Source organism: Kitasatospora sp. NPDC001603 (genome assembly GCF_040298365.1).
Taxonomy (GTDB): Bacteria; Actinomycetota; Actinomycetes; order Streptomycetales; family Streptomycetaceae; genus Kitasatospora.
The window spans coordinates 1-40,395 of record NZ_JBEPAA010000074.1; the positions used below are offsets into that span (position 1 = coordinate 1).

Consider the following 40,395-nt stretch of genomic DNA (forward strand, 5'->3'; position numbering starts at 1 on the left):
GCCTCGGGGCGGGTGGCGTATGTGCTGGGGCTGGAGGGTCCGGCGGTGACGGTGGACACGGCGTGTTCGTCGTCGCTGGTGGCGCTGCACCTGGCCTGCCAGTCGCTGCGGTCGGGGGAGAGTTCGCTCGCGTTGGCGGGCGGTGTGACGGTGATGTCGACGCCCGGCACGTTCATCGACTTCTCGCGGCAACGCGGCCTGGCCCCGGACGGGCGCTGCAAGGCCTACGCGGAGTCCGCCGACGGCACCGGCTGGGGCGAGGGCGTCGGCGTCCTGGTGGTGGAGCGGCTGTCGGACGCACGCCGCAACGGTCACAAGGTGCTCGCGGTCGTGCGGGGTTCGGCGGTCAACCAGGACGGTGCGTCCAACGGTCTGACGGCGCCGAACGGGCCGTCGCAGCAGCGGGTGATCCGGGCGGCCCTGGCCAGCGCCGGTCTGTCGGCGAGTGAGGTGGACGTGGTCGAGGGCCACGGCACCGGCACCCGGCTGGGTGACCCGATCGAGGCGCAGGCGTTGCTGGCGACCTACGGCCAGGACCGGCCGCAGGACCGGCCGCTGCTCCTGGGGTCCGTGAAGTCCAACATCGGTCACGCGCAGGCGGCCGCCGGTGTGGCGGGTGTCATCAAGATGGTTGCCGCGATGCAGCGCGGGACCGTTCCGGCGACGCTGCACGTGGACGAGCCGTCCTCGCATGTGGACTGGGCGGCAGGCGCGGTCCGGCTGGTCACCGAGGCGCAGCCGTGGCCGGAGACGGGTGAGCGGCCGCGTCGGGCGGGCGTGTCCTCGTTCGGGTTCTCCGGGACCAACGCACACGTGATCATCGAGCAGGCTCCCGAGCAGGACATTCCGCGCCCCCGGGCGGACCACCGGACGCTCCCGGTGCTGCCGTGGGTGGTGTCGGGGCGGTCGGGGGAGGGTCTTGCCGGTCAGGCGGAGCGGTTGGCGGCGTTCGTTGAGCGCTCTGATGCTGATGACCTGGACCTGGGTTGGTCGTTGGCGGTGTCGCGGGCGGCGCTGGAGCAGCGGGCGGTGGTGCTGGGCTCGGACCGCGAGGAGCTGCTGGCCGGTCTTGCGGCGCTGGCTGAGGGCCGTGAGGTCCCCGGTGTGGTGACCGGGTCCGTGGGGGGTGCGGGCAGGGTCGGGTTCGTGTTCACCGGTCAGGGTGCGCAGCGCGTTGGCATGGGGCAGGGCCTCTACCAGGCGTTCCCGGTGTTCGCCGAGGCCTTCGACGCGGTGTGCGCGGGTCTGGCCGAGCACCTGGACGGTTCGCTGGCTGGTGTGATCCGGGGTGAGGGCCCGATCGACGAGACGGGGTGGGCGCAGCCCGCGCTGTTCGCGGTCGAGGTAGCCCTTCACCGTCTGCTGGAGTCGTGGGGTGTGGGCCCGCAGGTGGTGGCCGGTCATTCGATCGGTGAGCTGGCGGCGGCGCATGTGGCGGGGGTGTGGTCGCTGGAGGACGCCTGCGCGGTGGTGGCCGCGCGTGGCCGGCTGATGCAGCAACTGCCGTCCGGTGGTGCGATGGTGGCCGTCGAGGCGACGGAGGAGCAGGTTCTCGAAGCGATCGCGGGTCGTACCGGTGTCGGTATCGCGGCGGTGAACGGCCCCAAGGCCGTGGTGATCTCCGGCGTCGAGGACGAAGTGCTTCAGGCCGCCCAACAGTTGGCTCAGGCGGGCGCGCGCACGAAGCGTCTCCAGGTTTCCCACGCCTTCCATTCCCCATTGATGGAGCCGATGCTGGAGGAGTTCGCCCGCGTCGTCGCCGCCGTCAGCTACCGCACTCCCAAGCTGACGATGGTCTCCGCCCTCACCGGCCTCCCGGTGACGGACGAGGTCACGGACCCGGCCTACTGGGTGAAGCACGTCCGCGAGGCGGTCCGCTTCCACGACGCCGCACAGGCCCTTCGCGCCGCCGGTGTGCGGACGTTCGTGGAGATCGGCCCCGACGGTGTGCTGTCCGGCATGGGCCCGCAGACCCGCACTGACGACCAGGGCGAGCCCGAGGTCTGGCTGCCGCTGCTGCGTCGCGGCCGTGACGAGCCCCGCGCCTTGATGACCGCGCTCGCGAAGCTCTTCGTGCGGGGTGTGCCGGTCGCCTGGGAAGAGGTCTACGCGGACACCGGTGCCCAGCAGGTCGACCTGCCCACCTACGCCTTCCAGCGGCAGCGTTACTGGCTGACCGCGACGGCGGGCAGCCGCGCCGAGGACCTCGGCCTGGAGAACCCCGGACACCCGCTGCTCGGCGCCGCCGTCACCCTGCCCGCCACCGGCGGCGTCGTCCTGACCGGGCAGCTGTCACTGGCCGCGCAACCGTGGCTGGCCCAGTCGCTCCTCAGGGACCGGGTCATGGTCCCCACGGCGGCGCTGGTCGAGATAGCCGTGCGCGCGGGCGACGAGGTCGGCTGCGGACGGGTCGAGGAACTGACCGTCGAGATGCCGGTCGTGCTGCCGGAGCGCGGCGGCGTGCGCGTCCAGGTGACCGTGGGGGAGAGCGGTCCCGCCGGGCGGCGGGAGGTCGCGCTGTTCGCGCGGGCGGACGACGGGGAGTGGGTGCGGCACGCGTCCGGCACCCTGGCCCCGGACGAGCCCGGCGAGCCGGCCGGCCACTCCGGAGCGGACACGGCGGCGTGGAGCGTGCAGTGGCCGCCGGTGGGTGCCGAGGCGGCCGACGTGGACGCGATGTACGCGCGGCTGGCGGCGGCCGGGCTCGGCTACCGGCCGGCGGTCCGGGCCGCGTGGCGGCGCGGCGACGAGGTGTTCGCCGAGGTGGCGTCGGCCGAGGGGACCGAGGTGTCCGGGTTCGGGGTGCACCCCGCCCTGCTGGACGCCGCGCTGCACCTCGTCGGCCTGGAACAGGACGCCGAGGAGGGCCCGCTGCTGCCCCTCGGGTGGGCCGACGTGACGGTCCACGCCTCGGGCGCCCCGGCGGCGCGCGTACGGGTGGCGCCGTCGGCCTCGGGTGAGGGCGTCTCGGTGGCCCTGGCCGACCAGTCCGGACAGCCGATCGTCTCGGTCGGCTCGGTGGTGCTCGGAGCGCCGGCCGCCGGCTTGCTGGACCGGGCCGCGGGGGCGGTCGGTGACGGACTCTTCCGGGTGGACTGGGTGCCGGTCGCCGCGCCGGAGACGGCCGGCGAGCCGGGTCGGGCGTGGGCGGTGCTGGGCGACGACGGTGGCCTGGCCGTGCCCGGCGCCGCGGCGTACGCGGACGTGGCGGATCTGGTCGCGGCCGTGGAGGCGGGGGCTGCGGTCCCGGACGTCGTGCTGGTCTGCGGCGTTCCCGGAACAGCACCCTTCGGAACGACCACCGGCGAAGGCGCGGGCGTCGTCCCGGCCGCGGCGCGAGCCGCCGTGCTGCGTGTGCTGGCGGTGCTCAGGGACTGGCTGGCGGCGGGCTCGCTCGACGGGACGCGGCTGGTCGTGGTGACCGAGCGCGGTGTGGAGGCCGGCTGCGGCGCGGGCGTGCGACTGGACAGCGCGGGCGTGGTCGGACTGGTGCGGGCGGCGGCCGGTGAGCATCCGGAGCGGATCGTGTCGGCGGACGTGGCGGAGCTGGCGGGCTCCGGGCCGCTCGTCGTGGCCGGAACGGCGCTGGGGGAGCCCGGGTTCGCGGTGCGGGACAGCACCGTGCGAGTGCCGCGGCTGACGCGTGCGGCCGATCAGGACCGGCAGGAACCGGGCGAGCAGGCCTCCGACCGGAACGACCGGAACAACCGGAACGACCGGAACAACCGGAACGACCGGGACGACCGGGACGACCGGCACCGGCTCCCCACCACCGACCGCCCGCGCACCGTCCTCGTGACCGGCGCCTCCGGTGCCCTGGGCGGTCTGGTCGCCCGGCACCTGGCGGCGAGCGGACAGGCCGGACGGCTCCTGCTGGCCTCCCGTCGCGGCCCGGCCGCCGCCCAGCTGTCCGCGCTGGCGGCCGAGTTGGCCGGTGCCGGGACGAGCGTACGGGTGGTGGCGTGCGACGCCGCCGACCGTGCGCAACTGGCGGGCGTACTGAACGGCGAGCCGCTCACCGGGGTCGTCCACACGGCGGGTGTTCTCGACGACGGTGTCGTCGGCTCGCTCACCGACGACCGCGTCGAGCGGGTCATGCGGCCGAAGACCGACGCCGCCTGGCACCTGCACGAGCTGACCCGCCACCTTGACCTGGACACCTTCACCCTCTTCTCCTCGGTGGCCGGTGTCTGGGGCACCCCGGGGCAGGCCAACTACGCGGCCGGCAACACCTTCCTGGACGCGCTGGCCGCCCACCGGCGGCACGAGGGCCTGCCCGGTGTGTCGCTGGCGTGGGGCCCCTGGGAGCAGGGCATGGCCGGTGAGCTCACCGAGGCCGACCGCCGTCGGATGGCCCGGCAGGGCCTGAAGCCGCTGTCCGCCTCCGAAGGGCTCGCGCTGCTCGACGCGGCCGCGCACGCCGTCGACCCCCTGCTGGTCGCGGCCCGGCTGGACCTGCCCGCGATGCGTCGCCCCGGGAGCGTCGTGCCGGCGCTGGTGACCGGGCTCGTCCGCCCCGGTCGGCGCTCGGTGGGGCGCGGGGCCGGTCCGGAGGGCGGGAGGAGCCTCCTGAACCAGCTGGTCGCGCTCCCGCCGGAGCAGTTGGAGGGCGCGGTCCTGAACCTGGTGCTGACCCAGGCGGCCCTGGTGCTCAACCGGCCGGGCTCCGAATCCATCGAGGCCGGCCGGTACTTCCGTCAGCTCGGCTTCGACTCGCTGACGGCGCTGGAGTTCCGCAACCGGATCAGCGGCGCCCTCGGGCTGCGGCTGCCCGCGGCGGTGGTCTTCGACTACCCCACCCCCGCGGAGCTGGCCCGCTACCTCCGGGACCGGGTCGCCGAGCAGGAGATCGACTACGAGCCGGTGCTGGGCGAGCTCGACCGGCTCAAGTCCCTGCTGACCGCGATCGCCCGGCGGGGCGGCGGCCAGAACGCGAAGATCACGAGCCGTCTCGAACTGCTCCTGGAGGAGTTCCGCGGTGCGGACGCGAACGGCGCGCCCTCCGACGAGGACATCATCGGGGCGACGGACGACGAGATCTTCGACCTGATCGACAAAGAGCTGGGGATCTGAGCGGTCGGGCAGCAGCGGGAACGCCGGCGGACCCAACGGACTGGTAACGGGTAGAGGAGTGACGTGATGATTTCCGCGGAAGGGCGTACGCCTGCGGATCCGGCTGACGACGCGGGAGTCTCCCCCAGGGAAGAGGCGCTGTGGCTGCTGGAGTCGCTGGTGCCGGGCACGCCCGTGAACAACGTGTCCGCGGCGTTCGCCGTCGCGGGCCGGCTGGACCCGTTGCGGCTGGACGCGGCGCTGGCCGTCGTGCTGCGGGGCCACGCGGCCCTGCGCACCGTCTACCGCGCCGACGGCACCCGGCTGACCAAGCGGGTGGTCGCCGCGGCCGACTTCCGGCTGGAGCTCGTCCAGGTCGTCCTGGCGGGCGAACCCGGCGAGGCCGACCTGGCATCGGTGGCCGCCGCGCCGTTCCGGCTGGACGGGGGGCCGATGCTGCGGGCGGTGCTCCTCCGCTCGCCGGAGTCGGACGTCCTCTGCGTCACGGCGCACCAGCTGGTCTTCGACGAGGTGTCCGTCCCGGTGTTCCTGGCGGACCTGGCCTCGGCCTACGAGAACGCCGACGCCGACACCGACAGGAACGCACCGCCCGCGCCCGTGCCCGGCTGGGCCGAGCCGGACCCGACCCCGGAGAGCCTCGCCCACTGGCGCGCGGAGCTGGCGGGCGCGAGCACCGACACCATGGAGCTGGCCTGCACCGAGCCCGAGCCGGACCGCCCGACGCTGGCGGCGGCGCAGCTCGACCGCACCCTGCCGCCCGGTACGGTGGCCGGGGTCCGCCGCCTCGCCGAGGACCTCGGCGTCCCGGAGTCCGCCGTCCTGCTGGCCGCCTACTACGTGCTGCTGGAGGCGTCCGGCGCCGGGCCCGACCTGCTGGTCGGGTGCCCGGTCGATCTCCGGCCGCCGCACGCCGCCCGCACGATCGGGTACCACGTGACCCATGTGCCGCTGCGGCTGCGACTGGACCGGGCGGAGAGCGTCCGCGCGCTGGTGCGCCGCAGCGGCGAGCGGCTGCGCACGGGCGCGGCGCACGCCGACGTGGCCGTGGACGCCCGGGCGGACCTCATGCCCGCGGCGCGGACCGGCCGCTGGTCGCTGCCCTTCCGGCACGTGTTCCACCACCGGACGGCGAGCGGCGCCGCCGCGCCGGCCCTGGACGGGCTGCCGGTCAGGCCGGTCGCCGTCGGGAGCGGCTTCGGCAAGTTCGACCTCCAGCTCTGCGCCACCTCGACGGCGGACGCCGTCTCGCTGCGGGCCGTGTACCGGACGGAGCTCTTCGAACGGGCCCATGCCGAGCTGCTGTTGGGCCGATTCGAGGCGGTGCTGGCCTCCTTCGCCGAGGACCCGGACCGCGCGGTCGGCGACGTGCGGTGCTGGAGCGACCGGGACCACGCGATCATCGGCGCGGCGAACGACACCGCCCGGCCCGTGCGGCCCGGCTCCGTCCTGGAAGCCGTCCACGCCCAGGTCCTGCGCTCGCCCGACGCGGTCGCCGTCGTCGAGGGCGACCGTTCGGTGCGGTACCGGCAGCTGTGGAGCGCGGCGCACGCGATGGGCGCCCTCCTCCGGGGCGCCGGGGTCCGGGCCGGCGACGTGGTGGCGACGGCCCTTCCGCGCGGGCCCGAACTGGTCGCGTCCGTCCTGGGGGCGTGGCTCGCGGGTGCGGCGTACCTGCCGGTCGACACGGCCCACCCCGAGGAGCGGATCCGCCACCAGCTCTCCGACTCCGGCGCGAAGGTGCTGGTCGCGGGCCCGGCCGGGGCCACGGGCGGGACCGGTGGCCCGGAGCAGGCGGCCGGGACCGGCCCGGTGGTGCTGACCGCGCCGGCCGTCGAGGACGCGCCGGACCGGGTGCCGGCCGAGGCCCGGCCCGCGGCGGTGGATCCGGCGGCCTGCGCGTACCTGATGTACACCTCGGGCTCGACCGGCCTGCCCAAGGGCACGCTGGTCGACCACGCGGCGCTGGCCAACGTGGTCGCGCACTTCGCCGAGCAGTTCGGCGCGGCGGCCGGTGACACGACGCTGTGGACGACCACCTTCGCGTTCGACATCTCCGGCCTCGAACTGTTCGTGTCGCTCAGCTCCGGCGGCCGGCTGGTGGCCGCCCCCGACCGCGCCAGGAGCGACGGCCGGGTCCTGCGGGAGCTGATCGAGCGGTACGGGGCACGGTTCGTCCAGGCGACGCCGACCACCTGGCGGCTGGTGATCGACCGGGTGGCGGACTGCCTGCGCGGCCGCGGCGTCGTCGTGGGCGGCGAGCCCGTGCCGCTGTCCCTCGCCCGGCGGCTGGTGGCGGCCGGTTGCGTGCTGCACCACGCTTACGGGCCGACCGAGACGACCATCTGGTCGACGTCACGCGTCGTCACCGAGGCGCCGGCCGGCCGCCTCGACGTCGGCGCGCCCATCCGCAACACCCGGGTCCACGTGCTCGACCGCCACGGCCGCGAGCTGCCGGTCGGCGTCCGCGGTGAGCTCTGCATCTCGGGCGCCGGGGTGGCGATCGGGTACCACGGCCGGCCGGACCTCAACGCCCAGCGCTTCGGCGAGCACCCCGGGTTCGGCCGGTTCTACCGGACGGGCGACGTCGCCTGCTGGCGCGCGGACGGCCTGCTCGACCTGTTCGGACGCAGCGACCGGCAGGTCAAGCTCCGGGGCAACCGCATCGAACTCGGCGAGATCGAGGCGACCCTGCTGGCGCACCCCGAGGTCGGCGGCGCCGCGGTGGTCATGGTCGGCGACCCGAGCGCGGACGCCGTGCTGATCGGCTGCCTGGAGCCGGCCGCCGGGCCGATCGACACCGGGAGCGTCTGGGCGCACGCCCGCGCCCGGCTGTCCCGGTCGATGCTGCCGGGGGACCTCGTGACGGTCGACTCGCTGCCGGTCAACGGCAGCGGGAAGGTCGACTACCCCGCGCTGCAGCGAATCGTCGAGGCCCGGCGCGCGGCCGCCACCCGGTCCGGCCCGGACCGCCCGGAGCGGCGCGACGTCGACGACCTGACGGCCGAGCTGACGGGGCTGTGGCGGAGCATCCTGCGGGACGAGGCGCTCGACGCCGACACCGACTTCTTCGCCAACGGCGGGAACTCCATGCTCGCCGCGCTGGCGATGCAGGAGTTCCAGAACATCAGCGGGGTGTCGGTCAGCCTGGCCGAGGTGTTCGAGCGCCGTACGCCGCGGGAACTGGCCGCCGCCGTCCGGGACTCGGCACGGGCGCAGGCGCCGGCCGGCTGACCGTCCCGCGCACACGGCAGCGGCCCTGCGGGAGGACGTCCCGCAGGGCCGCTGCCATGTGCTGTCCGGCTGCCCGGTGCTCAGTCCTCGCCCTGCCCGTCGGCGCCGAGGTAGGTGAGGACGGCGCGGACCCGGCGGTTGGTGTCGTCGTCGTTGGCGAGCCCGAGCTTGGCGAAGATCGCCGTCGTGTACTTGCTGATGGAGCCCTCGCTGAGGAACAGCTGGTTGGCGATCGCCGTGTTGGAGAGCCCCTCGGCCATCAGCGCGAGGACGGAGCGCTCCCGTTCGGTGAGGGTGGCGAGCGGGTCGGCCCGCATCGGCCGGCCCAGCAGCTTGGCGACCACCGTGGGGTCGAGCGCGGTGCCGCCGTCGGCCACCCGCTGGACCGCGTCCATGAACTGGTTGGCGTCCAGGACACGGTCCTTGAGCTGGTAGCCGATGCCGCCGTGGCCGTCGGCGAGCAGCTCGCGCGCGTACAGCTGCTCCACGTGCTGGGAGAGGATCAGTACCGGCAGCCCGGGGACGACCCGGCGGGCGGAGAGCGCGGCCTGGAGTCCTTCGTCGGAGAACGTCGGCGGCAGCCGGACGTCCACGATCGCCGCGTCCGGTTTGTGGGTGACCAGCGCGTCGAGCGCGGCCGGCCCCGAGTCGACGGCCGCGACGACGGTGTGGCCGTACGCCTCGACGAGGCGCACCAGCCCGTCGCGGAGCAGGAAGAGGTCTTCGGCTACGACAATTCGCACGGCACCGCCACGGTGATACGAGTGGGTCCACCGGCCGGGCTGTCGATCTCCAGACGTCCGCCGAACGCCGCCATGCGGCGCTCGATGCCACTCAGCCCGGACCCTGTGGATGCGGCCGCTCCGCCGATTCCGTCGTCGCTCACGGTAGCAGTCAGCAACCGTGCCGCGTAGTTCAGTTCGACCTTGACCCGCTCGGCGCGGGAGTGCTTCGCGACGTTCGCCAGCAGTTCCGCGACGGAGAAGTAGACGGCCGACTCGACGGGGCGTTCGGGCCGGGCCGGCACCTCGCTGAAGACGTTGACCTTCACCGAGGAGTCCAGGGCCAGGGCCCGCAGGGCGTCGACCAGTCCGCGTTCGGCGAGGACGGGCGGGTTGATGCCGCGGACGAGCGAGCGCAGCTCGGCGAGCGCGGTGGCGGAGGTGGCCCGGGCCTCGGCGAGGATCGCCTTCGCGGCGTCGGGGTTGGTGTCCACCAGCTGCTCGGCGGCGCCCATCGACATCCCCATGGCCACCAGCCGGGCCTGGGCGCCGTCGTGCAGGCCCCGTTCGATGCGCTCCAGCTCGGCGGCCTGGGTCTGGGTCAGGTCGGCGCGGATGGCCTCCAGCTCCTCGACCCGCCGCCCGAGCCGGGTGCTCGGGACCGGCCCGAGGAACCGCCGGGCCATCGGGCCCAGGATCCGCCAGGCGAAGGGGGCGCCGGCCAGGCCGGCCACGATCACGGCGACGCCGTAACCGGTGAGGGCGGGCGTCAGCGCCATGTACCCGCCGTAGCCGAGCGCGAGCAGCGGCAGGGCGGCGACCGGGAGCACGGTGACCGAGGCGACCAGGGACCAGACGCCGTCCCAGTGCAGCTGCGGGTCGTGGAACCGGGCGTGCACCTTGGCCCGCCGGCGGGCCTCCCGCTCGGACTTGTGGTACTCGTGGCCGTCCCACCAGAAGCCCGTGGCCATCCTGGTGACCGGCGGGACGGGGCGGTAGGCCACCCGGATCTCCAGGTCGAGCCACTTCTTCGCGCAGTGGCGCGCGCCCCTGGCGAGGGCCCGGCTGGTCAGCGGGTGGACCACCCAGAGCGACACGGCGACCCACAGGACCACCACCAGGGTCTCCCCGAGGGTGGCCAGCGCGCGGACGGCCAGCGGGGCGGACAGCCCGTCGGACCAGGAGTAGGCGAGGGCGGAGCCGGCCACCGCGACGGGCACGGCGACCAGGGCCATCACACAGGTGAGGCCGGTCAGCACCACGGACCGGTACAGCCCGAGCCCGATCCCGGCGCCCCACCGCAGGGGATTGCCTCCGAGCGGTATCCGCATCTGCCAGTTCCTTTCGCAAGGGTGATCATTGTGTCAGCCGGGCGCCGGTTCCTCAGGCGGTACCTGCGAACGTACGCCGGGCGGGTCCCCTACCGGGGCTGCCGGTACGCCACGCGCGCGGGTGTCCCGCGCGCGCCGGGGGCCCGGACGCCGGATGGCCGGATGCCCAGGGGGGTCCGGCCATCGGAGGGGCGGAGCAGGTCCTCAGCACGTCACTTCTTGTCGGGGGCGGGGAAGACGGCGCTCAGCGCGGAGCCGCGGGTGAGGACGGCGACGCCGATCAGGGCCAGCGCGGACAGGCCCTGGAGGACGGCGTACCAGACCGGGCAGAGGCCGGGGATCAGGTCGACGACGATGATCGCGATCGGCATGATCGTGGAGAGGGTGCGCACCCGGTCGAAGGCCTTGTAGGAGCCCTGGGCGGCGCGGGCCGTCATCCGGTGCAGCAGGAAGGTGATCAGGAAGAGGATCGCGCCGCGGATCCACATGAACGGCGAGGCCTCGTGGCCGGTGAACGCCATGACGGCGACCGTGCCCAGGACGATGGCGCCGACGGCGCCGAAGAGCGTGATGCACTTCTTCACGGTGTCGAATGCGTCCTGCGTGCGGGACTCGCCGAGCTGCGCCGCCGAGGCCGTGATGTCGCTGGTGTTCGCCATGGTTCCTGCTCCTTCGTGTCGTTGTGCTAACGACATTACGGATCGCCGGCCCGCCCCGACATGGGTCTGTCCGTACGGGTGGGTGGGTCTGGACCCACTCCCCGCGGAGCCCTCCCGAGCAGGCCGTTCGACTGTTCAACTGCCGCACGGCCAAGGGCGATTGGGATTGTTACGATCATGCGCAAGGCCAGGGCCGGGTGCGCTCCCCCGAAGCACCCGGCCCTTCCCTCTTCCGGCCGGGCCGACCCGGCCCCGGGGGAGAGCGGAACCACCGCGCGCGCCTCGTCGAGGGACGTCGAGGAACCGAGACCGGAGAAGAACAGGAATCCCGAACCCCAGAGAAGTGAGGGTGATCATGAACGACAACGGTGCACCCAACGTGTTCCTCACCGGCGCCCCCGTGCTCACCGGTGCGGAGCGGCTGCGCCACGTGGCGGATACCGGTGCGACCAAGGTGAAGGTCCCGCTCGGCAACCGCTACGAGCACTTCGAGGCCAGTTCCGAGACCACTCTCGTCGACGACCGCGAGCTGCGGGTCTTCGTCTGGACCCACAGCACGTACGTGGCCGAGTAGCGCGACCGGGACGCCGAACGACCCGCACGTCGACGGCGTACGGCAGAGCGGAACCGTGCACCGTAGCCGTGCACCGACCGGGACCGTCCGGTCGGTGCACGGCTCCGGCGTGTCCGGGGTCCGCGGGCGGCGGCGTCGATCGGCCGGCGAACCGTCGGCGAGCCGGCGGAGCGCGGCGGGTGCGAAGGGCGCGGCGGGACGGACGGCGAAGGCCCCGCAACCGCCCGGACGTGCCGGGCCGTTGCGGGGCCTGAGAGCCGTGGAGGTCTCGGGTGGTGCGGCCGGACCGTCAGCCGGCGGTCCGGGCGCCCGCACCCCGGAAGTGCTCGACGAGGACCTGCATGACGTCCTTGCTCCGCTCGCTGATGAAGAAGTGCCCGCCCTCGAACACCCGCAGGTCGAGCTCCGCCGTCGTGTGCTCGGCCCAGGCCTTCGCCTCGTCCAGGGTCGTCTTGGGGTCGTTGTCGCCGGTCAGCACGGTGATCGGGCTGTTCACCGTGATCCCGGGCGCGCAGCGGTAGCCCTCGACCGCCGTGTAGTCGGCCCGGAGGGCGGGCAGCGCGGCCCGCATCATCTCCTCGTCCCCGAGCAGGGCCGACGCGGTGCCGCTCAGCCGGCGGACCTCGGCCAGGATGGCGTCGTCACTGCGGAAGGTGTTCTCCTGCCGGACCGTCGACGGCGCGCGGCGCCCGGAGGCGAACAGCCGCACCGGAGCGTGCCCGTCGGCCTCCAGTCGACGGGTCAGCTCGAACCCGATGACGGCCCCCATGCTGTGGCCGAGGAAGGTGAGCGGGAGTTCCGGCTGGCGCCGGAGCACCTCGTAGAGGCGGTCGACGAGGACCGCCAGGTCGTCGATGGCCGGCTCCATCCGCCGGTCCTGCCGTCCCGGGTACTGGATGGCGAGGACGTCGACCGCGGGGCTCAGTGCCGCCGAGACCGGAAGGTAGAAGGAGGCCGAGCCGCCCGCGTGCGGGAGGCATACGAGTCGGGCGGTCGCGTTTTCGGCAGGGTGAAAACGTCGGCACCACAGTTCATCTCCGGGCGAAGGCCGAGACATGCCACTCCAGAAGGTCGTCATACCGGATTGTCAATTGAACCCGAACATAGCGAATTGCCGGAACGGCGGCAAGGAGATCGGCGGGCCCCGCCCCGCGTTATCCGCTCAACTGGCGAGCGGGCGACAGTTGAACGGTGGCCGGGCGGCTGGCCGACTGGTATTCCTTTGAACCGAGGGAGCGTGGCTGCCTGTTGCGTTGCCCCGATGATCCCGGTTACTGTTCCAAAATACGCGGCGACATTGAGAGGTGACGTACGTGGGACACAAGTTCTCTCTGGTGCTCAGTCGGGAGATCTCCGACGAGGAATCGACGATCCTGCAGGACGCGGGTTTCGCCGGCGCGACTTTCTCGACCGATGCGCTTCCGACCAACGCGGAGGTCCCGGTCACGAGGATCGAGTTCGACGACGAGGTCGCGCCCTCCCTGGCCGAGGCCATCGAGTCGGCCCTGGAGACGGTGAAGACGGTTCCGGACCTCACGGTCCCGGGCCTCAGCGTCCCGGCGGTGCCGCAGGCACCGGTCGAGGAGGCGGCCGCCGAGGCGGCCTAGCCTGTCGGCACGAGACAGAAAAACCGCCCAGGTGGCGGTGGGTGTGAACGCGGCGGAGCTCCGGCCGAGGGTGAACTTTCGAGTCACCCCGACCGGAGCTTCGCCGCGTTTTCCGTGCGGTCGGCGGCCGGCCGCCGCGGCCGTCCCGTCGAGCACCTCCGGCCACGCCGTGGAGCACCCCCTGCCGTCCCGTCGAGCACCTCCGGTCCTCCCCGGGCAGGGGCCGGCCGCGGCCTGAGCAGGCCGGTAGGAGGGGGGAATCGGGGGGCCCTTACATCCGGTGAGGGGACCCCTATATCCCCAGGCGGAAGCTTCCGGGGCGGTGTCCGGGGCTGCTAGCGTGCGGTTCTGGTTAATCCGATCGAACGCTATTGACTTTTGGGGGTCGGTGCGACGTTCCTCCGGCTGTCGACCTGCCGGAACAGACAGCTTCCGCTTCCGCTGCAAATGACTCGACCGAGTTGTCATGGGGGTGCAGTATGGGACTTCTAGCCCACAGTGTCATGCCGCTCAGAATTGATGAGCACTGGATTGGCGAGTCGGAAATCGTCTCGGTTCCGATCATGCAGATCCTGCCCGGGGACTCACCGCGTCTGGAGGGTGAGGACAAGATTCACGTCCTGCGGCTGGCGGCGATCGAGAGTCCGCTGCCGCCGATTCTGGTCGACCGGCGGACGATGCGGGTGATCGACGGAATCCACCGGCTGATGGCGGCCTCCCTCAAGGGGCGCCACACGATCGACGTCAGGTTCTTCGACGGCAGCAGCGAGGAGGCGTTCCTCAAGGCGGTCGAGTCGAACATCGAGCACGGCCTTCCGCTGTCGCAGGCCGATCGCAACGCGGCCGCGCTGCGGATCCTCAAGTCGCACCCCACCATGTCGGACCGCGCCGTCGCCAAGTCGACCGGACTGGGCGCCAGGGCGGTCGCCGAACTGCGCCGCTCCTCCGACTGCGTGCCCGCCTCGAACTTCCGGGTGGGGCGCGACGGCAAGGTCCGACCGCTGAACGGCGCGACGGGGCGGCTGCGGGTGGCGGAGCTGATCAGGGAGAACCCCGAGGCCTCGCTGCGCCAGGTGGCGCGGTCGGCCGGCGTCTCGCCCGCGACGGCGCTCGACGTGCGCCGGCGGCTGGAGCGCGGGGAGGGTCCCGTGCCCTGTCAGCGGACCCCCGCCGGCACCCCGGCGGGCTCCGCCCGGGACCAGCAGCCGGACCGCACCCCGGTCGTCGTCGGTCCGCCCTCGACCGTCACGCTGGAGAAGCTCATGCGGGACCCGTCGCTGCGGCAGAACGAGCTGGGCCGGCGGCTGCTGCGGATGTTCAAGGAGAACGTGCTGGGCGCCAAGGAGATGTCGGACATCTGCGCGTCCGTGCCCTCGCACTGCATCGAGCTGATCGTCCAGCTCTCCCGTCAGAACTCCCAGATCTGGGAGGACTTCGCCCAGGAGCTGAACCGGCGGGCCCAGGTCGTCGCCGCCGAGTAGGGCGGCAGGGGGGCCGGACGGTGTCCGGGGGCGCCGCGGTCCGCGCGCCCCCGTGCGGGCTCAGGCGGAGCGCCTGCTGATCAGACCGAGGAACGCCTCCAGGGCGTCCTGGTCGACGCGGAGGTTCTCGGCCAGGACCTGGTGCCGCGCCAGCAGCGAGGTGACCTTCCCCAGGGCCTCGTCCGTGCCGGTCACCACGACGTGGTCGCCCTGGCGGTTGACGCCGCTGACCTCGGGCAGCCGCGCCAGCAGGCGGTGGTCGAACGGGGCGGAGGGGCGGAACTGGATCCGCTGCCCGCTGCGGACGCGCTCCAGCAGCCTGGCCGGCGTGTCGGTGACGGTGAGCCGGCCCCGGTCGATCAGCGCGACCCGGTCGCACAGCCGCTCGGCCTCCTCCCAGGAACCGGTGACCAGCAGGATGGTGACGCCACTGGCGCGAACGGCCTCGATCAGCTCCCAGGTGTCTCGCCGCGACCGCGGGTCCAGCCCGGTGGTCAGCTCGTCGAAGACCGCCACCTTCGGGTTCCCGACCCGCTCCAGCGCGCTCGCCAGCACCTGGTCCGGCCGCTGGTCCGGCCGACCGGACGCCGGACCGGCCACCTCGGTCCCGTTCCCGGCGGTCTCGGTCCCGTTCCCGGTGGTGAAGCCGAGCGCGTCCATGAGCCGCTGCCAGTCGCCGGGGTCGCGGTAGAACGAGCTGAAGAGCGACAGCGCCTCCGCGATCCGCGGGTGGTCGGGTGCCCGGTCGTCCTGGAGGCGGGCGTCGATCTGCCGCGTCACCCCGGTCCGTTCCGGCCGGGGATCGCGGCCGAGCACCTCGATCCGGCCGCCGTCCCGGTCCCGGAGCCCTTCGAGGCATTCCAGGATCGTGGTCTTGCCCGCACCAGCCGGCCCGAGAATCCCGAAGATCTCACCTTCCTCGACGGAGAAGGAGACGTCATCGACCGCGACCCGGTCACCGTACGTCTTGTGCAGGTTCCGCACCTCGATCACCACGGACATCGGTTGTCCTTTCGAATGCTGGCTGCGCGTGCCGGTGTCGGCCCGGACTGGAAAACCTACGGTTCGCCCGGCCGCCCGGCCACCCCGCTATGCCCCGTACGCAGTGGGCCTACCCCCACCGGCTTTCCTGACTGTTCGATTTCAAGACGCCCCAGGGATATCCCGCCGAATCGATTCCGTGCACAAGACGATCGGTGGAATGGGCAGGAGGAGGGAAAACGATCGGAAATCGCCGAGTCCGGGGGAGGGGCGAGTGTGCTCCCGGCGGATCGGTCGAACGGACCGGCGAGCGGAACGACCTCGGTGCACGAACCACGGGAAGGCGGGGGACCGGACACCGGGCGCCGGCCGTGCGGTGGCGAACCCCTGACTTCGCGACGGGCACCCCTGTTCCGGGGCCCGCGAACAGGGGTCGCGGACGCGGCCACCCCTAAGGGGTGGCCGAGTGGCTCCTGGCCGCCGCCCGCGCGCCCTACTGTCGGAGCCGAAGGTCCCGGAGCGACCACCGCAGTGGACGGCGTCGAGCGGACGCTACCGAACCGACCGCCGGAGGAGCCGTGAGCAGCATGCCGTCCCCAGCGGCCGAGCGGCCGACGGGCCTGCCCGCCGTCGCCCGGGCGCGGGGGCACGCGACGGCCCTCGGCCGGCTGGCGGTGCTGGCCGTCCTCGTCCCGCCCGCGCTCGGACTGCTCGTCACGACCCTGATCGGCTTCGTGCTCTGGTTCTGCCTCGGGGTCTTCCCGCTGTTCCCCGCGGTCACCGGACTCACCAGGGCGGCGGCCGGCCTCGCCCGGCGGCTGGCCGGGGCGTGGTCCGGGGTGCCCGTGCCGTCGCCCTACCTGCCGCGCCCGGAGCCGGAGCGCCCGCCGCCCCTCCGGAGGACGACCGCGGGGGAGCACCAGCGGAGCGGCCGGCCCACCGGGGACACCCGCACCGTCCGCTGGCTCTGGACCGACCCGGCGACCTGGCGGGACTACCTCTGGGTGCTGCTGAACCCGCTGATCGGCGGTGCGACCGCCGCCGTCCCGCTGCTCCTGGTCGGCTGCGGCCTGGCCGGCCTCGCGCAGCCGGCCCTGCACACCGCCCTCCTCCCGCTGGACGGCGCCGACACCGCGCTCCTCGGCTTCGCCCTGGCGGCGGCCGGCCTCGGTCTGGCGGAGCGGGTGCTACGCCTGCACGGCCGCTGGACCCGCGCCCTGCTGGGGCCCACCGAGCGGGCCGCGCCGACCGGCCGGGGCGGGCCGCCGGTCGGGGGCCGCCCGGACCTCGGCGAGGCCCGGGCTCCCGAACTGCGCCGGATCGAACGCGACCTGCACGACGGCGCCCAGGCCCGGCTGGTCGCGGTCGGCCTGCGCCTCGGCGCGGTCGGGGCGCTGATCGACCGCGATCCGCAGGCGGCGAAGGAGCTGGTGTCGGAGACCCAGGCGAACGTCGTCCGGGCCCTCCAGGAGCTGCGCGACCTGGTCCGGGGCATCCACCCCCCGGTCCTCGCCGAGCGGGGACTCGTCGCTGCGGTGCGCGCCCTCGCCCTGGACGTCCCGCTGAAGGTCGAGGTGCGGGCCGACGTCCCCGGCCGGGCCGAGGTGCCGGTCGAGTCGGCCGTCTACTTCGCCGTCAGCGAGGCGCTCGCCAACGCCGTGAAGCACGGCGGTGCCCGGCGCGCCAGCGTGGAGTTCTCGCACGCCGCCGGGCGGTTGCGGGCCGAGGTGGCCGACGACGGCCACGGCGGCGCGGACCCCCGGCTGGGCAGCGGGCTGCGGGGCATCCAGTGCCGGCTCGCCGCGTTCGACGGCACGCTCACGCTGAGCAGCCCGCCCGGCGGCCCGACCCGGCTGACCATGGAGCTGCCGTGCGCGCTGTCCGCGCCCGGGGCCGCCACCTCGGGCGGGGCGGGCCGCCCCTGCCGCTGACCGCCCACGGGTGCGCGGCCGCCCCGGGCGCCGATCGCGAGAATCCCGCACCTAAGCGGGGCTTTAGCGGTCCGCGCGACCATCGGGGCGTACGACGGGCCCGGTGTGCGGGATCCGCAGGACCGGAGACGACCCGAGGGGGGTGTCATGGCACGTTCCGTCAGCTTCACCGGGCGCGCGCGGGCCCGGGCCGCCGTGCGCTGCGCTCCGGGGCGTCGACGGACCCACCGCGCCGCCACCCCTCACCGCGCCGCGACCCCTCACCGCGCCCTCCCGCAGGCGCGCGGCCCCGCAACGACCCACCCAGTTCTGGAGCGACGAGCATGACCGACCCTGGAAACTCCACGATCGGACCGCCGGTCGGCCGGCCCAGGCGGGTGGCCGCCCTCGGCGGATCCTGGGACGGGGTGCGCGCCGACCTGGCCGCGTACGGCACCGCCGTGGTCCACGCCGATCTCGCCGACCTGGTGCCCGTCCCGCCGGGAGGCGGGGAACCGCGCGGGCCGCTCGACCGGGACCGGTCGCGCTACCTGGACCTCGCCCACCCCGAGGTGCGCCACCGCCACGCCGCCTCCAGGGCGCTGCTCGAACACGCCGCCGCCGCCCTTCCGGACGGTGGCCCGGACGCCCCGGAGCTGGCGTACGGCCCCACCGGCCGGCCGTACCTGCGCGGCTGCGACCGGGTGGACATCAGCCTCAGCCAGGCCGACGGCCTGCTGCTGCTGGGCATCACCACCCGGGGCCTGATCGGGGTGGACGCCGAGCCCGCCGAGCGCCCGATGCACCAGGGCGGCCTGAGCCGCCAGGTGTGCACCGCGTACGAGCTGATCACGCTGGCGGCGCAGGCCGAGGAGGAGCGCAACCCGGCCCTGGTGCGGCTGTGGACCCTCAAGGAGGCGTACCGGAAGGCGACCGGGCAGGGCATGCGGTTCGACTTCACGGAGTTCGGCTTCGGTCCGGACGGCCGGCCCGTCCCGGTGCGGCGACCCGACGGCAGCACCGGGACCGGCGAGGAGTGGGGGTTCCACACCTTCGAACTGGACAGCGGGTACCGGGTCGGCGTCGCGGTCTACGACGCCGGGCCCGGCCCCCTCGAAGACATGAATATGACAACCGGGCCCGACCACGACCGCGCGTGATGCGAGCCCGTGCCCGGTCAGGCGGGCGGCTTCGGCGGCGGTTCGGCGCCCGCCGGCTCCTTCCCGAGCAGACCCGCCATCGCCACGTTGTACCCGGCCTGGAAGCGGCTGGTGGCCTCCAGCTCCTCGGTGATCTCCGATATGTGACGACGACAGGTGCGCACCGACATGCCCAGCCGGCGTGCCACCATCTCGTCCTTGTAGCCCCGGGCCATCAGCCGGATGATCGACTGCTTGAGGTCGTCCGTGGTCGGGGTGTCGTAGACGAACGGGGTCGCGCTGTCCCACAGGTGCTCGAACACCGCGCAGAGGAAGGCCACCAGGGTCGGCTCACGGACGATCGCGGCGCCCGTCGACTCCTCCTCGTCCGCGGTGCGCACCGGCAGGAACACCGTCTCGCGGTCGTAGATCAGCATCCGGTCGATCACTTGGTCCGCGGTGCGGATCTCGGCACCCATCGCGGTGACGTCACGGACGTACGCCTTGGTCGGGAGGTCGCTGCGGGCGGTGTGCTGGTAGATGGTGTGCATCCGCACCCCGCGCTCCAGCATGCCCTCGGCGGACTTGCGCGCGGCCGGCAGCAGCGTGGAGGGGCGGGCGCCGCCCGGCTGGACGGTGAGCACCTCCTTGCGACAGGTCTGCCCCAGGTGGTCGAGCATGTTCTGGATCGCGTCGACGTCGGTGACCACGTCGAACGCCTCGAACCGGTTGCGCAGCCGGCGGCCCTCGAAGTACAGGGGGCTGAGCGACAGCAGCTTGCTGCGGACGTCGGTGACCGCCTGCCGCAGGTCGCGGATCTGATGCTCCGCCGGCCCGACCAGGTCGGCCGCGGCCACGTCCGGGCTGACCGGCACCAGGACGTTCGGGTCGCCCGGTCTCGGCTGCAGCAGGTGCATCAGCCGCAGCACCTGCTCGATGCGGCTGACCTCGGCCTCGTCCAGTTTCAGCACGGCGGCGATGGCATTCCGGTCGAAGCGGCCCGACTCGACGGCGTGTCCATAGGCGCTCGCACTCAGATCGTCTAGTTCGGCGAAGCCGGTCTGAAGCTGTGGGTGTCCGAACACTCTGAAGCCCCCGTCGGAATGCGAAGTTCCTGCCATGCAACTTTACGCCATGGTGATCCGCTCGGACCGGGCGTTGTCCGCGCGGCAGAGTAGAGCCCAGGCAAGCGGTGAAAGGCTGTGCGGCCGTCGCCCTGCCGGAGTTTCCGACCTGTTCCGACTGCTTGGGGGACAAGATGAAGGTCTCGACCATCAGGATTCGGGTGGCGGCGAAGAGCGCCCTGCTCGCGGTGGGTGTCGCAACCCTGCTCGGGCTCGGCCACAGCTCGGCCTCCGGCGTCGGTGTCACCGGCCCCGGAGACGACCGCTGGGGGATCACCCACCTCATACCGTCCCCCGTCGCGAGCGACGACTGGGGCCTGAAGAAGGAACTGCTCATCAAGGCCGCCGACGCGCGCCTGGGCTTCAAGGTCACCGCGTCCGAGGACGACGACCGCTGGGGCTGATCCCCCGCGAACACCCGTCGGACCGGCCGGGGGTGCGGGGCAGTGCCCGGATGTCCCCGGCCCGGCCGGCGGCCGACCGGCGCGGCCCCGCCCGCCGGCTGACGGACCACCGGGGCGGGCGCGGTGAGTCGTTCCCCGCCCGCCGTTCCGGGCCGCGCGCTCCACCCGTCGTCGGTGGGTCCGCCGCCGCCCGCCGGAGCGCGCCCCCGCCCGCCGGTCACGACCCGCTCCGAGCGCCCCGATGTGCGTACTCCCTCGCCCCGGCGCTCGCGCCGCCGCCGGTGCCCTCCCCGGCCCGCGGCCCGCGGCGCTCTCCGGTCCCGGCCCGCACGTCACGCACCGGGTGGCCCGGCGGCCCGCCGTCGAACTCCGCGCTGCCGCGGCCCGCCCGGTCGTCGCCGCCGACGTGGGCCGACCCGCCGCCGCCCGTCCCGGACCTGACGGCCACTCGCCCCGGACGCGGCGCCCGGCAGCCTCCCGCCCGCCGGTGCGCCGGCGCCCGGGTGCCACCCCTTCCCCGAAACCCGCCGGAACCACCGCGTCCGGTCGCGGCAGGCCGGTCCGCGCGCAGACCGCGCGCAGGCCGGTCGGCTCGTAGGCCGATCGGCGGGCAGGCCGGTCCACACCCAAGTCGGTCCGCGCGCAGGCCGGTCGGACCCCGCCGTACCCGACCCGAGCCCTCGTCACCCCACCCCGGACAGCCCCCGTCGAGGCGGGGGGAAGTTGTTGCCGTGCAGCTTTCGGACGGCCCCCGGCAGCCCGTCCGGGCGGCCCCGCCTGCCTAGACTCGAACCGCCGGCGGATCACTTTCCGGCTGGCAAGTCTCAACCGCGCCCACGACTCTCCGGCGATCGCCGTGAGGCGGGCGCGCCGACCGTGACGCGGACGAAGCCGGGGGCCGAAAGTGCTGATGGACCGTGAACGAGAACTGGCCGTACTGGACTCCGCCCTCGCGGACAGCCTGCAGGGAACCCCCAGGATCGTCCTGATCGAGGGCGCGGTCGGCTGCGGGAAGAGCGAACTCGTCGAGACGGTCGCCGAACGCGCGGCCGCCTCCGGTGCGGTGGTGCTGCGCGCCATCGGCACCGCCGTCGAGCACGACCTCCCGCTCGGTGTGCTGGGCCAGCTGCTCGCCGCCGCCCCCGCCGGATCCCTGCCGGACCCGGCGGGGGCGCCGGACCCGTCCCGGATCGACGTGATGCAGTCCCTGTGCGCCGCCGTGCACCGGCTGGCCGAGACCACGCCGGCCGTGATCTGCATCGACGACCTGCACCACATCGACGACCTGTCCTGCCAGTACCTGCTCCACCTGGTCCGCCGCACCCGCGCCGCCCGCGTCCTGCTGGTCTGCACCGAGTCGGTCCACGAGCGCGGCGACGACCCCGTCTACGGCACCGAGTTGCTGCGCCAGCGCAGCTTCGTCCGGATCCGGGCCGAGCGGCTGCGCCCCGAGGCCGTCGACCGGCTGGTCCGCACGGAACTCGCCGCCTCCCCGGCCGACGGCAGAACCCCGCCGCCCGCCGACGCCGCCGGCGGCAACCCGCTGCTGCTGCGCGCCCTGATCGAGGAGCACCGGGCCGGCGGCCGCGCCCCCGAACTCGGCGGCGCCTTCACCCAGGCCGTCCTCGCCTGCCTGACCCGCTGCGGACCGGTCGCGCGCCGCCTCGCCGAGGTGGTCGCGGTCCTCGGCGAGCTCGGCTCGCGCGAACTGGCCGTCCGCCTGCTCGGCGGCACCGACGGCGCCGTCGTCCGGGGCAGCGCCACGCTCGGCGCCGCCGGCATCCTGGACGGCTACCGCTTCCGCCACCCCGTCGCCCGGCAGGCGGTGCTCGACCGGATGGACCCGGACGACCGGGCCGCCCTGCACCGCCGCGCCGCCGAACTCGCCTACCAGGACGGCGCCCCGAGCACCGCCGTGGCCGCCCAGCTCCTCGCCGTCGGCCCCACCGAGCTGCCGTGGGCGGTGGCGGTGCTCTCCACCGCCGCCGAGCAACTGCTCGCCGACGGCGCGACCGACCGGGCCGCCGCCTGCCTCGAACTCGCCCACCGCGGCCGGGCCGACGACGAACAGCGCGCCCAGTTCCGCACCATGCTCGCCGCCATCACCTGGCGGACCAACCCCAGTGCCGCCGAGCGCAGCCTCGCCGGACCGCTGGAGACCCTCAGGGCCGGCCGGCTCGGCCCGGCCCGGCTCGGACCGCTCGCCCGGCTGCTCACCGAACAGGGCCGGATCGACGAGGCCGGCCAGGCCCTGGAACGGCTGGCCGCCGCCCGCGCGGCCGAGCGCGCCGGACAGCCCGCCCGGCTCGGCCGCGGCGCCGACCCGCTGGACGGCCTCTCGGCGTTCCCCCGGTGGGCCGGCCCGGCCCCGTCGGCCGCGGGCGCCCGGCCCGGCGAACCGCTGCCCGCCCGCACCCAGGGGCCCGCCACCCTGTGGGCGGTCCCCGAGTACACCGCGGACGGGGCGGCCGGGGCCGCGGCCGAGACCTTCCTGCGCGGCGCCACGCTAGGCGACGGCACCGCCGCCCCGATCGTGCAGGCCGTCCGGGCGCTGCTCGCCACCGACGGCCCGGCCCGCGCCCTGCCCTGGTGCCAGGTGTTCCTGGAGGAGGCCGTCCGGCGCGGCGCACCCGGCTGGCAGACCACCTTCACCGCCCTGCACGCCGAGGCCCTGCTCCGGCAGGGCGACCTGGCGGGCGCCCAGCAGCGGGCCGAGGCCGCCCTGGCCTTGCTGCCCGAACGCGGCGGCAGCGTCTACGCCGGGGGCGTGGCGGCCACCCTGATCCGGGCCGCCACCGCCGCCGGCCGCCACGACACCGCCGCCCGCGAACTCGGCCGCCCGCTGCCCGAAGGCCTGACCGGCAGCATCCACGGCCTCGCCCACCTGCGGGCCCGCGGCGAGTACCACCTCGCCACCCACCGCTTCCACGCCGCACTCGGCGACTTCCTCGACATCGGCCGCAGCCTGAAGCGCTGGGGCCTGGACCGGCCGCTGCTGATGCCCTGGCGCAGCGGCGCGGCCGAGGCACTGATCCGGCTCGGCGAAGTCCCGCAGGCCGCCCGGCTCATCGCCGAGCAGCTCGCCCACCGGGACGCCGCCCACCCGTGGATCTGCGGACTCACCCTGCGCGTACGGGCGGGCCTGTGCGAGCCCCGCGAGCGGCACGCGCTGCTCGCCCGCGCGGTGGACGAGCTGCACGAGGCCGAGGACCGCTACGAACTCGCCCGCACGCTCGCCGACTTCGCCCGGGTGCTGAAGGAACTCGGCGACACCAACCGGGCCGGCACGGTCGGCCGCCGCGCCTGGCAACTCGCCAAGGAGTGCGGCGCCCAGGCCCTGTGCGAGCAGATCACCCCCGGCCCCGGCGGACCCGGCGGGCCGTCCGAGGACACCCGGTGCGGGGGCCTCGACTTCGCCGAACTCCACGCCAGGCTCAGCGACTCGGAGAAGCGGGTGGCGATGCTCGCGGTGCACGGCCACACCAACCGCGAGATCGCGATGAAGCTCTACATCACCGTCAGCACGGTCGAGCAGCACCTCACCCGGGTCTACCGCAAGCTCAACATCACCTGCCGGCGGGAACTGCCCGCGGAACTCCACCTGCTCGGCTCGGGCGGCCGGGTGTGACGGCCCGGCGGACCGGGTGACGGGAGTCCGGCACCGCGGTGAACAGCGAGGACCGGCGGCGGGAGCCCCCCGGGCCCGCGGCGTCGGCCGGACCGGCCGACCGCCGGACCGGCCCGGTGCGACGCCGCGCCTACCCACGGAGACACCATGACGACGCACACCGGTCCGCCGGACGCGGCCCTGCCCGAGGTGCTGCGCACCGGCATGCTGGCCCGGGTCGAGGAGCGGCTGCGGGGTCAGCTCCATGCCGAGCACGCTCGCTGCCGGGCCGTCGACCCGCCGGCCGCGGGCATGGTGGAGGCGCTGGCCGACCTGGTCGCCGCCGGTGGCGAGCGGATCCGGCCGACCGTGCTGCTCACCGGCTACCTCGCGGCGGGCGGCGATCCGGCGGGCGGCCCCGCCGTCGACGCGGCGGCGGCCCTCGAACTCCTCGACACCTGCTACCTGATCCGCCGGGACGCCCGGGAGAACGCCCCGCTCCGGCAGGGTGCGCCGACCCTGCACGTCCGGCACGCGGCCGAGCACGAGCGCAACGGCTGGTGCGGTGACGCCCAGGGGTTCGGCGTCGGCATGGCCTCCCTGATCGGGGACCTCGCGACGGCCCTCGCCGACCGGCTCGCCGCGGGCCTGCCGGATGCCGCCCGGCAGGTCTGGCACGACCTGCGGATCGGCCGGCTGGGGGGCAGTTACGTCGATTCCGAGCTGTCCAGCCGCTACCTCGCCGACCCGTGGCCGGCCGACTGCCTCGCGGGCTGCGCCCGAGGCTGCGGCACCGGCTGGTACGCGCTCCAGCACCCGCTGCTGATGGGCGCCGTGCTGGCGGGCCGCGGCGACCTGGCGGTGGTGTACCAGGACTACGCCCGCCTGCTGCACGCCGCCTGGCGGGTGCGCGGCTTCGTCAGCGGCAGCGGGGACCGCGACTGGTACGGCGACCTGCTGCGGGAGCTGCTGCTGGGCGGCGAGGACCCGGACCGCGCCGAGCGCACCATCGGCCACCTCCTCGACCGCACCCGGCGGGTCGTCGCCGCAGCCCCGCTGACCACCGCCTGGCGCACCGAACTCGCCACCCTGGCCACGCGCCTGGCCGCACCCTGACCGGCCCGGCCGACGTGTGATCTCGCCCGCCCGCCGCCGGGGCACTCGGCCCGGTCCCGGCGGTCGGCTCTCCGATGCCCCTCGTTCCCGGGGTCGTTCTCACTCGACCGCCTGGCCGTCCTCGCCCGCTCTCGGACCGGCCGGCCCACCCCGCCGGGCCGCCCGTCCTTCGGCTACCCGTTCGGCTACCCCGCCGACTCGGCCCGGCGGCCGGGGGCGGGCAGGCGCCAGACGCCGGGGCGGACCTCCAGGTGATCGTCCGGGCCGGGCCGGGCGGTGCGCAGGGCGCGTTGGGCGAAGGACTCCAGCCGGCGGTCGTGGAGGGTGCGGGCGAGGTCCAGGCAGTCGGTGAAGCGGGCGTGTGCCCGGGCGTGGTCACCGGCCGCGAGCGCGTGGAGTCCGAGGGCGCGCAGCACGTCGAACCGGGCCCGCGGGTCGGCCGGTCCGGAGCCGTCGGCGAGCGCGGTGGCGTGGGCGGAGGCGAGCAGGGCGTCGGCGTCGGCGCCGTCCCCGGCGTCCATCCGCAGTTCGGCCAGGCCGACCAGGGCCCGGCTCAGCTCGGCCCGGTGACCGGACTCCTCGGCGACCCGGCGGGCCAGCCCGTAGTACTCCCCGGCCTCCTCCGGGCGCCGTTGCTGCCAGGCGAGATCGCCGAGCGAGCGGAGCGTCCGGGCCTCGGCCCCGCGGTCGCCGCAGCGCCGGGCCGCGTCCAGGGCGAGCGCGTGCGTCTCGGCCCAGGCGTCCCAGGCGGCGTGCGTCTCCAGGTGGCCGTCCAGCGCAGCCACCAGCCGGAGGACGGCGGCCGGCCGCCCCGCCCGGTGGGCCTGCCGGACGGCGCGGACGAGCGCCTCCCGCTCACGGGTGAACCAGCCGGCGGGATCGTGCGGCTCCTCCCCGGTGGGCCGGGCGTGCGTCAGCACGGCGGTGACCCGCTCGGCCGCGCGCGCGTGCTCCGCACAGAGCCGCTCGATCGCGTCCCCGGTGTCCTGGGGGTCCTCCTCCTCGGTGAGCCGTTCGACGGCCAGGACCCGCAGCAGCTCGGGGAGGTGGTGGCCGGTCCGGTCGGCGGCCAGCAGCCGGTCGTCGAGCAGCCCGTCCAGCAGGCGAGCGGTCTCGGCGGGGGAGCGGCCCAGCACCGCAGCGGCCGTCGCGCGGTCGAACCGGCCGGCCGGTAGCAGCCCGAGCAGCCGGAAGGCCTGCCGCAACTCCGGCCGGGCGTCCCGGTAGGCCCGCAACAGCGGCTCCCGGACGTCGAGTTCGCCGATCCGCAGCTCGCCGAGCCGGTACCGTTCGTCCCGCAGCCGGTCCACCAGGCAGGCGACCTTCCAGTGCGGGCGCGCCGTCAGCTGGGCGGCGGCGACCCGGACGGCCAGCGGCAGCCGCCCGCACAGCTCCAGCAGTTCGCGGACGGCGGCGGGCTCGGCCGCCTCCCGCTCCGGGCCGGCGGCCGCCGCGAACAGCAGCCGCGCCTCCTCGGGGTCGAGGGTGTCCAGCAGCACCGGCCGGATGCCGCCGAGCCCGGCGGGCAGCCGGCGGGCGGTGACGATCGCGCTGCTCCCGCCGGTGGTCGGCAGCAGCGGGCGCAGCTGCGCCTCGGAGTCGGCGTTGTCGAGGACCAGCAGGAGTTGACGACCGGCCAGCTGGGCCTGCCAGGCGGCGCGGAGCTCGCCCGCCCCGGCGCCCTTCGCCGGCCGTACCCCGCGCCGTCGCAGCAGGGTGGACATCGCCTCGGTGGCGCGCAACGGCCGCCCTCGTTCGGGGTGGAGGTCCAGGAAGAGCCGGCCGTCGGGGAAGGACGGGTCACTGCGGCGGGCGGCCTCCAGGGCGAACGCGGTCTTGCCGACCCCCGGCTGACCGGCGACCGCGACGAACGATCCGGCCGGGGCGTTCCGCAGCAGCTCCTCGACCTGGGCGAGGGCCGTGCCGCGGCCCGCGAAGACCGGGTCGGCGGGCGGCATCGCCCTCTCGTGCCCGGCCCGGACGGCCACGGCGACGGTCCGCCCGCCGCCCGCCGTGCGCAGCAGCCCGGGATCGCCCGCCAGGATCCGCCGGTGCAGGCGTTGCAGCGGCGGCGCGGGTTCGATCGCCAGCTCCGCGACCAGCGTCCGGCGCAGCTCGGCGAAGGCCTCCAGCGCCTCGGCCTGCCGCCCGGCCCGGTACAGGGCCAGGATCAGGTGGCCGTGCAGTTCCTCCCGCAACGGGTGTTCGGCGGCCAGCGACCGTAGTTCGGCGATCAGTTCGTGGTGCCGTCCGAGTTCGAGGTCGGCCCGGATCCGCTGGTCCAGGGCGGCGACGCCGGCCTCGGCGAGCCGGGCGGCGGCCCCTTCGAGCAGCGGCCCGTGCGGGGTGTCGGAGAGCAGCGGGCCGCGCCGGAGCGCGAGGGCCCGGCGCTGGAGGTCGGCGGCGGCGCGGTGGCGGCCGGCGGCGAGCGCCTCCCGGCCGCGCCGGTGCAGCCGCTCGAACTCGGACAGGTCGAGCCGGTCCGGCGGGACGCTGAGCCGGTAGCCCGGGGACTGGGTGCGCAGCAGCTCCCGGCCCCGGTCGGGGTCGGCGGCGTGCAGCAGCTTGCGCAGCTGCGAGACGTAGACGTGCACGGTGGCGGTGGCCGTGCGGGGCGGCTCGTCCCGCCACAGCTCGGCGACCAGGCTGTCGACCGAGACCACCCGGTCGCCGTGGACCAGCAGGGTGCCGAGGACCACCCGCAGCTTGGCCGCCCGCGGTGTGTGCGGGCCCGTGCCGCCCTCGATCTCCATCGGACCCAGGATCCGGAACCTCACCGGGCCCACCCCTCGTACTCGCTGTGCTCTCGTGCGCCGGGTCCCCGGCGGTGACGACGGTGACGGCGGTGATGGCGGCCCGCCGGCCGGCGGCGGGTCAGAAGTCCTGCACCACGGTGGTGCGTGCCTCGGCGACGGTCCGCCGGTGCTGGGTCAGCGTCAGGGTGACCGGGACGGCCGGCCGCCCCGCCGTGTCCCGCCCGACCGGCCCGGCGACGGCCGTGCAGTGCACCGGCGGGTCCGCCTCGGCGAGGCCGCGGACGCGCACGTCGCAGGAGGCCGGCAGGGTCCGCCCGGGGACCAGCCCGCCGGCGCGCCCGGCGACCAGCACCGAGGCCTGCCGCACCGCCTCCAGCAGCAGCGGCGCGGAGAGCTGACGGGGGAGGACCCAGCTGCCGAGCCGGCCGCGGGAGTCCCAGGCGGGCTCGCTCAGCACCACGTCCGCCGCCGAGGCGAGGCCGACCGAACCGGGGTCGGCGGGGGCGTCCGCCGCCCCGGGGGCGGCGCGCACCGCCCACCGCCCGGCCCGCTCGCGGGGCGGCCCGGGCGGGTCGAACGCCAGGCTCGCGGTGCCCGTCGCGCACGGCACGTCGTCGAGCGACACCTCCAGGCGGAGGTCGAGGCCGCGCGGTACCCCGTCGACCGTCGCGGTCGGGGCGGCCCGCAGCTCGGCGGTCAGCCGGGCCGGACCGCGCCCGGCCCGCCAGGCGGCCACCTCGGTCACGTCGAGGCCGAACCGGCGGAACCACCCGGGCCGGTCCGGGGGCCCGCCGAAGTACTGCCGTCCGACGAACTCGGCGGTCTCCCGGACCGCCTCGACGACCAGCAGCGGATCGTGGAAGTGGCCCGGCCCGTCGTCGGCCCCCGGGACCTCCCCGATCAGCCGGAACCGCTCCTCGCCGCGGCTCGGCGCCTCCAGCAGACAGTGGTCCCAGGACGGCGGACAGTGGACCAGGTGCCGGGCGGCCCCCGGCCCGGGCGCCCCGCGGTCCCGCACGGTGCTCCCGACGGCCATGGCCGCGCCTCCCCGGGTCGTCCGACGGCCGCCCCCTCGACAGCCCTCCCCCCAGCATGGCCCCACCGGGCGGTACGCGGGCACCCTGCCCCGTGGCAGCAAGTTGCGCGACCGCTACTCCCACCCGGCCCGGGCCCGTGCCAGGGCCGGTGGACCGGGAACCGCGCGGGCGCGCGGGTCGGGCGCGGGGGCGTGGGTAGGCGCCGTACGGGGCGGAGGGAGGACGGGATGGGCGGCTCGGACGCGCTGTCGGACTACCACCGCAAGCGCGACTTCGACAGGACCGCCGAACCCGAGGGCGGCGGCCGCGCCGCCCCGGGCGCGCGGCCCGGGTTCGTGGTGCAGATCCACGACGCCCGCACCCTGCACTTCGACTTCCGCCTGGAGGTCGACGGCGTGCTCAAGTCCTGGGCGGTCCCCAAGGGGCCGTCCGGTGACCCGCACGACAAGCGGCTGGCGATGCCGACCGAGGACCACCCGATGGAGTACCGCGACTTCGAGGGGGTCATCGCCGAGGCCGAGTACGGCGGCGGCACGGTGATCATCTGGGACGAGGGCGGATACGAGAACCGCAGTACGGACCGGCGCGGCCACGAACTCCCGTTCGCGGAGGCGCTCGACGCCGGTCACGCGTCGTTCCGGCTGGCCGGCCGCAAGCTGCGCGGGGACTGGGCACTCACCCGGTTCCGCGAGGACGGCGCCGGCGAGCGCGCGGCCTGGCTGCTGGTGCGGCACGGTCGCGGTGGTGGCCGGCCCGCCCCCGACCCCCGGCGGGCCCGCTCGGTGCGCAGCGGACGGACGCTGCGGCAGCTCGCCGAAGAGGCGGGCGGGGCCTGACCGCGACCGGCCTCCGGGAGCGCCTCGACGCAGGGTCTCCCCGGCGTCGGCCGCCGCCGGGGAGCGCTCGCCGATCCCGGGCCCGCGGGCGGGCCCGCATGACGAGACCCGTCAGAAGACGGGTTCCGGTGCCGGGCCCGGGCCCGGGAGGGGGCCGGGGCGGGGGTGCGGATCCGGTCCCGGGGCGGGTGTCGGCTGCGGGTCCGGTCCGGGCCGGGGCGGTGCGGGCGGTACCGGGTCCGGCCCGCCCGGGCCGGGGACCGGACCGGGCAGGGGGCCGGGCTGCGGGCCGGGCCCGGGGCCCGGGGCCGGGGTGGGACTGGGCGGTACGGGGTCGTTCGGGGGTGTCCCCATAGGGCTGCTCCTGGGCTCGATTCGATCGTTCGGGATCGTCTTCCTCGGCACCGCCTACCCGGGCTGCGCCCGGGGACACGGGGCCGAACGGGGTTCGGCGGGCCCGGACGTCAGCCGGCTCCCGGCAGCCGTACCTCCAGGTGGCCCGAGAGCACCCTGGTCTCCAGGACCGGCTGGGGCGCGGTGGCCGGGCCGCGCACCACCTCGCCGTCGCGCAGCCGGAACTCGCTGCCGTGCCAGGGGCAGTGCAGGCAGCCGTCCACCACCGTCCCGGCGGACAGCGGCCCGGACAGGTGGGCGCAGCGCTCGGCGAGCACGTGGTAGCGCTCGCCCTGGTGGACCACGACCACGGTCAGTTCGCCCGCCGTCCGGCGGACGGGCTCGCCGTCGGGGAAGTCGTCGACCGGTCCGAGGCCGACCCAGTCGGGCGGCGCCAGCCGGGGCACCGCGGCGGACCGGTCGGGCCCGGCGGCCAGCCGGTAGGAGAGGTGCCCGCCGAGCGCCCCGCCGACCGAGACGGCGGTCAGCCCGGCCAGGCCGAGCAGCCGGCCGCGGGCGTGGTGCCCCCGGCAGCGGGCCAGCAGCGATCCGGCGTACAGCAGCACACCGGTGGTGTTGGACAGCGCGTGCACCAGGCCGGTGCGCCGGCGCGGCGGGTCGAGTCGCGCCCAGTCCACCCAGCCGGCGAGCGCGGCCGGCCCGGCGGTCAGCAGCCCGGCCGCCACCAGGGTGCCGGCCGCCCGGCGGCCGCCCGGGGTGAAGTCCAGCAGGCCCGCGGACATCCAGCAGCCGATCGGGAGCTGGACCAGCACGGGGTGGAGCGGGTGGCCGAGCCACACCCCGTGCAGGGCGTCGCGGGACGGCCCGAGCGGGACGGACTCCACGGCGTCGGCGAGCGAGGAGGCCGGGGCGTCGAGGAACTCCCAGTGCGCCGGGGCGTCCAGCGCCCGGCGCAGTCGGCGGGACCACGGGTGCAGGTGCAGAGCTGAGGCATCCATACCGGGCGGCTTGCCGGGCACCGCTCCGCCAAACCCGAATCCGGCCGCCGGTGAAACGACACGCGGTCGGGTCCACACCGCCGGGTGTACCGCCGTCGACGGCGTTTGGGCGGGCCGCTACGGGGGACCCGCCCGGGTACCGGAGGAGTTCCGGAAGGCCCGGAGGTCCGGACGGCGGTCCCGACCGGATCGCCGGCCCGTCGGCGTCGGCCGTGGTGCCGGGCGATCGTGCCCGCCCCGGCCGCGTGCCGCGGGTCGGGTAAGGGCCGGTCAGCCGGGGGTGGGGAGCAGGAGCCCGCCATGCGAAGCCTCGAACGCCGTTACGCGGTGACACTGCCCGGCCCGGTCGGCGGCCACGCCCCGCCCACCACCGTCGTCGTCCACGCGACCGACGCGACGGGCCCCGACGGCGAACCGGTCTGGGAGAGCGCGGACGGGAGCCTGCGGGTGGAGATCACCGGCGGCGTGGCCACCGTCCTCACGGCGCCGGCCGGCAGCGGCCGGCACCCCTGCCTCCAGGCGTACGCGCTGCCGTGATCGACGGTGTGGCGACCGACGGTGCCGTGACCGACGGCGCCGGGAACCCGACACCGTCGGTCGACGCGGGCCTCCGGCCGGTGGGCCTGTGCCGTCCGTCGGGCGCCGTCGCAGGCCACCCGCACCACCCGCACCGTCCCGCGCGTCCCGCTCCCGCCCGTCCCGCTCCCGCGCGTCCTGCTCCCGGCCGGACCGGTTCTGCACCGCCAGGGCCCAGGACCGTCGTCCGATGCTCACCACTGCCTCCCGGTGGTCCGGGGCGGGCGCCACCCGCCTGCCGATGCCGCGCGGCTGCCCGAACCGGACGCCACCAATCCGGCATGCCGGGCGCGAAGCCGGGTACCCGCCGGCTCCCGGGGCGCGGAGGGGTGCCGGCGGCCGCCGCCCCCGCCCACGGGCTGCGCCCGCCCACCGAACGGCCGAGCCCCGAGGAACGTCTCCGCCCACCCAATCGCGACCTTCAGGAGGAACGATGACCAGCGACACCAAGGTCCTCGCGATCGTGACGAACTACGGGGTCGAACAGGACGAACTCCTCGTCCCCGCCCAGCACCTGCGCGACGACGGCGTGCGGGTCGACATCGCCGCCCCCACCACGGACGACATCCGCACGCTCGTCGGGGACGAGGAGCCGGGGGAGCGGGTGCGCCCGACCCACACCCTCGACGAGGTCGACCCCGCCGACTACGACCTGCTGCTCATCCCCGGCGGGACCATCAACGCGGACACCCTCCGACTCCACCGGAAGGCGGTCGACGCGGTGCTCGCCTTCACCACCTCCGGCCGCCCGGTCGCCGCCATCTGCCACGGGCCCTGGCTGCTCGCCGAGGCCGGGGTGGCGTTCGGCAAGCGGCTCACCTCGTACCCGTCGCTGCGCACCGACCTCGCCAACGCCGGCGCGACCTGGCTCGACGAACCGCTGGTCACGGACGACGCCAACGGCTGGCGACTGGTCACCTCCCGCAATCCCGGCGACCTCGACCACTTCCTGCGGGGCATCGACGTCGCCCTGCGGGTGACGGCCGGGGCCGCCGGTCCGTCCTGACCGTGGTCCGTCCCGATCGGGCGCGCTGAGGCGGCCCGCCCCACACGAGGGGCGGGCCGCCTCGACGCCCGGCGGCGCCGGCCGGATCAGTCCGGGTCAGTCCGGGTGGGGCTCGTGCGGGAGGTCGTCCCAGCCGGGGGCGTCCTGGTCGTCGAGCTGCTCGCGCAGCCGGGCCAGGGTGGTGGTGAGCAGCCGGGAGACGTGCATCTGGGAGACGCCGATGCGTTCGGCGATCTGGGACTGGGTGCAGCCGTCCCAGAACCGGAGCTTCAGGACGGTCTGTTCACGGGCGGGCAGCTGGGCCAGCAGCGGCCGGACGGCCGTGCGGAAATCGGCGAGTTCGATGCCGGGGTCGCAGGTGCCGATGCGGTCGAGGATGGCGCTGCCGGTCTCGTCGGTGTCCTGGTCGCGCTGGGCGTCGAGGGAGTCCGGCCGGTACACGCGGCCGGCGACGAGCCCCTCGGTGGCCTGGTCCACGGTGAGGTGGAGGTCCTCGGCGATCTCCTCGGGCTGGGGGAGGCGGCCGAGCCGCTGTTCGAGGCGGTCGGAGCCGCGGGCGACGGTGAGGTAGAGCTCCTGCATGCTGCGCGGTACGCGCACGGGCCAGGAGGTGTCGCGGAAGAAGCGCTTGATCTCGCCCGTGATGGTGGGGATCGCGTAGGTGACGAACTCGACGCCGCGGCCGGGATCGTAGCCGTCGACGGCCTTGATCAGGCCGATGGTGCCGACCTGCAGGATGTCGTCCATGTCCTCGGCGCGGTGCCGGAAGCGGGCGGCGATGAAGCGCACCAGCGGCATGTTCAGCTCGATGACGGTGCCGCGCACGTAGCTGTAGGCGTGCGACTCCCGGGGCAGCGCGATCAGGCGGTCGAAGAGCGCGTCGCTCAGTTCGCGGGCCTCGGTCTTGCCCATCGAGCGCAACTCGGCCTCGGTCGGCCGGGGTGGCAGGTCGGCCGGCAGGCCGGCGGGTACGGGGGCTCGGGGAACGTTCTCCAGGGTGGTGGACACGGGTATCTCCAGGGCATCGGGTGAACGCCCGGCGGCGGCGCGTGACGTGCGCCGACCCCGGGTCTCTTTCCCTCCGGAACCGGGGGCCGGATTGGGCCGGAGGTTCCGGTGGCACCCGGCAGGGTGCGGAGCGGCGTAGGCCGGGCGAACGCCGCACGGGTGTTCTACCCGACATGCGACACCTGATTCACGTTTTGAGCGATTTATACCGTTCTATCCGATTCACCCCTTCGGGGGCCCGGTGGCTCGCACGGCCGAGACCGTCCGCCCCCGGCCGCCTTCGGGCCCGAGATCGGCCGCCCGCGGGCCCGCCTCCGGCCGCCCATCGGCCCGAGACCCGGCGTCTATGGGGCCGAGACCCGCCGCCCCCGATCGGAGGCGGCCCGGAGAAGTACGGTCGCGAGCGCCCCGTCCAGCGCGGCGGAGAGCTCGGCGTCGTCCCGGTCGGTGCCCGCCCAGGCGACGTGCCCGTCGGGGCGGACCAGCGCCGCGCGCACGCCGGCCCACGCGGCCGGGGGCCCGTCGAGGACGGCGGAGCGGACGGCGAGCCCGGGCCGGGCGCGGTCGCCGAGGGCGCCGTCGGGCGTCAGGTCGAGCAGCAGGTACGCGGTCGGGTCCAGCAGGGCGAACAGGCCCGCCTCCGAACCGGCGAGGGCGAGGTCGGGTGCGCGGGTGCCGGTGAGCGGGTGGGCCGCCGGGTCCTGGGCGGGGTAGGCGACGGCGAGCCCGGTGAGCCGTTCGGCCAGCGCGCGGCCGAAGGCGGGCTGGGTGGCGATCAGCCCGCTCAGCAGGGCGCGCAGGTCGAGTCCCTCGGGTGTGAAGGCGGTCATCAGGGCGGTCTGGGCGCGGCTGTGTTCCAGTAGCTGTGCGCCGACCGGGTGACGTTCGGCGTGGTAGGTGTCGAGCAGGCCCTCCGGCGCCCAGCCGTTCAGCGTCGCGTTCAGCTTCCAGCCGAGGTTGTGCGCGTCCTGGATGCCGACGTTCATGCCGACGCCGCCCGCCGGGTAGTGCTGATGGGCGGCGTCGCCCGCGAGCAGGACGCGCCCGCGCCGGTACTCGGCGGCCAGCCGGCCGGCGTTGCCGAACCGGGAGAGCCACGAGGGGTCCCGCATGCCGAAGTCGTCCCCGGTCACGGCGACGGTCTTCGCCCGGAACTCGTCCATCGTGAGGTCGCCGGGCCACTCCGTGGTGAGGCTGTCCGGGTCGATGCCGAGCACGCGGAACCGCCCGCCGGGCAGCGGTGCGACCATCACCGCGCCCTGGAGGGTGTGGAGGCCGAAGCCCGGTCGCGGCGGGCGGTCGAGCGTGACGTCGCCGAGCCGGCATAGCACGGTGGAGGGCGTGCCGGGGAAGTCGATCCCGGCGGCCTGCCGGACGGTGCTGCGGGTCCCGTCGCAGCCGACCAGGTAGGCGGCCTCCGCCTCGTACGGGCCCCGCGGCCCCTCCACGTGGACGGTCACCGACCGGTCGTGAGCGGTGAATCCGGTGACGCGGTGCCCGCGGACGATCCGTGCGCCCAGGCGCAGTGCGTGCTCCTGGAGCAGTTCTTCGGTGCGGGCCTGGGGCAGGGCGAGGGTGAACGGGAACGGGGTGTCCAGGCCCCGGAAGTCGAGCCGGGTGTCGAGCATCGCGAAGTGCCCGTTCGGGATCCGGAGGCCTTCGGCGAGGAAGGCCGTGTGCACCCCTCGGGAGGCCAGCACCTCGATGGTGCGGGGGTGGACGGTGAGCGCCTTGGAGCGCTCGTCGATCGCGGTGCGCTCCTCGACGACGGTGACGGCGGTCCCGCCCAGCCGCAGTTCGGCGGCGAGCCAGAGCCCGACGGGGCCGCCTCCGGCGATGACGACGTGCTGCTCGGTCATGGGTCCACCTCTCTTGGTCACTGACCATCAACTGGTCGCAGTAAACTAGGTCAATGACCAATGCGCAAGCGGCCGGACGCCTCGACCCCGGCACCGTCATCCGGGCCGCCCTGGAGCTGCTGGACGAGACCGGCCTGGACGCCCTGTCCACCCGCGCGGTCGCCGAACGGCTCGGCGTGCGGATGAACACCGTGCTGTGGCACGTGAAGACCAAGGCCCGGATGCTGGAGCTGATGGCGGACGCCGTGATCGGGGAGATCTCCCTCGGCGACCTGCCCGCCGCGCCGGACGCCCGCGCCCGGGAGCTGGTCCGCCGCTACCGCCGCGCCCTGCTGGCCCACCGCGACGGCGCCGCGCTCGTCGTCGGCACCTATGCCGCCGAGCCGCACACCCTGGGCCTCGCCGACGCCCTGGTCGGCGCGCTCCTGGACGACGGACGGGACGAACGCGGGGCGGCCTGGACGACCTGGTCGGTCATCTACTTCACCCTCGGCCTCACCCAGGAGGAGCAGGCCGCCGCGCGCCGCCCGCTGGGCGACCGGCTGGCCGACGCGCTCTCGGAGACGGCCCACCCCGCCCTCCGGCGCGTCCTCGGCCACCTCGCCGCCGACTCCTTCGACGAGCGCTTCGAGTACGGCCTCACCGCGATCCTCGGCGGCGCTCCGGGCCGGCGGTGACGGGCGTGCCGACGGTCGCGCCGACGGGTCGGCCGAGGCCGGCGACGGCCCCCGGCGTCCGGCGGTGGCGGCCCCGCAGCGTCCGGTGGCGGCGCGTCGTACGGGGCCGGATCGTGCGGCGTGCCGTCGGGGTCCGGAGCCCCGCCGATTGATGTTCGCCCGCCCGCCGATTCTTTGTTACCCGCGGGTATTGGCTCGCCCCCTCGGCTGGTGTACGTTCTCGCCCGGGCGGAACGACTGCCCCGGGTCCAGGGACCTTCCGGTGGACCGCGCCTGACGCCCCCTCATGGGACGTCGGGCCCGGCCGCGCGGGGCGACCCGGCTGCACGGACCCGGTCGGCGGCGACTTCGGCCCCCTCCCGCCCGGTTCCCGCCGGACGGAAGGCGCTCGGCCCCCCGGTGGCGACTCCTGCCGACAGCCGGCCGTTCGGCATGCCCTCGACCCTCCGTCGACCGGCGCCCGCGGCGGCCCCGTCGAGCGAGGACCTCGTCCGAGGGGGGCCCGCTCCGCCCGGTCACAACGTCGTCGCGACTCGCGCCACCGACCGACCCCCACCGCCGCGCCGACCGACGACCCCCACAGACGAAAGGCCACCTCCCCGATATGAGCATCAAGGCACGGCTCGTTGCCGCAGCGGCCCTCACGGCCGCGATCACCGCCGGTCTCGCCACCCCGGCGGTCGCGGCCCCGAAGGCCCCGGCGGCCCCGGTTGCTCCGGTCAAGGCCCCGGCCGTCGCCGCCGCCGCCGCGAGCAGCGGTGCGGTGACCGAGGCGCAGTGGCTGGCCGACGTCGGCGCCGCGATCGCGCCCGCCCGCGCGTACGTCGAGCAGCGCACGGCCACGCCCACCGGCGAGAAGCCCGCGATCGTGTTCGACATCGACAACACCACGCTCGCCACGCACTTCCACCCGTTCGCGATGTCGGGCATCGCGCCCGTCGTGGAGTTGGCGCAGTACGCCCACAGCCGGGGGGTCGCGATCATCTTCGTCACCGCGCGGGTGGACTTCATCGACCCGATCACCCGGCACAGCCTGGCCGCGGCCGGCTACACCGTGGACGAGCTGCACGGGCGCGACCTGTGCGACCTGTTCAAGCCGGTCCAGCAGTACAAGACGGACGAGCGGGTCGAGGTCGAGAACGAGGGCTACACGATCATCGCCAGCGTCGGCAACAACTGGACCGACCTGGACGGCGGCCACGCCGAGCGCACCTTCAAGCTGCCGGACTACAACGGCCTGCTCTCCTGACCCACCCCGCAGGGCGGTCGACCCACGCCCTCCGGCGGTCCGACACCGCCCGGGGCCGGTGGGCACGCCGAGCCCCGGGCGGGACGCGGACGCGGTGCCCGGGGCGGAAGGCCGTGCCCGGGAAGAGGCAGCGCGACGGGCAAAGAAGAACCCCCGGACGACAGACGTCCGGGGGTTCCAGCGGTGGGCCTAACAGGACTTGAACCTGTGGCCTCTTCCTTATCAGGGAAGCGCTCTAACCGTCTGAGCTATAGGCCCGCGCTGATGTTGCCCGCCAACATTAGCAGAGCTCGGACCGAGCCCCGACCGGGTTGACTCCGGCCCCCGTCGGCCCCCGGATGCGCCCGGCGCCCGGGCGACTCCGCTGCGGGCCGTCGCGGCAGCACGGTGGTGGCCGGGCCGACACCGCGCAGCTGTGTGGGCCCGGGGCGGACCCGGCCCCTGTCCCGACCCCGAGCGGAACAGGGGCGCTGCCGACCGTCGGCCCGGCGGGTCCCGGGTCGGCAGCGCCGACGTGTCAGCCGGCGAGCTGGTCGACGGTGGGGACCACGATGCCGAAGAGGTCGGTGATCGTGGTCAGGCTCGCCGCCTGCAGTCCGGCGGCGGGCACGAGGCCGCCCTCGGACGCGGCCAGCGAGCGGGTGGCGGTCGCCTCGGCGACGACGGCGGGCCGGTAGCCGAGGTTGAACGCCCCCTGGGCGGTGAAGGTGACGCACATGTGGGTCATGAACCCGGCCAGCACCAGGTCGAGTCCGGAGCCCAGGTCGCGCAGTGTCTTCTCCAGCTCCGTCTGGTGGAAGGCGTTGGGGAACTGCTTGACGACGACCGGCTCGCCGTCGACCGGTGCCACCTCGGGGCTGATCGCACCGATCTCGGCGCGGATGTCATAAGGGGTGCCCTCGCCGCCGTCGTTGACGATGTGGACGACCGGCGTGCCGGCCGCGCGGGCGGCGGCGAGCAGACGGGCCCCGGCGGCCAGGGCGGGCTCGACGCCGTCGAGCGCCATCACGCCACCGCGGTAGGTGTTCTGGAAGTCGATCATGATCAGGGTGCTCTCGCCGAGGCGCGGCGGCGTGTTGTCGAGGCCGATGACGTCACGCAGGGTGGTGGAGGCAGACATGGCTGGAGGTGTCCTTTCGGGCGGATGACGGATCGGTCGGAAGCCGGACCGGAAGCCGGACCGGAAGGTGCGACGTCGGACCGGAACGGGTTGGACGTGAGAAGGGGTGGACAAGGGCGGATTCGGGCGGCCCGTATCCGTGCCGGTGCCGGGAATCAGGCATGGCGGAGCCTCGGTCGCGACGACTCGCGTGCCGCGGCGGCCGGGGGAGGGAGCGGTCAGGGCGTCCGGTGATCCCGACGCAGGGGCGACGAGACCGGTGCGACCAGGACGCCGGTGCGACCAGGACTTCGTGCGATCAGGACGTGGTGCGGAAACGGCGACGGTAGGAGGCCGGGGTGGTGCTGATCTGCTTGCGGAACGCGCGGTGCAGCGTTTCCACCGAGCCCATCCCGATGCCCGCCGCGATCTGCTCCAGTGGTTGGTCAGTGGTCTCCAGCAGGCGGCGGGCCGCCTCGACCCGGGCCGCCTCCACGTAGGCGGCCGGGCTGGTGCCGGTCTCCTGGCGGAAGACCCGGGCGAAATGGCGCTCGCTCAGGCACATCCGCGCGGCCAGGGCGGGGGCCGACAGGTCCTCGTCGAGATGCTCGGTGATGAAGACGCGCAACTCGTCGATGTCCCTGCGGGCCGGGGCGGGCCGGCTCAGCGGCACACTGAACTGGCTCTGGCCGCCCTGCCGCCGCAGATACATCACCAGCTGTCGGGCCACGGCCAGGGCCAGGTCCTCGCCGTGGTCCTCGGCGACCAGCGCGAGCGCCAGATCCATGCAGGTGCTGATGCCCGCGCCGGTCCACACCCGGCCCGAGCGGACGAAGATCGGGTCGGCGTCGACCCTGACCTTCGGGTGGTCGGCGGCGAGCTGGGCCGCGGTCGACCAGTGGGTGGTCGCCCGCCGCCCGTCCAACAGCCCGGCGGCCGCCAGCAGATGCGCTCCCACACACACCGAGGCGATCCGCCGTGCGTGCGGTGCCGTCTCCCTCACCCACTCCACGACGGCCTCGTCGACCCGGGCCACCGGACCGTCGGGGCGCAGCTCCACCGCGCCGGGCACCAGCAGCGTGTCCACTGCGGCGCCCACCTCGGAGAAGGAGAGGTCCGCGACCAGGCGGACCCCGGCCGAGGTGACGACCGGCCCGCTGTCGGGGCCGGCCAGCCGGATCTCGTAGCCCGCCCGGCCGCCGGTCTCCCGGTTGGCCAGGGCGAAGACCTCGGCCGGACCGGTGACGTCGAGCAGGTCGACATCGGGGAAGACCGCGATGACGACACGGTGTGGAGTGGGCATGCATCCATCGTCACGGCAGCATCCGGACGACCGCAATGACGGCGATCTGTCACATCCGGCCATCGGGCGTCCGGGCCGCCGACGGCATGCCGGGGCTCTCCGGGGCTCTGGCAGGCTCTGGCGGGCGGACCGCCGAGCCCCGGTCCGGGCCGGCCGGGGAGGTTTGCCTCTGCCGCCAGGGGCGGGTAGTGTTTCCTAGTCGCTCGACTGGGAGCACCGGACACGCAATAGCGCGGACGGTCCCGGGGCGGCCAATCCTCTTGCTCACACCTCTCTTCCCGGCTGGGTCGCGTTTCGGTGCGCCTCCGCTCGAATTGTTGTGCGTGTTTAAGTCGGTTGCGGCCGGATTCGCTTTGTGAAGCGCGGTTCGGCTAGAGTTCAGCAGGTCGGAGAGGCCCCCGGGTCGATAATCCGACAACCTCTGGAAAGCCGGAAGCGCGGAAAGACGAAGCAGAGCGATCTGCTAGAGTCGGAATCGCCGAAAGGCCGAAGGAAAGCAAATCAGATGAACGAAGCGCCGGTAAACGGAGCGGAAAGCATCTGGTAAGCTGGAAACACGAAAGAACGAAGCGCCCGGAGGGCTCGCTGGAAGGCGGTCCGAAGGAAGTGTCCGTTCCTTGAGAACTCAACAGCGTGCCAAAAGTCAACGCCAGATATGTTGACATCCCCGGCCTTGAT

At 74.9% G+C, this 40,395-nt stretch carries 28 protein-coding genes and 1 tRNA gene; 15 read left to right on the forward strand and 14 right to left on the reverse strand.

From position 1 onward, the window contains the following. Positions 1-5,073: type I polyketide synthase (locus ABT263_RS31565; RefSeq protein WP_502885893.1), on the forward strand; the 5,073-nt coding region annotated here is incomplete at its 5' end. A gap of 66 nt (positions 5,074-5,139) precedes the next feature. Continuing rightward, the gene (locus tag ABT263_RS31570) at positions 5,140-8,304 is read left to right on the forward strand and encodes a non-ribosomal peptide synthetase (RefSeq protein ID WP_352295574.1); all 3,165 of its coding nucleotides are present in this window, start codon (positions 5,140-5,142) and stop codon (positions 8,302-8,304) included. Between the two features lie 80 nt (positions 8,305-8,384). Here ABT263_RS31570 and ABT263_RS31575 read toward each other — a convergent pair whose 3' ends face one another. The 3 genes from ABT263_RS31575 to ABT263_RS31585 form a co-directional block, all read right to left on the reverse strand. Beyond that, a complete protein-coding gene (locus tag ABT263_RS31575) occupies positions 8,385-9,047 on the reverse strand; it encodes a response regulator transcription factor (RefSeq protein ID WP_329490255.1) in 663 nt (220 codons plus the stop codon). Beyond that, positions 9,032-10,357, reverse strand: a complete 1,326-nt coding sequence (locus ABT263_RS31580) for a sensor histidine kinase (protein WP_352295576.1) — start codon at positions 10,355-10,357, stop codon at positions 9,032-9,034. The genes ABT263_RS31575 and ABT263_RS31580 overlap by 16 nt, the downstream gene beginning before the upstream one ends. Before the next feature lie 212 nt (positions 10,358-10,569). After that, a complete protein-coding gene (locus tag ABT263_RS31585) occupies positions 10,570-11,016 on the reverse strand; it encodes a hypothetical protein (protein WP_329490257.1) in 447 nt (148 codons plus the stop codon). A 355-nt stretch (positions 11,017-11,371) separates the two neighbouring features. On the opposite strand from ABT263_RS31585, the gene ABT263_RS31590 reads away from it, so the two are divergent. Then, entirely contained in the window at positions 11,372-11,590 is a 219-nt protein-coding gene (locus ABT263_RS31590) for a DUF5988 family protein (protein WP_329490258.1), read from the forward strand. Positions 11,591-11,879: 289 nt separating this feature from the next. On the opposite strand, the gene ABT263_RS31595 is transcribed toward ABT263_RS31590, so the two are convergent. Next, positions 11,880-12,668 carry a thioesterase II family protein gene (locus ABT263_RS31595; RefSeq protein WP_329490259.1) on the reverse strand — a complete coding sequence of 263 codons (789 nt, stop codon included), beginning with the start codon at positions 12,666-12,668 and terminating at the stop codon, positions 11,880-11,882. Positions 12,669-12,903: 235 nt separating this feature from the next. On the opposite strand from ABT263_RS31595, the gene ABT263_RS31600 reads away from it, so the two are divergent. Together ABT263_RS31600 and ABT263_RS31605 are read left to right on the forward strand one after the other, a co-directional pair. Further along, positions 12,904-13,197: a hypothetical protein gene (locus tag ABT263_RS31600; protein ID WP_329490260.1), complete on the forward strand. Its 294-nt coding sequence runs from the start codon at positions 12,904-12,906 to the stop codon at positions 13,195-13,197. 563 nt (positions 13,198-13,760) lie between these two features. After that, complete coding sequence (locus tag ABT263_RS31605; protein ID WP_352295578.1) at positions 13,761-14,678, forward strand: ParB/RepB/Spo0J family partition protein; 918 nt, start codon at positions 13,761-13,763, stop codon at positions 14,676-14,678. 60 nt (positions 14,679-14,738) lie between these two features. Here the strand turns inward: ABT263_RS31605 and ABT263_RS31610 are convergent, their stop codons facing one another. Beyond that, positions 14,739-15,680, reverse strand: coding sequence for an ABC transporter ATP-binding protein (locus tag ABT263_RS31610; RefSeq protein ID WP_352295580.1), 942 nt, complete (start codon positions 15,678-15,680; stop codon positions 14,739-14,741). Between the two features lie 566 nt (positions 15,681-16,246). Here ABT263_RS31610 and ABT263_RS31615 point away from each other — a divergent pair. Together ABT263_RS31615 and ABT263_RS31620 are read left to right on the forward strand one after the other, a co-directional pair. Next, positions 16,247-17,590: a sensor histidine kinase gene (locus ABT263_RS31615; RefSeq protein ID WP_352295582.1), complete on the forward strand. Its 1,344-nt coding sequence runs from the start codon at positions 16,247-16,249 to the stop codon at positions 17,588-17,590. Between the two features lie 323 nt (positions 17,591-17,913). Then, positions 17,914-18,729, forward strand: coding sequence for a 4'-phosphopantetheinyl transferase family protein (locus ABT263_RS31620; protein ID WP_352295585.1), 816 nt, complete (start codon positions 17,914-17,916; stop codon positions 18,727-18,729). A gap of 17 nt (positions 18,730-18,746) precedes the next feature. On the opposite strand, the gene ABT263_RS31625 is transcribed toward ABT263_RS31620, so the two are convergent. Next, positions 18,747-19,679 carry a LuxR C-terminal-related transcriptional regulator gene (locus ABT263_RS31625; RefSeq protein WP_352295587.1) on the reverse strand — a complete coding sequence of 311 codons (933 nt, stop codon included), beginning with the start codon at positions 19,677-19,679 and terminating at the stop codon, positions 18,747-18,749. A gap of 287 nt (positions 19,680-19,966) precedes the next feature. Between ABT263_RS31625 and ABT263_RS31630 the strand changes: the two genes are divergently transcribed. The 3 genes from ABT263_RS31630 to ABT263_RS31640 all read left to right on the forward strand — a co-directional run bounded on the left by ABT263_RS31630 (position 19,967) and on the right by ABT263_RS31640 (position 24,959). Further along, positions 19,967-20,236: a hypothetical protein gene (locus tag ABT263_RS31630; RefSeq protein WP_352295589.1), complete on the forward strand. Its 270-nt coding sequence runs from the start codon at positions 19,967-19,969 to the stop codon at positions 20,234-20,236. A 910-nt stretch (positions 20,237-21,146) separates the two neighbouring features. Further along, entirely contained in the window at positions 21,147-23,864 is a 2,718-nt protein-coding gene (locus ABT263_RS31635) for a helix-turn-helix transcriptional regulator (RefSeq protein WP_352295591.1), read from the forward strand. A 147-nt stretch (positions 23,865-24,011) separates the two neighbouring features. Then, complete coding sequence (locus tag ABT263_RS31640) at positions 24,012-24,959, forward strand: polyprenyl synthetase family protein (RefSeq protein WP_352295593.1); 948 nt, start codon at positions 24,012-24,014, stop codon at positions 24,957-24,959. A 185-nt stretch (positions 24,960-25,144) separates the two neighbouring features. Here ABT263_RS31640 and ABT263_RS31645 read toward each other — a convergent pair whose 3' ends face one another. Continuing rightward, entirely contained in the window at positions 25,145-27,712 is a 2,568-nt protein-coding gene (locus ABT263_RS31645; RefSeq protein ID WP_352295595.1) for an AfsR/SARP family transcriptional regulator, read from the reverse strand. Positions 27,713-27,833: 121 nt separating this feature from the next. Beyond that, positions 27,834-28,751, reverse strand: a complete 918-nt coding sequence (locus ABT263_RS31650) for an AfsA-related hotdog domain-containing protein (RefSeq protein ID WP_352295597.1) — start codon at positions 28,749-28,751, stop codon at positions 27,834-27,836. Between the two features lie 228 nt (positions 28,752-28,979). On the opposite strand from ABT263_RS31650, the gene ABT263_RS31655 reads away from it, so the two are divergent. After that, positions 28,980-29,588 (forward strand): DNA polymerase ligase N-terminal domain-containing protein, encoded by a 609-nt coding sequence (locus tag ABT263_RS31655; RefSeq protein WP_352295599.1) that lies wholly within the window; start codon positions 28,980-28,982, stop codon positions 29,586-29,588. A 464-nt stretch (positions 29,589-30,052) separates the two neighbouring features. Here ABT263_RS31655 and ABT263_RS31660 read toward each other — a convergent pair whose 3' ends face one another. After that, on the reverse strand, positions 30,053-30,940 hold the full coding sequence (locus tag ABT263_RS31660; RefSeq protein WP_352295601.1) for a Rieske (2Fe-2S) protein: 888 nt from the start codon (positions 30,938-30,940) through the stop codon (positions 30,053-30,055). Between the two features lie 300 nt (positions 30,941-31,240). On the opposite strand from ABT263_RS31660, the gene ABT263_RS31665 reads away from it, so the two are divergent. Further along, entirely contained in the window at positions 31,241-31,477 is a 237-nt protein-coding gene (locus ABT263_RS31665; RefSeq protein ID WP_329490273.1) for a DUF6296 family protein, read from the forward strand. Between the two features lie 472 nt (positions 31,478-31,949). Then, positions 31,950-32,522 (forward strand): DJ-1/PfpI/YhbO family deglycase/protease, encoded by a 573-nt coding sequence (locus ABT263_RS31670; protein WP_352295603.1) that lies wholly within the window; start codon positions 31,950-31,952, stop codon positions 32,520-32,522. Positions 32,523-32,618: 96 nt separating this feature from the next. On the opposite strand, the gene ABT263_RS31675 is transcribed toward ABT263_RS31670, so the two are convergent. Together ABT263_RS31675 and ABT263_RS31680 are read right to left on the reverse strand one after the other, a co-directional pair. Then, complete coding sequence (locus tag ABT263_RS31675; RefSeq protein WP_352295605.1) at positions 32,619-33,530, reverse strand: SigB/SigF/SigG family RNA polymerase sigma factor; 912 nt, start codon at positions 33,528-33,530, stop codon at positions 32,619-32,621. Between the two features lie 344 nt (positions 33,531-33,874). Further along, complete coding sequence (locus tag ABT263_RS31680; RefSeq protein ID WP_352295607.1) at positions 33,875-35,389, reverse strand: FAD-dependent monooxygenase; 1,515 nt, start codon at positions 35,387-35,389, stop codon at positions 33,875-33,877. A 53-nt stretch (positions 35,390-35,442) separates the two neighbouring features. Here ABT263_RS31680 and ABT263_RS31685 point away from each other — a divergent pair, with 53 nt between their 5' ends. Together ABT263_RS31685 and ABT263_RS31690 are read left to right on the forward strand one after the other, a co-directional pair. Then, complete coding sequence (locus ABT263_RS31685) at positions 35,443-36,066, forward strand: TetR/AcrR family transcriptional regulator C-terminal domain-containing protein (RefSeq protein WP_352295609.1); 624 nt, start codon at positions 35,443-35,445, stop codon at positions 36,064-36,066. Positions 36,067-36,670: 604 nt separating this feature from the next. Beyond that, complete coding sequence (locus tag ABT263_RS31690) at positions 36,671-37,315, forward strand: HAD family acid phosphatase (RefSeq protein ID WP_352295611.1); 645 nt, start codon at positions 36,671-36,673, stop codon at positions 37,313-37,315. A 184-nt stretch (positions 37,316-37,499) separates the two neighbouring features. Here ABT263_RS31690 and ABT263_RS31695 read toward each other — a convergent pair. From ABT263_RS31695 to ABT263_RS31705, 3 genes are all read right to left on the reverse strand, one after another. After that, positions 37,500-37,573, reverse strand: a tRNA-Ile gene (locus tag ABT263_RS31695). A 259-nt stretch (positions 37,574-37,832) separates the two neighbouring features. Then, positions 37,833-38,435, reverse strand: a complete 603-nt coding sequence (locus ABT263_RS31700; protein WP_352295613.1) for an isochorismatase family protein — start codon at positions 38,433-38,435, stop codon at positions 37,833-37,835. Between the two features lie 298 nt (positions 38,436-38,733). Next, positions 38,734-39,717, reverse strand: a complete 984-nt coding sequence (locus ABT263_RS31705) for a GlxA family transcriptional regulator (RefSeq protein WP_352295615.1) — start codon at positions 39,715-39,717, stop codon at positions 38,734-38,736. Between the last annotated feature and the right edge of the window lie 678 nt (positions 39,718-40,395).

Bases quoted from the DNA above. Each gene is read 5' to 3' on its own strand.
- ABT263_RS31645 (WP_352295595.1), bottom strand. From the start codon at position 27,712: ATGGAGATCGAGGGCGGCACGGGCCCGCACACACCGCGGGCGGCCAAG.
- ABT263_RS31650 (WP_352295597.1), bottom strand. From the start codon at position 28,751: ATGGCCGTCGGGAGCACCGTGCGGGACCGCGGGGCGCCCGGGCCGGGG.
- ABT263_RS31615 (WP_352295582.1), top strand. From the start codon at position 16,247: ATGCCGTCCCCAGCGGCCGAGCGGCCGACGGGCCTGCCCGCCGTCGCC.
- ABT263_RS31570 (WP_352295574.1), top strand. From the start codon at position 5,140: ATGATTTCCGCGGAAGGGCGTACGCCTGCGGATCCGGCTGACGACGCG.
- ABT263_RS31635 (WP_352295591.1), top strand. From the start codon at position 21,147: ATGGACCGTGAACGAGAACTGGCCGTACTGGACTCCGCCCTCGCGGAC.
- ABT263_RS31655 (WP_352295599.1), top strand. From the start codon at position 28,980: ATGGGCGGCTCGGACGCGCTGTCGGACTACCACCGCAAGCGCGACTTC.
- ABT263_RS31690 (WP_352295611.1), top strand. From the start codon at position 36,671: ATGAGCATCAAGGCACGGCTCGTTGCCGCAGCGGCCCTCACGGCCGCG.
- ABT263_RS31700 (WP_352295613.1), bottom strand. From the start codon at position 38,435: ATGTCTGCCTCCACCACCCTGCGTGACGTCATCGGCCTCGACAACACG.
- ABT263_RS31705 (WP_352295615.1), bottom strand. From the start codon at position 39,717: ATGCCCACTCCACACCGTGTCGTCATCGCGGTCTTCCCCGATGTCGAC.
- ABT263_RS31630 (WP_352295589.1), top strand. From the start codon at position 19,967: ATGAAGGTCTCGACCATCAGGATTCGGGTGGCGGCGAAGAGCGCCCTG.
- ABT263_RS31640 (WP_352295593.1), top strand. From the start codon at position 24,012: ATGACGACGCACACCGGTCCGCCGGACGCGGCCCTGCCCGAGGTGCTG.
- ABT263_RS31620 (WP_352295585.1), top strand. From the start codon at position 17,914: ATGACCGACCCTGGAAACTCCACGATCGGACCGCCGGTCGGCCGGCCC.
- ABT263_RS31605 (WP_352295578.1), top strand. From the start codon at position 13,761: ATGCAGATCCTGCCCGGGGACTCACCGCGTCTGGAGGGTGAGGACAAG.
- ABT263_RS31680 (WP_352295607.1), bottom strand. From the start codon at position 35,389: ATGACCGAGCAGCACGTCGTCATCGCCGGAGGCGGCCCCGTCGGGCTC.
- ABT263_RS31590 (WP_329490258.1), top strand. From the start codon at position 11,372: ATGAACGACAACGGTGCACCCAACGTGTTCCTCACCGGCGCCCCCGTG.
- ABT263_RS31670 (WP_352295603.1), top strand. From the start codon at position 31,950: ATGACCAGCGACACCAAGGTCCTCGCGATCGTGACGAACTACGGGGTC.
- ABT263_RS31685 (WP_352295609.1), top strand. From the start codon at position 35,443: ATGACCAATGCGCAAGCGGCCGGACGCCTCGACCCCGGCACCGTCATC.
- ABT263_RS31665 (WP_329490273.1), top strand. From the start codon at position 31,241: ATGCGAAGCCTCGAACGCCGTTACGCGGTGACACTGCCCGGCCCGGTC.
- ABT263_RS31585 (WP_329490257.1), bottom strand. From the start codon at position 11,016: ATGGCGAACACCAGCGACATCACGGCCTCGGCGGCGCAGCTCGGCGAG.
- ABT263_RS31610 (WP_352295580.1), bottom strand. From the start codon at position 15,680: ATGTCCGTGGTGATCGAGGTGCGGAACCTGCACAAGACGTACGGTGAC.
- ABT263_RS31595 (WP_329490259.1), bottom strand. From the start codon at position 12,668: ATGACGACCTTCTGGAGTGGCATGTCTCGGCCTTCGCCCGGAGATGAA.
- ABT263_RS31660 (WP_352295601.1), bottom strand. From the start codon at position 30,940: ATGGATGCCTCAGCTCTGCACCTGCACCCGTGGTCCCGCCGACTGCGC.
- ABT263_RS31580 (WP_352295576.1), bottom strand. From the start codon at position 10,357: ATGCGGATACCGCTCGGAGGCAATCCCCTGCGGTGGGGCGCCGGGATC.